At 59.6% G+C, this 44,884-nt stretch carries 44 protein-coding genes (1 of these 44 only partly in view); 11 read left to right on the top strand and 33 right to left on the bottom strand.

Features of this window, described 5'->3' with window-relative positions; genetic code table 11:
- Positions 1-398 precede the first annotated feature (398 nt).
- Entirely contained in the window at positions 399-560 is a 162-nt protein-coding gene (locus QP977_RS07910; RefSeq protein ID WP_168168308.1) for a hypothetical protein, read from the bottom strand.
- A gap of 160 nt (positions 561-720) precedes the next feature.
- Positions 721-1,479, bottom strand: coding sequence for an Ltp family lipoprotein (locus tag QP977_RS07905; RefSeq protein ID WP_083310804.1), 759 nt, complete (start codon positions 1,477-1,479; stop codon positions 721-723).
- Positions 1,480-2,236: 757 nt separating this feature from the next.
- Between QP977_RS07905 and QP977_RS07900 the strand changes: the two genes are divergently transcribed.
- The 4 genes from QP977_RS07900 (at position 2,237) to ehuA (ending at position 6,331) form a co-directional block, all read left to right on the top strand.
- Positions 2,237-3,556 (top strand): NAD(P)-dependent malic enzyme, encoded by a 1,320-nt coding sequence (locus QP977_RS07900; protein WP_070652784.1) that lies wholly within the window; start codon positions 2,237-2,239, stop codon positions 3,554-3,556.
- Between the two features lie 126 nt (positions 3,557-3,682).
- The gene (locus QP977_RS07895; RefSeq protein WP_016422930.1) at positions 3,683-4,576 is read left to right on the top strand and encodes an ABC transporter substrate-binding protein; all 894 of its coding nucleotides are present in this window, start codon (positions 3,683-3,685) and stop codon (positions 4,574-4,576) included.
- The gene (locus QP977_RS07890) at positions 4,577-5,557 is read left to right on the top strand and encodes an amino acid ABC transporter permease (protein WP_070652783.1); all 981 of its coding nucleotides are present in this window, start codon (positions 4,577-4,579) and stop codon (positions 5,555-5,557) included.
- Entirely contained in the window at positions 5,558-6,331 is a 774-nt protein-coding gene (ehuA, locus tag QP977_RS07885) for an ectoine/hydroxyectoine ABC transporter ATP-binding protein EhuA (RefSeq protein ID WP_016422932.1), read from the top strand.
- A gap of 34 nt (positions 6,332-6,365) precedes the next feature.
- On the opposite strand, the gene QP977_RS07880 is transcribed toward ehuA, so the two are convergent.
- The 3 genes from QP977_RS07880 to QP977_RS07870 all read right to left on the bottom strand — a co-directional run bounded on the left by QP977_RS07880 (position 6,366) and on the right by QP977_RS07870 (position 9,195).
- Complete coding sequence (locus QP977_RS07880; RefSeq protein WP_284847231.1) at positions 6,366-7,127, bottom strand: sulfite exporter TauE/SafE family protein; 762 nt, start codon at positions 7,125-7,127, stop codon at positions 6,366-6,368.
- An 85-nt stretch (positions 7,128-7,212) separates the two neighbouring features.
- A complete protein-coding gene (gdhA, locus tag QP977_RS07875; RefSeq protein ID WP_069359159.1) occupies positions 7,213-8,556 on the bottom strand; it encodes an NADP-specific glutamate dehydrogenase in 1,344 nt (447 codons plus the stop codon).
- A gap of 255 nt (positions 8,557-8,811) precedes the next feature.
- Positions 8,812-9,195, bottom strand: a complete 384-nt coding sequence (locus tag QP977_RS07870; protein WP_049193965.1) for a hypothetical protein — start codon at positions 9,193-9,195, stop codon at positions 8,812-8,814.
- 111 nt (positions 9,196-9,306) lie between these two features.
- Between QP977_RS07870 and QP977_RS07865 the strand changes: the two genes are divergently transcribed.
- Together QP977_RS07865 and QP977_RS07860 are read left to right on the top strand one after the other, a co-directional pair.
- Positions 9,307-10,656: a DUF4921 family protein gene (locus tag QP977_RS07865; RefSeq protein ID WP_070429591.1), complete on the top strand. Its 1,350-nt coding sequence runs from the start codon at positions 9,307-9,309 to the stop codon at positions 10,654-10,656.
- A gap of 43 nt (positions 10,657-10,699) precedes the next feature.
- A complete protein-coding gene (locus tag QP977_RS07860) occupies positions 10,700-11,977 on the top strand; it encodes an amidohydrolase (protein WP_070545573.1) in 1,278 nt (425 codons plus the stop codon).
- Between the two features lie 161 nt (positions 11,978-12,138).
- On the opposite strand, the gene pyk is transcribed toward QP977_RS07860, so the two are convergent.
- The 12 genes from pyk to hisH all read right to left on the bottom strand — a co-directional run bounded on the left by pyk (position 12,139) and on the right by hisH (position 23,611).
- Entirely contained in the window at positions 12,139-13,554 is a 1,416-nt protein-coding gene (gene pyk, locus QP977_RS07855; RefSeq protein WP_016422938.1) for a pyruvate kinase, read from the bottom strand.
- A gap of 33 nt (positions 13,555-13,587) precedes the next feature.
- On the bottom strand, positions 13,588-14,511 hold the full coding sequence (gene lgt / locus QP977_RS07850; protein WP_048734621.1) for a prolipoprotein diacylglyceryl transferase: 924 nt from the start codon (positions 14,509-14,511) through the stop codon (positions 13,588-13,590).
- 7 nt (positions 14,512-14,518) lie between these two features.
- Positions 14,519-15,298 carry a tryptophan synthase subunit alpha gene (trpA, locus tag QP977_RS07845; protein ID WP_070429589.1) on the bottom strand — a complete coding sequence of 260 codons (780 nt, stop codon included), beginning with the start codon at positions 15,296-15,298 and terminating at the stop codon, positions 14,519-14,521.
- Positions 15,299-16,588: a tryptophan synthase subunit beta gene (gene trpB / locus QP977_RS07840; protein WP_005510336.1), complete on the bottom strand. Its 1,290-nt coding sequence runs from the start codon at positions 16,586-16,588 to the stop codon at positions 15,299-15,301.
- Between the two features lie 146 nt (positions 16,589-16,734).
- Complete coding sequence (gene trpC, locus QP977_RS07835) at positions 16,735-17,541, bottom strand: indole-3-glycerol phosphate synthase TrpC (RefSeq protein WP_049170320.1); 807 nt, start codon at positions 17,539-17,541, stop codon at positions 16,735-16,737.
- Positions 17,542-17,545: 4 nt separating this feature from the next.
- Complete coding sequence (locus tag QP977_RS07830) at positions 17,546-18,196, bottom strand: TIGR02234 family membrane protein (RefSeq protein ID WP_088611587.1); 651 nt, start codon at positions 18,194-18,196, stop codon at positions 17,546-17,548.
- Between the two features lie 7 nt (positions 18,197-18,203).
- Positions 18,204-19,748, bottom strand: coding sequence for an anthranilate synthase component I (locus QP977_RS07825; RefSeq protein WP_284847230.1), 1,545 nt, complete (start codon positions 19,746-19,748; stop codon positions 18,204-18,206).
- 111 nt (positions 19,749-19,859) lie between these two features.
- Complete coding sequence (hisI, locus tag QP977_RS07820) at positions 19,860-20,258, bottom strand: phosphoribosyl-AMP cyclohydrolase (RefSeq protein WP_070866623.1); 399 nt, start codon at positions 20,256-20,258, stop codon at positions 19,860-19,862.
- On the bottom strand, positions 20,255-21,031 hold the full coding sequence (gene hisF / locus QP977_RS07815; RefSeq protein WP_070866624.1) for an imidazole glycerol phosphate synthase subunit HisF: 777 nt from the start codon (positions 21,029-21,031) through the stop codon (positions 20,255-20,257). The genes hisI and hisF overlap by 4 nt, the downstream gene beginning before the upstream one ends.
- Positions 21,032-21,115: 84 nt before the next feature.
- On the bottom strand, positions 21,116-21,928 hold the full coding sequence (locus tag QP977_RS07810) for an inositol monophosphatase family protein (RefSeq protein WP_048734639.1): 813 nt from the start codon (positions 21,926-21,928) through the stop codon (positions 21,116-21,118).
- Between the two features lie 102 nt (positions 21,929-22,030).
- Positions 22,031-22,765: a bifunctional 1-(5-phosphoribosyl)-5-((5-phosphoribosylamino)methylideneamino)imidazole-4-carboxamide isomerase/phosphoribosylanthranilate isomerase PriA gene (priA, locus tag QP977_RS07805; protein ID WP_016422946.1), complete on the bottom strand. Its 735-nt coding sequence runs from the start codon at positions 22,763-22,765 to the stop codon at positions 22,031-22,033.
- Positions 22,766-22,912: 147 nt separating this feature from the next.
- Positions 22,913-23,611, bottom strand: a complete 699-nt coding sequence (hisH, locus tag QP977_RS07800; RefSeq protein ID WP_069359167.1) for an imidazole glycerol phosphate synthase subunit HisH — start codon at positions 23,609-23,611, stop codon at positions 22,913-22,915.
- A gap of 189 nt (positions 23,612-23,800) precedes the next feature.
- On the opposite strand from hisH, the gene QP977_RS07795 reads away from it, so the two are divergent.
- A complete protein-coding gene (locus QP977_RS07795; RefSeq protein WP_016422948.1) occupies positions 23,801-24,424 on the top strand; it encodes an arsenate-mycothiol transferase ArsC in 624 nt (207 codons plus the stop codon).
- A 105-nt stretch (positions 24,425-24,529) separates the two neighbouring features.
- Here QP977_RS07795 and QP977_RS07790 read toward each other — a convergent pair whose 3' ends face one another.
- From QP977_RS07790 to hisD, 5 genes are all read right to left on the bottom strand, one after another.
- Positions 24,530-25,951, bottom strand: a complete 1,422-nt coding sequence (locus QP977_RS07790; RefSeq protein WP_016422949.1) for an MFS transporter — start codon at positions 25,949-25,951, stop codon at positions 24,530-24,532.
- A complete protein-coding gene (locus QP977_RS11040; protein ID WP_016422950.1) occupies positions 25,952-26,164 on the bottom strand; it encodes a CG2302 family histidine operon protein in 213 nt (70 codons plus the stop codon).
- Positions 26,165-26,235: 71 nt separating this feature from the next.
- The gene (hisB, locus tag QP977_RS07785) at positions 26,236-26,874 is read right to left on the bottom strand and encodes an imidazoleglycerol-phosphate dehydratase HisB (RefSeq protein ID WP_005510321.1); all 639 of its coding nucleotides are present in this window, start codon (positions 26,872-26,874) and stop codon (positions 26,236-26,238) included.
- A gap of 45 nt (positions 26,875-26,919) precedes the next feature.
- Positions 26,920-28,062 (bottom strand): histidinol-phosphate transaminase, encoded by a 1,143-nt coding sequence (locus QP977_RS07780; RefSeq protein WP_016422951.1) that lies wholly within the window; start codon positions 28,060-28,062, stop codon positions 26,920-26,922.
- Complete coding sequence (gene hisD / locus QP977_RS07775) at positions 28,062-29,411, bottom strand: histidinol dehydrogenase (protein WP_284847229.1); 1,350 nt, start codon at positions 29,409-29,411, stop codon at positions 28,062-28,064. Before hisD ends, QP977_RS07780 begins: the two co-directional genes overlap by 1 nt.
- A 296-nt stretch (positions 29,412-29,707) precedes the next feature.
- Here hisD and QP977_RS07770 point away from each other — a divergent pair, with 296 nt between their 5' ends.
- Genes QP977_RS07770 through QP977_RS07760 form a run of 3 tightly spaced genes read left to right on the top strand, consistent with a single transcriptional unit; the run spans position 29,708 to position 33,908 of the window.
- The gene (locus QP977_RS07770) at positions 29,708-31,414 is read left to right on the top strand and encodes a hypothetical protein (RefSeq protein WP_070642486.1); all 1,707 of its coding nucleotides are present in this window, start codon (positions 29,708-29,710) and stop codon (positions 31,412-31,414) included.
- Positions 31,415-31,455: 41 nt separating this feature from the next.
- Entirely contained in the window at positions 31,456-33,282 is a 1,827-nt protein-coding gene (locus tag QP977_RS07765) for a hypothetical protein (protein ID WP_284847228.1), read from the top strand.
- 50 nt (positions 33,283-33,332) lie between these two features.
- Positions 33,333-33,908 carry a hypothetical protein gene (locus QP977_RS07760; protein WP_048734664.1) on the top strand — a complete coding sequence of 192 codons (576 nt, stop codon included), beginning with the start codon at positions 33,333-33,335 and terminating at the stop codon, positions 33,906-33,908.
- A 34-nt stretch (positions 33,909-33,942) separates the two neighbouring features.
- On the opposite strand, the gene nadC is transcribed toward QP977_RS07760, so the two are convergent.
- The 6 genes from nadC to bioB form a co-directional block, all read right to left on the bottom strand.
- Positions 33,943-34,824, bottom strand: coding sequence for a carboxylating nicotinate-nucleotide diphosphorylase (gene nadC, locus QP977_RS07755; protein WP_048734667.1), 882 nt, complete (start codon positions 34,822-34,824; stop codon positions 33,943-33,945).
- 6 nt (positions 34,825-34,830) lie between these two features.
- A complete protein-coding gene (gene nadB, locus QP977_RS07750; protein ID WP_083326672.1) occupies positions 34,831-36,390 on the bottom strand; it encodes an L-aspartate oxidase in 1,560 nt (519 codons plus the stop codon).
- A gap of 10 nt (positions 36,391-36,400) precedes the next feature.
- Positions 36,401-37,477, bottom strand: a complete 1,077-nt coding sequence (nadA, locus tag QP977_RS07745) for a quinolinate synthase NadA (protein WP_016422958.1) — start codon at positions 37,475-37,477, stop codon at positions 36,401-36,403.
- A gap of 291 nt (positions 37,478-37,768) precedes the next feature.
- Positions 37,769-38,347: a hypothetical protein gene (locus QP977_RS07740; protein WP_048734676.1), complete on the bottom strand. Its 579-nt coding sequence runs from the start codon at positions 38,345-38,347 to the stop codon at positions 37,769-37,771.
- A gap of 75 nt (positions 38,348-38,422) precedes the next feature.
- Complete coding sequence (gene bsaP, locus QP977_RS07735) at positions 38,423-38,725, bottom strand: biotin synthase auxiliary protein BsaP (RefSeq protein WP_048734678.1); 303 nt, start codon at positions 38,723-38,725, stop codon at positions 38,423-38,425.
- The gene (gene bioB / locus QP977_RS07730) at positions 38,712-39,719 is read right to left on the bottom strand and encodes a biotin synthase BioB (RefSeq protein WP_016422961.1); all 1,008 of its coding nucleotides are present in this window, start codon (positions 39,717-39,719) and stop codon (positions 38,712-38,714) included. Before bioB ends, bsaP begins: the two co-directional genes overlap by 14 nt.
- Before the next feature lie 161 nt (positions 39,720-39,880).
- On the opposite strand from bioB, the gene QP977_RS07725 reads away from it, so the two are divergent.
- Positions 39,881-40,579: a TetR family transcriptional regulator gene (locus tag QP977_RS07725; protein ID WP_246818322.1), complete on the top strand. Its 699-nt coding sequence runs from the start codon at positions 39,881-39,883 to the stop codon at positions 40,577-40,579.
- A gap of 40 nt (positions 40,580-40,619) precedes the next feature.
- Here QP977_RS07725 and QP977_RS07720 read toward each other — a convergent pair whose 3' ends face one another.
- The 5 genes from QP977_RS07720 to QP977_RS07700 all read right to left on the bottom strand — a co-directional run.
- A complete protein-coding gene (locus QP977_RS07720) occupies positions 40,620-41,984 on the bottom strand; it encodes a Na+/H+ antiporter family protein (protein ID WP_016422963.1) in 1,365 nt (454 codons plus the stop codon).
- An 88-nt stretch (positions 41,985-42,072) separates the two neighbouring features.
- Positions 42,073-42,432 carry a biotin/lipoyl-containing protein gene (locus QP977_RS07715; protein WP_016422964.1) on the bottom strand — a complete coding sequence of 120 codons (360 nt, stop codon included), beginning with the start codon at positions 42,430-42,432 and terminating at the stop codon, positions 42,073-42,075.
- A gap of 71 nt (positions 42,433-42,503) precedes the next feature.
- A complete protein-coding gene (locus QP977_RS07710) occupies positions 42,504-42,809 on the bottom strand; it encodes a hypothetical protein (protein WP_016422965.1) in 306 nt (101 codons plus the stop codon).
- Positions 42,809-44,422 carry an acyl-CoA carboxylase subunit beta gene (locus QP977_RS07705; RefSeq protein ID WP_049193986.1) on the bottom strand — a complete coding sequence of 538 codons (1,614 nt, stop codon included), beginning with the start codon at positions 44,420-44,422 and terminating at the stop codon, positions 42,809-42,811. Before QP977_RS07705 ends, QP977_RS07710 begins: the two co-directional genes overlap by 1 nt.
- 23 nt (positions 44,423-44,445) lie before the next feature.
- Positions 44,446-44,884 carry the 3' portion of a methylmalonyl-CoA carboxytransferase subunit 5S gene (locus QP977_RS07700; RefSeq protein WP_049170291.1) on the bottom strand. Its footprint extends 1,058 nt past the window's final position, so the window shows 439 of its 1,497 coding nt (coding positions 1,059-1,497); its start codon lies off the right edge, out of view; the stop codon is at positions 44,446-44,448.

The following is a 44,884-nucleotide window of genomic DNA, read 5'->3' as shown; positions in this document are numbered from 1 at the left end:
GCTATTCTTTGGTGATTTGTGGTGTGTGGTCTGGGGTTATGGTGGCATGCGGACACACTTTTCTTTACTTAACCCTCTTTTTCACGCACTTTCACGTACTTTCACGGGTATTTTGCACCAAAAATGAGCCAAAAAAGAGCCACGTATTGCCTGCTGAATCCTGCGTTAACTCCTGGGTGAATCTGTTTTTGGGCATAAGAAAACCCCGCCACTACCGATTGAGTGAACGGGGCAGTGCCATGGCGGGGACTCGCACCCCGCGAATGTGGCTACTCCATGGCTTTTGAGTCCGTTGATTTCAACAGGCGAGCATACGCTCTGAAAACTTCTTCATCGCCATCGACGTACTCGGACATCCCACTCAACAAAGCTTGCCGCTGCTCTTCTATGATGGAGACTCAAAACTCAGCGATGTCTTCTGCAAGATAGGTGGCTGCGTCTGCGTAGCGGCGCAGTGTCGCGGTTACTTCTGATTTGCCGCCGCGGTCGCCGATACGGGCGCGGTTGATAAACGGCACGATCTGTACCGCGCCGAAGTTGTGCTGCAGACACTCGCTCAACTGCCCGGTCACGCATTAAAACGGCCAAGACGATTTCCGCTTCACCAACAGCCGTTCAGTGTGCAGCAAATGCATTCTGGTGAAGCGGAAGCCGTCCTTTTGCAGCAGGCATCCAACTGGACTCTGGCCAATTGGCGTCATCAACAAACGAAGCCCGCTGCTACAGGTTATCCACCGCGTACTGAGCTTCCTCCGGAGTAAACTGCTCGCCGTATTCCGACGTCAGCTGCTCGTAAACAGCATCCGGGGACATTGCCATCGAATCCTGATAGATTCTCGCCTTTTCCAGTGCGTTCTTATTCCAGTCCGCTTCAAGGTTATCCATTGCATACTGGGCTGCCTCCGGTGAGAACTTCTCGCCATACTCCGAGGTCAGCTGATCATAAATACCGGCCTTCGACATGTGCATGCGATTCGCGTAAATCTCTGCCTTGCGGAGAGCATTCTTGTATTCGGTCGGGACCTTCTCATCCTGCTTTTGCTGCTCCCCCGTCTGACCTTGCTGCTCATCTACACCTGCCTCGGAAGACTCAGCGAAATCGGCATTCTCAACAGTCCCAGAATCAGCCGCAACGGCAGTCTCCGAACCAAAGAGAGATGCAGCTTCAGAATCGGAACCCGACTCAGTGTCACCGCCACCAGTCAAGCTGGCCGCCACAGCGAGGACCACGACAGCGCCCGCGGCAATACCACCCCATTTGAAGCAGCCACCCTTCTTCTTTTCTTTCGGAGCCGGAGGCATCTGCCCCGCTGCCGACGGACCCTGCGGGTAGGGCTGCTGGCCGAGCGGATCCTGCGGGCTGTGCTGGTAGGACTGCTGCCCCAGCGAATCCTGCGGATTCTGGGAGCCGTACGGATTCTGGGAGCCATACGGGTTCTGTGGACTCTGCGGGTTCTGGGGGAAAGTGGAATCGGACATCGTAAGAAGCCTCCTGCGTAGAAGTTGCAATAAACGAACAGCTCTCTGTCGTCAGTTGGAACTATCCCAGGAACTCCGGATTCAACTTTCCGCACTACACAAATATTTTCGATTCGCGAACCATAAGGCACCACTGAAGGTAAGAAAAAACCAGGCCTCTACCCCATAGAACAGGGCTTGGAACTGGTTAATCTCTTTAAAAACTAACCTTCAACCCCGGCCAGCGCTTACTCAATATCGGCAAATAATATCGCCAACATTTTCCAAACCAATAGAAGGCCAAAAGCGGCCAAGGCATGGAGCCCCTCCAACGACAGCCGCCCATATGGAACCCGACAGCACATAGACACCCCACCGAAGGCACTTCCTAACAAAGATGCTTCCGAGCAAGCTCGATGCACACCTTCATCACAAACGACGCAGCTGAGTAGCCCTTAACACAAACGATGCCATGGCAGGACTCGTCGAACTCGGCAAAAGCCGGGGTTCCGGCATCACGCCCGCGGCCGCCAGCCCCACGACACTTCCCAAATCCCCGCTCCCCCAACCGCAAAGATTTTATTTTCCACCCCACTGTCCATATAATGAGATACCAATCCCGTATAGCAAGACTGGTTTAGTTTTTACGCACACCACTACGTATCACCTGCCAAGCTTTGCTCCCGGCTTTACGCACTGCCCACCAGCAGCTCACGCCGCGGTCGAGTTTTCTCAAAGTACAAAGTACTCAGTACTCAACACGTTTTGGACTGTCATCATGCCTGCTGCGAATTCCCCCTCTAGCTCCTCCGCCCACACTGCGAACGCGAACTCCGCTAAGACGCCACTTCACGCAGTACCGGAGGACACCGCCCCCACAGATCCGTCGACCATCACCGATGCGGAAATCTTTGAGGCACACCGAGGCGGCAAGCTCCGCTCCCACTCCACCATGAAGCTCGAGACAATTCGCGACCTCTCCATCGGCTACACCCCAGGTGTCGCTCGCGTCTGTGAGGCCATCCACGAAGATCCGGCTCTGGCCCGCACCTACACCTGGACCGGCCAGAACGTCGCAGTGGTTTCCGACGGCACCGCCGTGCTTGGCCTTGGCGACATCGGGCCCAAGGCCGCGCTACCGGTGATGGAAGGAAAAGCCCAGCTCTTCGAGCAGTTCGCCGGCATCTCCGCTGTGCCAATCGTCCTGGATACCCTCAATACAGAGGAAATCATCCAGACGGTCAAGGCGCTGGCGCCGTCGTTTGGCGGAGTGAACCTCGAAGACATCTCCGCGCCTCGCTGCTTCGAGATCGAGCAGCGTCTCGACCAAGAGCTCGACATCCCCATCTTCCACGACGACCAGCACGGCACCGCCATCGTCATCGCCGCCGGCCTGATCAACGCCTGCAAGCTGACCGGCCGCAGCTTCCAGGATCTCCGCGTAGTCATCTCCGGCGCTGGTGCCGCTGGTGTCGCTGCGACGAAGATGCTGCTGTCCGCTGGCGTGTCCGACATCGTCGTCGTCGATTCGCGCGGCATCATCCACCCGGACCGCGAGCCGCTGAGCGACATCAAGCAGTGGGTCGCCGGCATGACCAACCCACGCGGCATCACCGGGTCGATCAACGATGCGCTTGTCGACGCTAACGTTTTCATCGGCGTCTCTGCCGGCCGTATCGGCGAGGATGCGATTAGCCAAATGGCCGCTGACCCGATTCTGTTCTCGCTGGCCAACCCGATTCCGGAGATTCCGATGGAAGTCGCCCGCAAGTACGGAGCCGTCGTGGCCACTGGCCGCTCGGATCATCCGAACCAGATTAATAATGTGCTGGCCTTCCCGGGTCTGTTCCGTGGCGCACTGGAGGCGGGTGCCAAACGGATCACCGAGGCCATGAAGCTGGCTGCTACTCAGGCCATTGCAAATATTGGCGTAGAAGACCTGAGTGCCGACCGCATTATCCCGTCGGCGCTGGATTCGCGCGTCATGCCGGCCGTGGCGAAGGCTGTCCGCGATGCTGCGCTGAGCGACCCGGCCTCCGGCGCGGTCGGCCCGCTCGACGTCACTGGCAATGGCTTTGCTGCAGCTGAAGCGAACTAGAAAACCCGCGCTGACTATCCCTCGGGAAGTCTGAAAAGTGTGCGGTTTTCCTGCACCAGCCTAAGACGCAGCTGAATAGGGGTACCGAATTTAAGGTATTCCTGCGCCTAGGTAACATATTCAGATATGAAAAGACCCATCGCATTGGCGGCTGCCACGCTGACTGCGACCTTGTTCTTAGGGCTTACAGGCTGCGTCACCAATGACGAAAGCGGTAACCCCGAGGGCTGGTCAGAGATCAAACCGGCAGCGGTCCCCGAACTGGCGAAACAGGTCCCAGCAGATCTTCGTAAGCGCGAAGTATTGCGCATCGGCACCAACCCAACATTCGCCCCGGCAGAGTTTAAGGATTCCGCCGGTTCCATCATCGGATTCGACATTGACCTCATGCGGGCCATGGCCAGCGTCCTGGATCTGCGGCTGGAAATCCAAGAACAGGATTTCGCACTGATTCTGCCGGCCCTGTCGGCCGGCGCAGTTGATGTTGGTGCCTCCGGCTTCACCTCAAACGAGGAGCGCCGCAAGACCTACGACTTCGTCGACTACCTGGATACCGGCCTGCAGTGGGCACGTCGCCCGGGCAGCGACGCCAGCTCCGACAACTACTGTGGCAAAACTGTCGCTGTTCAGCGCAATACCGTCGCTGACATGGAGGACCTGCCGGTAAAGAATCAGGATTGTCTGGATCGCGGTTTGCCACCAATTAACAAATTGGCCTACCAGGATGCTGGTACCGCAGCTACCACCGTGGTGCTGGGGCGTGCTGACGCGCTGGCAGCTGACTCACCAGTCAGTGCCTACGCGGTCAATCGTTCTGAGGGCAAACTCGAACTTGCCGGAGATATCTACGATGGTGCCCCGTTCGGCTTCGCTATTCCGAAGGATTCAGAACTTGGCCCAGTGCTGCAGCAGGCACTGCAGTACCTCATCGACAACGGCCAGTACAAGCAAATCCTGACCACATGGGGTTTGGAAGACGGTGCTTTGGAACGCGCCACTATTAACGGAGAGGAACTTTAAGTGAGCGACTCATCTGCGTCTGGCGCCCGCTACGAGGCCACACAGGCGGAACTCAACGAAGAAATTAAGGCCAAACCGCTGCCGCACCCGGGTCGCTGGATCACCGCAGCAGTGCTGCTGGTGCTCTTCCTGTGGTTCATCATCGGTGCCGCCCGCAACGAGGCCTACCACTGGGATGTTTACTTCCAGTACCTGTTCGACACACGAATCGCCGCTGCCGCTGGCTGGACCATTGCACTGACGGTCTTGGCCATGCTCATCGGTATCGTCGGCGGTGCTATCGTCGCCGTACTCCGCATGTCGGACAACCCCGTGCTGTCCACTGTTGCTTGGTTCTACCTGTGGGTTTTCCGAGGAACTCCGGTCTACGTGCAGCTGGTCTTTTGGGGTCTCCTCGGCACTATCTACTCGACGGTTGACCTGGGTGTTACCGAGGTTGATCTCAGCACCGTCCTGTCCAACACCTTTGTGTTGGCGTTCGTCGGTCTCGGCTTGAATGAGTCCGCGTACATGGCTGAAATTGTCCGTGCCGGCATCCAGGCTGTCCCGGAGGGCCAGACCGAAGCATCGAAGGCACTGGGTATGAGCTGGTGGCAGACTGTCCGCCGCACCATCTTGCCACAGGCTATGCGCATCATCATCCCGCCGACGGGCAACGAGTTCATCTCCCTGCTGAAGACCACTTCGCTGGTCATCGCAGTGCCGTTCTCGCTGGAACTCTACGGCCGCTCCACGGACATCGCCAATGCGCTGTTCCTGCCGGTGCCGATGCTGCTTGTCGCCGCCACCTGGTACTTGGTCATCACATCAATTCTGATGGTCGGACAGTTCTACCTTGAGCGCTACTTCGCCCGCGGCGCTACCCGTCAGCTCACCGCCCGCCAGCTGGCCGCGCTTGCCGACGCCGAAGGTGTGCCGCTTGCAAATGCTCGCGTTGTCGATAAGGACGAAGAGCACTTCTACCGAGAGGATCCGCAGTAAATGACTACCAAAGATTTGATGGTTGAGGCGCAAAAGGTTCGGAAGAACTTCGGCCGTCTCGAGGTCCTCAAGGGCATCGACCTGGAAGTTCCACGCGGTACGGTTACTTGCCTCATTGGTCCTTCGGGCTCCGGTAAGTCCACGCTGCTGCGCTGTATCAACCACCTGGAGAAGGTCAATGCCGGCCGTCTCTACGTCGACGGTTCCCTGATTGGCTACCGCGAAAAGAACGGCAGCCTCTACGAGATTTCCGCCGCAGAAGCTGCCCGTCAGCGTCGCGATATCGGTATGGTTTTCCAGAACTTCAATCTGTTCCCGCACCGCACGGTGCTGGGAAATATCACCGAGGCACCGGTGCTGGTAAAGGGTGTCTCTCAGGAGCAGGCTGAAAAGCGTGCCATGGAGCTGCTGGAGACTGTTGGTCTGGCGCACAAGGCCGATGCCTACCCTGTTCAGCTCTCGGGCGGTCAGCAACAGCGTGTTGCCATTGCTCGAGCCCTGGCCATGGAGCCGAAGCTAATGCTCTTCGATGAGCCGACTTCCGCTCTTGACCCCGAGCTCGTCGGTGAGGTTCTCAACGTCATGCGTGGTCTGGCCGATAAGGGCATGACCATGGTCGTCGTGACGCACGAGATGGGCTTTGCCCGTGAAGTCGCCGACCAGGTCGTGTTTATGGCTGACGGCGTGGTCGTGGAAAAGGGCACCCCGGATGAGGTGCTGGGTAATCCGCAGCACGAGCGCACCCGCAACTTCCTGTCTTCGCTGTTGAAGTAACAGCAAGGAGAGGCTGGCAAGCGGAACAGCAAGCCTAAGCGCCAAAAGTTGCGGAGATTCCACGAAACATAGTGACTGCCGCGCCGGTAGTCGCCAGAATGACCGCGAGCTTTCGGGCTTGCACAATGGGCACTCGTCGAGAAACGCGGGTGCCCAAAAATATACCCACAATCATGGCAATCAAACACAGCGGCCAGAGCACAACCGGTGTGGTGGCGAAGACAGATACGTCACCGCTGACTTCCTTGAACAGCAAGGACAACGCGCCGGAAACAAAGAAGAGCGGTTGCAGGGTGGCCGCAAAGGTCTGCGCTGGCCAACGGGAAGCCTGCGCGTAAACGGTAATGGCAGGTCCTGCAATGCCGGCCAGGGTATTCATAAAACCGCCGGCAGCACCAGAGGCGACGGCGTACTGTGGGCCGTCGACACGCATGCGCTGAGGCATAAACGATGTCACCAGCAGCGCGAGTAGCACGAGCCCACCGACCAACACCTGGAGCGGCCCACTGGGCGTGTTGTGAACCACCCAGGCGCCTGGCAGCGCACCTAAGGCCATCACCGGGCCAATCAGCCAGAACTTCTTCCAATCGACGTTCTCTCGCACCGAGATGGTCTGCATGATCGCATTGACCGATGCGAGCACGTTAATAATCAAAATTCCTGCTACGGGACCTGCAACCAGTGAGAGGACCGGACCTCCCAACAGTCCGAGTCCCATACCGGCTATTCGCTGCATCAGAGCCCCGATGAAAATCGTTGCCACGATAAAGACAAAAGCCCACACTGATAACTCCATAGGAGGGAGTTTACAGCGTGGGCTTTTTGGCTTTTCGACGGGCGGGGTCGCCGAGGATCCGTCGTAAAGCGGAAACGTTAGCAGACTAGATGACGCCCTGAGCCAGCATTGCGTTAGCGACCTTCTTGAAGCCTGCGATGTTGGCACCGAGCACGTAGTTACCCTCGTGATCGTACTCAGCGGCGGTGGTTTCGCAGTTCTTGAAGATGTTGGTCATGATGCGCTTCAGGCGCTCATCGGTGTAGGAGAAGGACCAGGAATCGCGGGTAGCGTTCTGCTGCATCTCCAGAGCGGAGGTAGCAACACCACCGGCATTGGCAGCCTTGCCCGGCGCAAAGTGGACACCGTTGGCCTTGAAGACCTCGATAGCCTCCGGGGTGGACGGCATGTTTGCGCCCTCAGCAACGAAGCGGCAGCCGTTGTCGACCAGCAGCTTGGCGGACTCGCCATTGAGCTCATTCTGAGTTGCACACGGCAGTGCGACATCAGCCTTGAGCTCCCAGATGTTGCCACCCTCGTGGAACTCAGCGCCCTCAGCCTCAGCGACGTACTCGGAGACGCGAGCACGACGAACTTCCTTGATTTCCTTCAGCAGCTCGACGTCGACACCGTTCGGGGTGGAGACGTAACCGGAAGAGTCAGAGAAACCGACGACGGTAGCGCCGAGCTCCTGAGCCTTCTTAATGGCGTAGATGGCGACGTTACCGGAACCGGAAACGATGACCTTGGCACCGTTGATGTCAGCACCGTTGGCCTTCATCATCTCTTCAGTGAAGTAGACACAGCCGTAACCGGTGGCCTCGGTACGAACCAGGGAACCGCCCCAGGTCAGGCCCTTACCGGTGAGAACGCCGGACTCGTGCTGGTTGGCCATACGGCGGTACTGACCGAACAGGTAGCCAATCTCGCGGCCACCGACGCCGATGTCACCGGCCGGGACGTCACGGTACTCACCGATGTGGCGGTGCAGCTCAGTCATGAACGACTGGCAGAAGCGCATGATTTCCAGCTCGGACTTGCCCTTCGGATCAAAGTCGGAGCCACCCTTGCCGCCACCGATCGGCAGGCCGGTCAGGGAGTTCTTGAAGATCTGCTCGAAGCCCAGGAACTTAATGATGCCGAGGTTCACGCTCGGGTGGAAGCGCAGACCGCCCTTGTACGGGCCCAGCACAGAGTTGAACTGAACACGGAAGCCACGGTTGACCTGGACCTGCCCCTGGTCATCGACCCACGGCACGCGGAAAATAATCTGACGCTCCGGCTCACACAGACGCTGAACCAAGCCGTAGTCACCATAGTGCGGGTCCTTTTCCAGGACGACCTTCAGCGACTCCAGAACTTCTGCCACTGCCTGGTGGAACTCCGGCTCACCGGCGTTTCGGGTGAGAATCTGGTCATAGAGTCCCGAAACCTTCTGCTCGATATTCAAAATAAACCTCTCTGCGAAACCATTATGGCGCCCACGAAGAACAAACCGTCAGCGGTTGTAGACCACTTCCCGGTTGCCGTAACTCGGTGGCACAGGTTGTGTGCACAAGGACTGGGCAACTGTAGATATTGAAGCGGACATAATTATACAACGGCATATTGCTGGGAAAACTCGTAGCGATTTGCGCTACACCCGTTGGCCAAGCCAATCACTGACTCTGTGGAGGCTTACACTTTTCACGAATTAGGTAGGAAATTACCTAAATACGGCAACATTCCAGGGATACGTCGCAACAGATTCGAGCATTTCGTCGAACTCACGCAGCACTGGGTCCGGGGGCAATTCTGCACGCGGAGTCAGTAGCTCAGAGAGGTCCATAGCGAGTTCATTGAGAGAACCACCGTGCTGATCGAAGCTCAAGAGATAACGGAATACCTTCCTATCCCCCAACGGCTCCTTCGGGTTCTCACGCTCCCACTGCTCCACCAACTGCGCGTCCGTGTCCGCCGACGCCACCGAAACATCCACGTCACTAACTCGCCCGGCGCGGTCAAACTCACTCAACTTGGTACGAAATGCCTCGGCCAGCGCCTCCGATTCGGTCGGCTTCACCAGGCAGTGAAAAACAATCTTCGACATAACTTCACAGGCTAAGCCACGCGAGACGGCCAGACAATAGCTAACCGTCGTCAAGCCCCTGTCCCCCTACGTTGGCGCGCCGACCGGCAGCAAAGACGTAGTGTTGGACTTATGCAGGCTTTCAGCAATCCCCTCATCACGCTTGCCGACGGCACGGTGAAGCAAGTCAATCCTTTTTCCGGTACCCAGGTGTGGACAGTCCCAGGTCGTGGCAATCGGCCGTTGGGAATTAAGCACACGGATCCGCAGCCATTGAGCGAGGAGGATTTTGGATCCCGCGACTCCTTTGGCTGGAACAACCTGCTGCAAACCCCGCCTGAGAAGGCCCGTGTTGTCCTCGACGAATCGGTATTCGGCGGCTACAGCACGGTGACCGGAGTACTGCCCGACCAGCTCTTCGACACCACTGCGGAGTTCCGTCGCGTGCCCAACCTGTTCGAGATCGTCTCCTATGACTATTGGTCGGAAAACTACGGCTTCGAGCCCGACCGCGAAACTCAGCAACGCATGGAGGCCTACCTCGATGACCCGAAGGGCCGCGAGCACGTGCTCAACATCATTCGCACGCGATACCGCGCCGCTGGACGCAGTGAAGAGGAAATCAACGCGCTTTCCGACGAGGAATTGCTGCGCCGCGCCCCAAGCTATTTCGCCGGCGGCCACGATGTGATTGTTGCCCGTCGCCACTTTGTCGACGCCGCTACCCACGATAACCAGCTGGCTTCTTCTGGCACATTGAGCGTTGCCGAGCACCGCGCACTCATTGCGTTTACCGTCGAGTCGATTGCTGACCTGTACCGACGGAACCGCTACGTGCGTTATGTGGCCGCTTTCCAAAACTGGCTGAAACCGGCAGGCGCAAGCTTCGATCACTTGCACAAGCAGCTTGTGGCCATCGATGAGCACGGCGAGCAGCTCAAGCGCGAAGTGCAGGCGGTGCGCAAGAACCCGAATATCTACAACGAATACGCAGTGGACTATGCGGCCCGCCACAACCTGGTTATTGCGGAAAACGAGCACGCGGTGGCTTTCGCAGGATTCGGACACCGCTACCCGACGCTGGAGATCTTCTCGAAGTCGGATGTCTGCGAACCGTGGCTGCAAACCCGGGCTGAGATAGACGCAATGTCGGACCTGATTCACGCATGTCATGCCGCTGCCGGGCCCACCATTCCGTGTAACGAGGAATGGCACCACCGCCCTGTCGATTTGGATGCCCGCATGCCGTGGCGCGTAATGATTAAGTGGCGCACCTCAAATTTGGCCGGTTTTGAAGGTGGCACCAAGATTTATCTGAACACCATCTCCCCATGGGATCTGCGCGACCGCGTTGTCCCGGAGATGTACCGTTTACGGGAGACCGGAAAGATTTCGGACAGCATTCACATTGCGACCGAGTGCCAGTGCCAGCCAAACTCGCTGAAGTACAACCCGCTCGTCGAAGACGGGTCGCGACTGTAGTTCTCTGGCACAGAGTAGAGAGAAGTTAGGAGTCTTAATCCAGGTGAGCAACAATGAAGCACGACTGAGCCGCATTCGCGACCTCATCGCCACTCATCGAGTGCCATTGGACAGGCAGTGGGAAATCTACCGTTACCTGCACCAGCACCCGGAGCTATCTCAGGCGGAGGAGAAAACTGCCGCGTATCTGGCCGGTGCTCTTCGCGACATGGGCACTTACACGGTGTATGAGGGAATCGGTGGTCACGGCCTCGTTGGTGTCATGGAAAATGGCCCCGGCCCTACCGTGCTGTTCCGCGCTGATATCGATGCGCTTCCGGTGTTCGAGGAAACAGGTGTGGATTTCGCTTCCTCTGCCACCGGTACCGCCCGCGATGGTTCTGCCACCGCCGTCATGCACGCCTGTGGCCATGACATGCACATGACGGCCGGTCTTGGTCTGGCTAGCCTGATGGCAGCAACTAAGTCTGAGTGGTCGGGTACTTTCATTGCCCTGTTCCAGCCCGCCGAGGAACTAGCCTGTGGTGCACAGGCTATGATTGACGACGGCCTGGCAGACCTCATCCCCACCCCAGATGTGTGCTTCGGCCAGCACATTGTTCCCGGCCCCGCAGGTCAGGTAATGACCATGCCCGGCCCGGCACTTGCTGGCTGTGACACCATTAGCATCACGCTGACAGGTCGCTCCGCACATGGATCTATGCCGCACAACGCCATTGACCCGACGTACTTGGCTGCCGCAATCGTTCTGCGCTTGCAAGGAATTGTGGGGCGCGAGATTCCTCCCCACGAGTTTGGTGTTTTGTCCGTCGGCACGCTGCAGTCCGGCAATTCGAATAACACAATCCCCGGCCAGGCCAAGATTGTGCTGAATATTCGCTACTACTCCAACGATGTGCGCGCGAAGCTCGTTGCGGGCATTGAGCGCGTTGTTCGTGGCGAGTGCCTGGCTTCCGGCACTGAGGTTGAGCCTGTGATTGAGTACTCCGATCACGGCGAAGTCACTGACAATGATCCGGAGGCGTTTGCCACGATTCGCCCGGTCATGGACGCTGTGCTCGGCGACGATTCCACCGATGCTGTGCCGTGGACCGCGTCGGAGGACTTCTCAGACCTGCCGCGTGGGCTGAACTGCCCATATGTCTACTGGACTGTTGGCGCCACACCTCGGGATACGTGGGAAGCCGCCGTTGCTGCCGACCGCGTGGTCGAAGACGTACCGTCGAATCACATGCCGACATTCCTGCCGGACTTCGAGCCGACGGCTACCTCCGCGACTTCTGCCGCCGCTGCCGCCGTACTGTCCTACTTGGCAAAGTAAGGGCTGCGTGCCGGCCGCTTGCCACCGCGCACCGCGCCAAAAAAGACAGCTCAGTTTTCGGGTTGTCAGTTTTGCTACTTAACCCCCCAGGTCGAAAGGCTCTTACAAAAAGCCGGTAAGCCCCAAAAGGGCTTACCGGCTTTTCCTAACGCGCCAGAGAGCTAGCGAGCGTCCTCGCCAATAACGTGGACGTGAATCATGTTGGTATTGCCCTCATTTCCTGGAGGGGTACCAGCAACAACGACCAGCGTGTCGCCAGCGTTGTAGTTTTCCATGGTCAAGAGCTGCTCATCGATGACCTGCATGATCTCATCCGTGCTGTTAACCTCGCGCACCAAGAAGGTCTCCGCACCCCACGTCAGCGCAAGCTGCGAACGAACCTGCTGATTCGGAGTGAATACCAGCAGCGGCAGGCGAGAGTGCAAGCGTGCCACACGGCGAGCGGTATCACCCGAGGTGGTGAAAGCAACCATAGCGCGGGCATTCAAGCGCTCACCGATATCGCGAGCTGCGTAGGAAATCACACCACGCTTCGTGCGAGGCATGTGGGTCAGCGCAGGAACTTCCCCCTCGCGCTCAGCGGCGGTGACGATGCGAGCCATGGTCTTAACCGTGGACTGCGGGTACTTACCAACCGAGGTCTCACCCGAGAGCATCACGGCATCTGCGCCATCGAGCACAGCGTTGGCCACGTCGGAGGCCTCCGCACGAGTCGGGCGCGAGTTCGAAATCATGGAGTCGAGCATCTGGGTGGCGACGATGACCGGCTTGGCGTTCTCGCGGGCAATCTGAATAGCGCGCTTCTGAACCAGCGGAACATCTTCCAACGGCACCTCAACACCAAGGTCACCACGGGCGACCATCACGGCATCGAAAGCCAGGATGATGGCCTCGAGAGACTCGACTGCCTCTGGCTTCTCCAGCTTGGCGATAATCGGGACACGACGGCCAACCTCATCCATGACCGCATGGACCAGTTCGACGTCGGAAGGCGAACGGACGAAGGACAGCGCGATGAAGTCGACTCCCAGCTTCAGAGCGAAGCGCAGGTCGGCGATATCCTTCTCTGACAGAGCCGGCACCGAGATGTTCATCCCCGGCAGGGAAACACCCTTGTTGTTCGAGACCGGACCGCCCTCGATGACACGGCACACCACATCGTTGCCATCTACCTCGATGCACTCCAGGCCCACCTTGCCATCGTCGACAAGCAGGCGATCGCCCGGACGGGCATCGTCAGCGAGATTCTTGTACGTGGTGGAGACGCGGTCGTGCGTGCCTTCGACATCGTCGACGGTGATGCGGACAATCTCGCCGTCAGCCCAATACGTCGAGCCTTCCTTAAAACGACCGAGGCGAATCTTTGGTCCCTGCAAGTCGGCGAGAATACCGACGGCATGTCCCGTAGCGTCGGATGCTTCACGCACCCAGTGGTAGTTCTGAGCGTGGTCCTCATGCTCACCGTGAGAGAAATTCAGGCGGGCAACATCCATGCCGGCGTTGACCAGCCCGGTAATCCCCTCCAGCGAAGCAACTGCTGGACCGAGGGTACATACAATCTTCGTTCGTCTAAGCACGGCCTCCAGCCTAGTCCCTTAACGGGCTATGCGTCAGTTGGAAGCACTGTGAGCTTCAGCAGCCTCGCGCTCTCCCCTGACTTCAGCTGCGGTTTCGCGGCTCTTGGACCGCAGAATCCACAAAGCAATGACAGCGCAGAAAAAGACCACGAGCGACGTGATGTTATTAATACGCACACCGAATATCAGCGTTGCGTCATCGACGCGCATGAGTTCAATGAAGAAACGCCCCAAAGTGTAGGCCGCGACATAGAGCGCAAAGACGCGTCCTCCGCCCATCTTGAACTTTCGGTCCGCCCACACAATGACCAGACAGGCGAGGACGTTCCACACCATCTCGTAGAGAAACGTTGGATGCACCACGGCCAGCACTTCGCCTGTCGACGTTCCGGTGACAGGGGCAACCCGTCCAAACTCATCAACTCGTTGGTAGATTTCCAGGCCCCACGGAAGTGACGTTGGGCCACCGTAGAGTTCCTGGTTGAACCAATTGCCCAGACGCCCAATCGCCTGTCCAAGGATGATTGCGGGTGCGGCCGCGTCAAGAACTGGCGCAAACGGTACCTTCCGCCACTTGGCGACCGCCCACGCGGCCAGCACCCCCAGCGCCACCGCTCCCCAGATGCCGAGGCCACCATTGGTGATTTTCAGTGCATCGGCGGGATTGGCGCCGGGGCCGAAGTACTTCTCCCAGTCGGTGGCGACGTGGTAGAGACGGCCGCCGATAATGCCCGCAGGAATGACCGCAATGGCAATGTCGAGGACCAACTCCGGGTCTCCACCCCTGGCCGCGTAGCGGCGCTGCATCCAGTAAATGCCGACGAGTACGCCAATCAAGATGGAAATCGCGTAACCGCGCAGTGGTAGCGGCCCTAACTGCCACACCCCCTGCGGCGGAGAGGGAATGTTGGCCAGATACGTGGTTGCAGTCTCGGCGAGAACAAGGGTGGAACTCATAAATGCGCTAGCTCTCTCCTCGTACGCCCGCGGCGAGTTCACGGGCGAGCGTTACCAGGTCATCGGTGCTCTTCATCGCGGCCTTGATCAGTGCCGAGCCAACGATTACGCCATCTGCAAACTCGGCAATCTCCGCGGCCTGTTCTCCATTGGAGACCCCCAAACCGACGCACACCGGTGTATCGGTGACCTCGCGCGTGCGGGCAACCAACTTGCCGGCGGCCGAGTCGACGCTGGCCTGGGCACCTGTGACACCCATGTGGCTGGTGGCGTAGACGAAGCCGGTCGACGCAGTGGCAGTTAGCTGCAGACGCTCGTTGGTCGATGACGGGGCCACCAACATGATGTTGGACAGACCATTGGCCTCAGCTGCACGCTGCCATTGGCCGGCCTCCTCCGGGATGAGATCCGGGATAATGGTGCCACGACCACCAGCGGCGGCCAAGTCCTCGGCGAAACGCTCCGGACCATACTGGAGAATCGGGTTCCAGTAGCTCATAACCACACAGGTACCGCCGTGCTCGGTGACTTCGCGGACCACGCGCATAATCTCACGGGTGCGGAAGCCCGCATCCAGAGCCACGTTGGCGGCATCCTGAATGGTTGGGCCATCCATCATCGGGTCGGAGAAAGGCAGGCCAACCTCGATGATGTCGGCGCCAGCGTCGACAATCGCCTTGATGTTCTCAATCGACTTATCGGTGGTCGGGAAACCCGCTGGGTAATAGCCGATAAATGCTGCGCGGTTTTCCTCACGGACCTTGTCAAAGACGTCACTCAGACTCATTTAGGACTCCTCCATCAGATCAAACCACTTAGCAGCGGTGTCGACATCCTTGTCACCGCGACCGGAAACATTGACGATAATCAGCGGCTTACGGCCCAGCTCTTCATTTAGATCACCGCTGATGAGTCGGGCGGCAGCCACCGCGTGTGCGGACTCGATAGCGGGCAGGATGCCCTCCATCCGAGTCAGATCCTGGAATGCCTGCATCGCCTGGGTATCGGTCACCGGCAGGTAGGACGCGCGATCAATATCAGCCAGGTACGAGTGCTCTGGCCCCACGCCCGGGTAATCCAGACCGGCGGAAATCGAGTGGGACTCCGTAATCTGGCCATCCTCGTTCTGCATCAGGGCGGCGAAGGAGCCCTGGAACACACCCGGATTACCGGCGGCCGAAATCGGTGCTGCATGGCGACCGGTCTCAACACCGTCACCGCCAGCTTCAGCGCCAATCAGGCGAACCGATTCATCATCGATGAAGTGGTGGAACGCGCCGATTGCATTAGAACCGCCGCCGACACAGGCCACGACAGCGTCGGGAAGCGAGCCGGTTTCCGCGAGGATCTGCTGGCGTGCCTCGGCGCTGATGATGCGCTGGAAGTCGCGCACCATTGTTGGGAACGGGTGCGGACCGGCTGCAGTGCCGAAGCAGTAGTAGGTGTCATCGGCGTGTGAAACCCAAAAACGCATGGCCTCATTGATTGCGTCTTTGAGAGTCTTCGAGCCAATCTCGACCTCGATAACCTCGGCACCAAGCAAACGCATGCGAGCGATATTAAGGCGCTGGCGGATTGCGTCGACCTTGCCCATGTAGATACGGCAGTTAAGGCCGAGCAGCGCACAGGCAGTCGCGGTTGCGACACCGTGCTGGCCGGCACCGGTCTCGGCAATAATGTTCTTCTTACCCATGCGCTTAGCAAGCAGAACCTGACCCAAGACGTTATTAATCTTGTGGCTACCGGTGTGGTTCAAATCCTCGCGCTTAAGCCAGACGTCAGCGCCGATATCAGCGGAGAACTTCTCCGCATAGTACAGCGGCGAGGGACGTCCGACATAAGTACGCTGCAGCCGGTCAAGCTCATCGAGAAAATCCTGATCAACGCGGGCCTTCGCGTAGCCATCGGTGACCTCACCGATAACGGCCATCAGCGCCTCCGGCACAAACTGGCCGCCCCACTTACCCCAGTGCCCAATGGCATCTGACTCGTGGTTCGTTGTCTCCGCGATTACCTCACCCATCGTGGGCAGGCGGTCACCGCGGGCATCATGATTCTTGAAATCTTGGTCACTCACAGTTATCTATTGTGGACTATCCCCACCCGTTGCGGGGACATAAGGCCTAAGAAACTGTGGCGTGCCAACACAACAGGTGTGGCTGGCAACCAAAGAGGCGGAGTTCGCGGTGCGATGCAGCTGCTTATCGCAACCGCGGACCACCACTACTCGCTGCGGAGAGTCGGGTGGACACCGGCGGCAACGAGACGTCGGCAAGCCTCACCCGGCTTGCCCGCAGTAACCAGGCCCTCGCCCACCAGCACCGCGTCGGCACCGTGAGAGGCGTAGTAGCGCAGTTCCTCCGGCCCCTTAACACCGGACTCCGCCACCTTCACAACATGATCCGGCAGCATCGGCGCAAGACGTTCGTACACGGAGAGGTCCACGTCGAGCGTCTTTAGATTGCGAGCGTTGATGCCGAGGATCTTGGCACCAGCGGCCTCGGCACGCTCGACCTCTTCTGCGGTGTGCGCCTCAACCAGAGCGTTCATGCCAAGCGACTCGGTGCGATCCAGCAGGGACTCCAGCGTCGGCTGATCCAAAGCGGAGCACATCAGCAGCACCAGGTCGGCACCGTGTGCGCGGGCCTCATGGACCTGGTACGGAGTGACGATGAAGTCCTTGCGGAGCACCGGAATGTTCACCGCGCGGCGCACGGCATCGAGGTCGGCGAGCGAACCGCGGAAGCGTCGCTCCTCAGTCAGACAGGAAATGACAGCCGCGCCACCCTGCTCGTACTCTGCGGCCAAAACTTCCGGCGAAGGGATGTCAGCCAGCTCTCCCTTCGACGGAGAGGCACGCTTGACCTCTGCAATCACCTGCACCCCGGGCTTAGCCAGTGCCGCCACGGCATCAATTGGCGACGGCGCCTTCAGCGAGAGCTCCTTGATTTCACCGTAGGAAATCTTGGCTTCCCGAGCAGCGAGATCTTCCCGCACGCCCTCAATAATCTTGTCCAGAACGTTAGCCACGGCCTTACTCCTTATCCAGATCCGTAGGATCTACACCGGCATCCAAAGCATCCCACAGAACTCGACCCGACTGCGGGTCTTCCTCCAGGTCCTCGGCGATACGCTGACGGCGTACCTCCGGGGTCTCATACGCGCTGGACTTCTGCTTCTTCACAGTACCCGGTCGACGCACCAACATTACCGCCCCGACCAGCGCCAATGCGCAGCACAGCAAGGCCAGGGATGGCCCCATCGCATGCACTTCAATCGCTGAGATCTGCGCCCAGTCTGCCACAGTCACCGCATCACTGGCGCGCTGTGAGGCGCTTCCCGACGTCAACAAATCCAGTGCCCGCTGGGAGTCCACACCGTCTTCTCCGCTGGCAAGCAGAGTCATCGGAGTCCACGACGCCGCAATTGCGAGCAGCGCCGCGAGACCACCGACGATACGGCGCCCCAGTGAGCCCAAAATGGTGGTGGCAAACAGTGCAGCCACCATTGCCAGCGCAATCGACGTCAACTCTGGAGCCCAGACGGCGCCCACCAAATCTGTGGTCGCCGGACCGGACTTGTCATCAACAGTATCGACCGTCAGCCACGCACTTCGGCTGCACAACCACATTCCCGCTGCGGCCACACCAATGAGGCCACCGGAGAGCATCGTTGTCGACTTCATCGAAAACCTAGCTCCTTTCCGCTGGGACTAGTGTCTCAGCTGCCGCGACAGCTCGCAGCACGGCCGCGGCCTTGTTGCGGGTCTCCTCATCCTCTGCCACCGGGTCAGAGTCACTGACAATTCCGCCGCCAGCCTGAACATAGACCGTATCGCCCTTCTTCACACCTGTGCGGATGGCAATTGCCTGATCGGTATTGCCCCGGAAGTCAAAGTATCCAACAGTGCCGCCGTAAACACCCCGACGCGTGTCTTCGAACTTGTCGATAATGCTCAGCGCGGAAGGCTTCGGCGCACCCGACAGCGTTCCCGCTGGGAAGGTGGCCGCGAACGCGTCGACGGCAGTGGCGTCGCTGGAAAGCTCGCCGGTGACCGTAGAGACCAGATGCATAACGTGACTGTAGCGCTCAATATGACGGAAGTCGTGCACAACTACACTGCCCGGGCGGCAGACACGTCCGAGGTCATTGCGGCCAAGATCAACGAGCATCAGATGCTCACTATTTTCCTTCTCGTCTGCCAGCAAATCAGCTTCCAGCGCATTGTCCTGCTCCACCGTGGCACCGCGCGGACGTGTGCCCGCGATGGGATTGGTGATGACCTCACTGCCCTGAACTGCCACGAGTGATTCTGGGGAGGAACCGACAATTTGGAAAGCAGTAGCGGAGAAGTTCTTGGTTGGAACGTTGACCAGGAACATGTAGGGCGACGGATTGGAAACCCGCAGGATGCGATAGATATCAAAAGCGGAGGCCTGCGTGTCCATTTCGAACCGCTGCGAGAGCACAATCTGGAACGCATCACCGGCGCGGATGCGATCCTTGCAGCGCTCAATACGATCCATGTGGTCCTCGGCGGCGCGCTGGCGGCGAATTACCGGCTCTGGGAAGCTAACTTCCGCCGGACGCAGATCAGAAGGCTCTGACAACCGCTCCACCATCGCATTGACACGGTCGCAGGCGGTGTCATACGCCTGGTCAATCCGCTCATCCGAGCCGTCCCAGTTGACAGCATTGGAAATCAGCCACAGCACGCCCTCGTGGTGGTCAAAAGCAGCCAGGTCCTCCACCAGCAACTGCATGAGCTCAGGAATCTGCAAATCATCGTCAGTGGTATCCGGCAGCTGTGGCTCGATGGAGCGGACAATGTCATGCCCGAAGTAGCCAACGAGACCAGAGGTGAGCTTGGGTACCGAGGCATCGTCGGCAAGCGGAAGTTCCGTGTGCAGCAGCTCCAGCGTGCGACGCAGAGCATCCAACGGATTTCCGCCCTCTGGCGCACCCGACGGCGCATTGCCAATCCAGGTTGCCTCCCCCGCATCATCCACCGTCAGCGCAGCACGACTGCCGCAACCGATAAATGACCAGCGCGACCACGACTGCCCCACATCGGAGGACTCCAGCAAGAAAGTGCCGGGACGATCGGCCGCGAGCTTGCGGTAGGCCGACAGCGCCGTTTCGCCGTCCGCCAAAACCTTGCGAACCACGGGCACGACCCGATGGTGTGCAGCCAGTTCACGAAAGCGCTCACGCGTGGTCATGGTGATACGAGTCATAGCCGCTATTGTGCCACGCACCCCGGATTGCACATCACTTAACCCCGGACTTCACCGGAGGTGGGCGCGCTTGACGACGAAATCCCCACCTCGGCAACCCGGATCGACTGATTAGCCCTCGAACACGGGATGCACGTCAAAGCAGCTATGCGAGCCAGTGTGGCATGCCGCGCCGTCCTGCACTACCTGCATCAGCACGGTATCGCCATCACAGTCCAACGCCAGCGATGTCACGGTCTGGAAATGGCCACTAGTAAGCCCCTTAATCCAGTACTCGGACCGGGAGCGCGACCAGTAAGTGCCGCGCTTGGTAGCGATGGTGTACGCCAGCGCGTGGGAATCCATCCACGCCATCATGAGCACGCGACCAGTGGATTCTTCCTGCACAATGGCCGGAATCAAGCCGTCAGCGTTGAACTTGGCGATGTTCGCGATATCTGCTGGGAGCGTGTACTCACGCGGATCGTCTCCGGAGCCGTGAGCTGCAGCGCCCGGGGCTAGACCAGTCACTGGCGCACCTCGATCCCCTCGCGGGCCATCTCTTCCTTAACCTCAGCAATGCTGACCTCGCCGAAGTGGAAAATGGATGCGGCCAAAACCGCGTTGGCACCGGCGCGCACTGCCGGGGGGAAGTGCTCTGCCTTGCCCGCACCGCCAGAGGCGATCACCGGGACGTCGACGGCAGCGCGGACTTTCTCCAGCAGCTCCAGGTCGAAGCCATCCTTGGTGCCGTCGCCATCCATGGAGTTCAGCAGAATCTCGCCGACCCCGAGCTCCTCGCCACGGCGTGCCCACTCGACGGCGTCAATCCCGGCCGAGCGTGAACCACCGTGCGTCGTCACCTCGAAGCCCGACGGCTGCGGCGTGCCTCCCTCGGGAACGCGGCGGGCATCCACCGACAGGACGACACACTGCGCACCGAAGCGGCGCGACAGCTCGCTGAGCAGTTCCGGTCGTGCAATCGCAGCGGTATTGACACTGACCTTGTCAGCTCCGGCGCGCAGCAGCTGATCGACATCCTCGACGCTGCGCACGCCACCGCCGACCGTCAGCGGAATGAAGACCTCACTTGCGGTGCGGCGCACCACGTCAAGCATGGTGCCACGGCCATCCTTGGAAGCCGTGACGTCCAGGAAGGTCAGCTCATCAGCGCCCTCCTCACCATAGCGGCGGGCCAGCTCCACCGGATCGCCGGCATCACGGAGATTCTCAAAGTTGACCCCCTTGACGACCCTCCCATCGTTGACATCCAGGCAAGGAATCACGCGTACTGCCAGAGACATAGTTTTTAAGTTCTCCTCGTGTTAGCTCAAAGTTGTGGCTCGACGGTTTGCGCAACCACCCAGCTCAGGGGCGTCGCCCACGGTTTAGCTCCGGAAAGTCTCCGGACGACCCAGTTGGTCAATAATCGACCGCAGCGTGGCATGAACATCTCGAGTTCCCGCCAGCACGCCTACGGAATCATGCCGCCAGGGATTGCCCGCCAAGTCTGTGACCACGCCACCAGCTTCGGAAATCTGCAGTACACCAGCTGCGTTATCCCACACATGCGGTGAGAAAGTCACCGTGCCACCGAATGCCCCCATCGCGGTGGAGCCCAAGTCCACGCCGACAGAGCCAGTAATTCGAATCGTTGGATAGCGCTCGCCCACCTTTGACAGCAGCAGTTGGCGCCACTTGCGCGGGAGTGTGCCGTCGGTACTCGCGATAACGGAGCCGAAGGCAATCGAAACCGGGCGGCCGGCCTCGGCATCGATGTTGACGCGACGGCCGTTGACGAATGTGCCGCTACCTTTAGCTGCGGTAATACGCCGGCGCAGCAGAGGCATGGAGGTAATTCCGACCACCGGCTCCCCCTCATGCATGAGCGTGAGCAGCATGGCACACAGTGGAAAGCCGTTGGAATAGTTCGTGGTGCCGTCGATCGGATCGATGACCCAGGCGGTATGTTCCTCGGGAACTTTGCCACCGAATTCCTCGCCGTAGACGGGCAGGCCGGAATACTGCGTGAGGAGCTGGCGCAGACGACGCTCAATTTCCAGGTCGGTCTCCGTCGCGAAATCCCCGCGCGGCTTCATGACAACCGGGTCCGCACCCACCTGCTGCGTGAACAGGCCTTCAACCTCATCGAGCGCCGCTTCAGCAATAGCGAGCATCGCCCGCGGTTCCAGGGCATCCATACTTTCTAAGTCCTTCATCCGCCGTCTCAGCCGGGGTGCCGTTTGCTCGTTAACGCTTTCGCTTGACGACGTCTCCCCGGTCCGGCCACGAAAGTGTTCTTTTTAGCCGCGAGCTACTGCCAGGGCCTCTTCCAGGGTGAAACGCCCTGCGTAGAGCGCCTTACCCACAATTGCGGAGTCAACGCCCTCATCGACCAGTGTGGCAATAGCTGCAATGTCGTCCAGGCTGCTGACACCGCCGGAAGCGACGATTGGAGCATCGGTAGCAGCGGCGACCTCGCGCAGCAGTTCCACATTCGGCCCCTGCAGGGTGCCGTCCTTGGAGACGTCAGTCACCACGAAACGGGATGCACCCTGAGCATCCAGGCGCTCCAGCACCTCCCAGAGGTCACCGCCGTCGGAGACCCAGCCGCGGCCGCGCAAGCGCCACTGCCCCTCTTCGTTAAGAACATCCAGACCAATGGCTACACGGTCGCCGTAGTTGGCGATAACCTCGCGGCACCACTCCGGATTCTCCAGTGCGGCGGTGCCAATATTGACACGGGCGCAGCCGGTGGCCAGCGCAGCTTCGAGCGAAGCGTTGTCACGGATACCGCCGGAGAGCTCTACCTTCACGTCGAGCTTGCCCACAACGTCGGCAAGCAGGTCGTAGTTCGAACCGCGACCAAACGCGGCGTCGAGGTCGACCAGGTGGATCCACTCAGCGCCTGCGTTCTGCCAATTCATGGCAGCTTCCAGCGGTGCACCGTAGGAAGTCTCGGTTCCAGCAGCACCCTGAACAAGGCGCACAGCCTGGCCATCGGCTACGTCTACAGCGGGCAGCAGGGTCAAACTCATGGGGGCTCTACTCTCTTCGACTTTGGGCGTTGTGGCCATAGTCACCACGACGCTTGTTGCTAGTTATCTCAGTATAGGTGGTCTAGGTGGCGAAATTCCGCCACCTACCAGGTAGTGCGGTTAGGGCAGATACTACCGATTGGGCAACTACAGCGTGTCCACCCAGTTCTGCAGCAGCTTCAACCCTGCTTCACCAGACTTCTCAGGGTGGAACTGCGTGGCCCACAGCGGACCGTTTTCCACGGCTGCGATAAACCGATCGGATTCGTGGGCAGACCACGTCACCAGCGGCGGAGCGATGCGAGAATCCGTATCAAGGTCCCACTTGCGCACACCGTAGGAGTGGACGAAGTAAAAACGCTGATCTTCCAGTCCCTTAAACATCTTTGAGCCTTCCGGTACTTCAACCGTGTTCCAGCCCATGTGCGGCAGAATCGACGCCTCGAGACGCTCGACAGTACCGGGCCATTCACCACAACCCGGGGTGCCGGTGACAGCTGCGGATGCGTCGGTCTCCGCTGCGTGGATGCCGTCGGCGTACTCGACGCCGCGGTCAAAGAGCACCTGCATACCGACGCAGATTCCCATCACTGGTCGACCACCTGCGAGTCGAGAGCCGATCAGGCGCGGCCCTTGTACTCGATGCAAACCCTCCATGCATGCGGCATAGGCGCCGACGCCGGGAACGAGCAGACCATCGGCCTCCATCACGGTCTTCGGATCGGCGGTCACAATAACCTCGGCACCCGTGGTGGCCACAGCGCGCTCAGCTGAACGCAAATTACCGGAGCCGTAATCAAGGATGGCAACGGTCGGGGTCTTCGTCGAAGGTGAGACTTGTTCCATAGTTGGACATTTTAAGGCGCTGGGAATCGATGTTTGCCACTTACCCCAAGAAAACTGCCTGGATAGGCAGAAGCACTGGTATACAACTACCGAATACTTTGGTAAACTCAAGGTTAACAACAGGTTAACTAAGTTATTGATTTATCCCTAAAACCCCTGATTACTTTTTCACAGAGAGGCTCCGACGCCATGACTACCGCATCCGTTCTTAGTAAATCATTTGCCATTGTCCGCGAGGACCTTCACCGGCTCTACGGTGCAGCCTGCGATGCTGCGACCATCGATTCCATCCTCGACGATGTCATTGCAGAGCTGTCCAACTCTGCGAAGGTGACTAACTTCCTCCCCGTCCTCGCCGAACGCGAGGCCACCGAACGCATCAAGGCCGCGAGCGGATGCAAGGACTTCGCCCCGCGCCAAGAGATTCTCTTTGCCGATAGTCGCGGTTCCGGCCGTAGCCAGATTGCCACTGCCCTGGCCTACCACCTGGTTGGTGACGAAGTCTTTATCCGCACTATCGGCCTCAATCCAGAGGATGGCCTGAACCCTCGCGTCGTCGCGGCTCTTCACGACCGTGGCGTGGACACCTCACGCCTCACCCAAAAGGCGATTACTCCCCGCGTTTCCCACCGCGCCGATGTTGTCGTGCTCATGGGCATCGACGAGACACCAGCAGTCCCCGGCGACCGCTACGTGGAATGGGATGTCGCAGATCCGGACAGTCTCACAGACGATGAGCTGCAGTCGCTTATCGACGATATCGAAACCCGCCTGCGGGCTCTCTTCACCGAGATGGACGTCGCCGTCGCATAAACAGGCACGGCTGACCCCACACCGGGGGTTGCATCTAATAACCAAAAGAGTGGCTGCGCAAGAACTTGCGCAGCCACTCTTTTTCAAACGTCTCTTTGTATGTAGTTACTTCTTCTTGCGGTCCCGAACCGTCAAACGCGTCACTGCATTCTTTGCCGGGCGGGCAACACGCACAGCGGCCTCCGGCGTACGACGCTTCACGGCATCCCCCAGACGACGCAGCGTAGCGCGGGTGTTCTGGTACTCCGCCACGCGGTGCTTTCCGATGATTCGGTCGAGCACCGCACCAATGAGGCCAACTGCCAGCAGAGCTGCCGCAAAGGCAAAGACAGCCGGGTACGGACGGAGTGCAGCCGCGGCTACGGCTCCCAGAACGAACGAGCCGATACCAGTGCCCGAGTCAAAGGACATGTTCCAGAAGGCACTGGCCTCAGCAGTACGGTCACGCGGCAGGCGGGCAAACATCAGCAGCAGAGCCTCATTTTGCACTATGCCGAAGCCCGCGCCGTAGAAAACGGCCGCAACCAGCAGCAGCCAGGCCGACAAATCAAAGAGAACCACGCCGGACATCATCAGCAGACCAATAAAACCACTGATCAATGCCGGAATCAGCAGAATTCCAGCCTCCGACTTCCGGTCGGCGTAGATTCCTGCGAAATAACGGAACACCATCTGCGCGCCACCGAGAACAGACAGCGACAGGCCAGCCACAACCGCACCGGAGACCAGATCGATTTCGCGAGCTGCCGGGGCAAGGAATGCGGAAATACCACCAAAGCCCATCGCAATCGTGCAAATTGCGAGCGCGGGAATGGCCACCAGCTTCCATGTGGCAACGTGCTCAACGGGGCTCGGCTGAGTTGCTGCAGATCCGGGCACAGGATCGCCGACGTCTTCCTTGCCGCCCTTGCCCTCCTTCGGCGCTGGCTTAATCTTCGGGATAAAGAGTGCCATCAACGAACCGACAAGCGAGATGACGGCGCCCAAGACATAAACAGGGGTGTAAGAACCCGTCTTGTCCGCAATGATTAGTCCTAGTGGCAAGAAAATGAGCTCAGATAAACCAACTGCCACACCGAGAACGCCAGAGGCCTTACCCAGAAATTTCATTGGCACTAGCTCGGCAATCAATGCGGACTCGGCGACAGTCAACGCACCGAAGCCCATACCGCGGAGAACCGCAATGATGAGCACCAAAGCAGCATCGGTGCCAAAGATGTGCAGAATCGTCGGCAAGCCCAGAAACAGACCTGAAATCAGCATGGTCATGCCGTAGCCAAGACGGCGACACATACGTGGAGTCTGCGTCTGTGTGAGAACGGTAGCGGCCATAAAAACACCGGTGTAGGCACCGGCGAGCGAGGTTCCACCGCCATCGTCAAGAATTGCCTGCGGAATGACAGGCATGAGGAGTGACCAGCCACCGAAGGCGGCCATCACGGCGACTAGCGTAGGTACTAGTCCGGGCGCTTTCCACATGCTGTCCAGTTCGTCCAACTGCCTGCGGTCCATCACCCGGGACGCCATTTACTCCATCACTCCTATCAACCACAAAATTGCGCCGGCGAGCGCGATCACAGATAAGAGACCAAGGACAATTGTTCCGACCCTCGATCCGGATTTATAGAGTGACCATGTTCCGCCCACCAGCAGACCAGCGACAATGAACAAAAAATAAGTGCTCAGCGTCGATGCGGTAGACACCTGCGCTAAAAGCACGTCTACAGACGTTGTTACCATCGATTCCCCTAAAATGCCAGCTAAGGCGGATTTTCCGGTTTCCTACAGCGGCCGTCTACTACAGCTGCGACCTACAGAGTGCCCTTGGTCGACGGCACACCGTGGACGCGCGGGTCGTCCTCGACGGCAGCACGCAGGGCACGGGCCACAGCCTTGTACTCAGCCTCGGTGATGTGGTGCGGATCGCGCCCGTAGAGACAGCGAACATGCAGCGCAATACGGGCATTTAGGGCGAAGGACTCAAAGAAATGCTCATTGATAACCGTTGCGTAGTGACCACCAATGACGGCAGTCAACATCTGCTCTGGTTCGCCAGTGCCAACGAAGTACGGGCGACCAGACACATCAACCACTGCGTGTGCCAGCGTTTCATCCATCGGGATATAGCAGTCACCAAAGCGACGAATACCAGACTTGTCCCCCAACGCCTGGGCGAAGGCCTGCCCCATCACAATGCCGGTATCCTCCACCGTGTGGTGCGCATCGACCTCGGTGTCGCCGTTGGCGTGCACAGTCAGGTCGAAGCTGCCGTGGGAGCCGAAAGCGGTCAACATGTGGTCGAAGAACGGCAGACCGGTCGAAATATCGGTCTTGCCGGTGCCATCGAGATTCACCGAGCAGACGATGCTCGATTCGCGGGTGGCGCGCTCGACACGGCCAACGCGCTCAGTGCGCTCTGCCTCCAGATGGTCCTTATCACTGAAGTGCATAAGTCAGATCTCTCCTTGTAGTGGGATGTACCGGCAGCATTTCGCTTAAGCCAGCGCGGTCGCTGCCAATTTCTTGGCCGCCGCCAGCAGCGCATCATTTTCGCTGGGCAGACCAATAGTGGCACGGAGACGACCGGGCACGCCAACATCGCGGATGAGTACTCCCTCATCCAAGAAGCTCTGCCATGCCGTCGCGGCATCGGCGAAACGACCGAAGAATACGAAGTTGGAGTACGAGTCAATCACGTCGTAGCCATAGCTGTTCAGGGCGGCTACGACGCGATCACGCTCGTCGGCAAGCTTTGCGACGGTCGACAGCGTCGCATCCGAGTGGCGAAGTGCAACCGTGGCAGCGGCCTGCGTCAACGTCGACAGGTGGTATGGCAGACGTACGAGCATCACAGCATCAATAAATGCCGGGTTAGCAACGAAGTAGCCGAGGCGGCCTCCGGCGAAGTCGAAAGCCTTGCTCATCGTGCGGGAGACAACCAGCTTCGACGGGAACTCAGCCAGCAGCGTTGTCGCCGACGGCTCCTCAGTGAACTCGGCGTAGGCCTCATCGACAATGACGATGCCCGGCGCGGCTTCAATAATGCGGCGCAGGTCAGCGAGCGTGGTCAGATTGCCAGTCGGGTTGTTCGGAGTCGTGATGAAGATGACGTCAGGACGGTGCTCGGCAATGGCCGCGAGCGCACTATCCATGTCGATGTCGAAGGTCTCCGGGTCGCGGGCGATGCCGATGAACTCCGTCTGCGTGCCGGACGAGAGGATCGGGTGCATCGAGTAGCTGGGCACAAAGCCCATTGCGCTGCGCCCCGGCCCGCCAAATGCCTGCAGCAGCTGCTGGAGAATCTCATTGGAGCCGTTGGCGGCCCATACCTGGTCGACGGTGATGTCCACGCCGGTCTGGCGGGTGACATAATCGGCGAGTGCGCTGCGCAGTGCTACTGCGTCACGGTCCGGGTAGCGGTTGAGGTCAGAGGCGACCTTCTCCACTTGCGCCACCAGGTCGGCGATGAGGTCATCGGATGGCGGGTACGGGTTTTCGTTGGTGTTCAGGCGAACATCGACGTCGAGCTGCGGGGCACCGTAGGCTTCCTCGCCGCGCAGTTCGTCGCGCAGTGGCAAATCTGCCAGCGCCAACTTGGCTACCGACGGCTGTGGCTGATTCTCAGGCTGGTTGCTCATTAGTTGTTCCCCTTTTCTGCGCCATTGTCCTCAGAGCCGAGAAGCGTCTCAAAGCGGGCACGGATGGCCTCGCCGTGCGCTGGCAGTCGTTCTTCGTTGGCCAGGACTACTACGCTGTCGGCAACTTCCTTCAACGCGGCCTCGTTGTAGTCAATCATGTGGACCGACTTGAGGAAGGTGTGCGTTGACAGGCCCGAGGCGTGGCGGGCGGTGCCGGAGGTCGGCAACACATGGTTAGAGCCAGCCGAGTAATCGCCCAGCGGCACCGGCGAGAAGCGACCGATGAAGATTGCACCGGCATTGGTAATGCGTTCGGCATCGGCCTGCGCGTTTTCGGTGTGGATCTCCAGGTGCTCAGTGGCGTAAGCATCTGCAACCTGGATGCCAATATTCATGTCGTCGACAAGCACGATGCCAGACTGATCGCCGGTCAGCGCCTCACGAACGCGGTCGGCGTTCATGGTGACCTCGTACCGGTTTTCGACCTCGCGGTCGACGGTGGCGGCGAAATCGGCGTCGTCGGTGATAAGCACGCTGGCGGCCATGACGTCGTGCTCAGCCTGGGAAATCAGGTCGTAGGCGACGGAGACAGGATCAGCGGTGTTATCTGCGAGAATGGCAATTTCGGTCGGGCCAGCTTCGGCGTCGATACCGACGACCGAGCGGCACAGGCGTTTGGCGGCGGTAACGAAGATGTTGCCCGGACCGGTGACCATGTCGACCGGCTCGAGGCTCTCGTTTTCATCGCCGTATGCGAGCAGTGCGACGGCCTGTGCACCACCGACGGCCCACACCTCGGTCACGCCAAGCAGCTTGCAGGCAGCCAGGATGGTCGGGTGCGGCCAGCCGTCGTTGTCGGCCTGCGGCGGAGAGGCGACGACGAGGGACTCCACACCAGCTTCCTGAGCTGGGATGACGTTCATCAATACAGACGACGGGTAGACGGCGTTGCCCCCGGGGACGTAAAGACCGACGCGCGAAACCGGAATCCACTTCTCGCGGACAATGCCGCCGGGCAGAATTTCAACAGTCTTATCATTCGGCTTCTGAGCAGCGTGGAACGCGCGCACGCGCCCAATGGACTCCTGCAGAGCAGAGCGGACATCGTCTTCCAGCGCAGCTTCCGCGGCATCGATAACCTCCGCTGGAACGCGCATGGATGCCGGACGAATACGGTCAAACTTCTCGGAGTACTCCATCGCCGCTTCCACACCACGGACTGCCACGTCATCGACAACGGGCTTGACCGTGGGAATCATCGAATCAACGTCTGCCGCACCACGCGGCAACACTCGACGCAGAGTGGCGGTGGTGGGAGTCTGACCGCGAAGATCAATAGTGGACAACATAATTAATTAGTAACCGCCTATTCGCACGATGGATTCATACGTGAGCACTTCAGAGTGACAAAGAAATGACAACAAAGTATTGAAAATCTGGGTCAAAGCCAAAGACTTTATCCACGGTTTTCGCTACTATTCGCCCTTAAAGGCACCCTTGAGTATGAACTAAGCATATCTTTCTCACGTTAGGTTCATACCGATTGCCCCATTTAACCCCTCATACTGTGGCGCAAGTTAGCTCCGCCACAGTGCCCCATTACAGTGTTAAGGAAAGTAGTAACCAGTCGTAGAAAGGTCAGCTGTTGAACCAGGAAGGAAACAGCCCGGATTTGCCGGAGCTCGTCGCAGCCTATGCAGACGCGACCGCAGCCGACAATTCCCTGGCCACGCGCCAACTGGAATCAGTTTTCGCGCATCATTTCTACAACCCACAGCTCTTTTCTGACCCGGAAGCCCACGGCGTTACCGAACACGTCGGCGCGTTTTACCGCATAGTCCGCGAGGTCACCGAATCGCTCGGCATGATGACGGCTGCGCACGATGCCGCCCTGAACTGGATGGTATGGGCATCCGATAACGACAACGTCCCGGAGTACTGGCGCGCCCGGGCACGGCTAGCGGCGGATGAAGCCCGCCGCTACACCACCTTTATCGCCGATGGCCCCACCTCTGCTGCCGCAGAGACCGAAATCCCACTCATCGCACGCATGAGCAGGGAGATCACCTCGTACCGGGCACTCGTGCTTGCCGACGATCTGGATGCCCCAACCAGCAGTCACAGCGCGGTGACCACGGATGCGGATGGGCCGCGGCCGCAGGAATCGTCGGCAAGCGAAGAAGCGGAGGAGCCGTTTAGCCCACGCCAGTGGAAGAAGCGGGCGGCACTGACTGACGCGCTGATTCGGATTGCAAGCGCCCTGCGAAAGGTCAACCGCGAGGACTTGGCACGGGAGCTGCACGAGATGATTCGTGCACTGCCAAATGAGGATAAGTTTGAGTCGATTGCGCTGGCGAAGACTCTGACGGAGGCATCACTGCTGCACCGAGCCGGGAAAGTCGTCGACGCAGCGCGACTTTGCGCCTCACAGCTCAATGCAATCGGTAACCGCTCCGTAATCGCGGGCCTTGAGCTGAGGCAGAATTTGGCACGGTACTCGATAGAGACAGGTAATAGCGATACCGCGTTCCGAATGCTGTCAAACAACGTGGCAGTCGCGGACCAGCACAGACTGGACACTGACTATATTCTCGCGGTTCGTGAGATGGCAGACATCAACTTCGAGGTGGCACACAACAAGCCCGATGCCGGGGAGATGCTGAAGCTAACTCAGCGCGCCCAGGATGTGTCGGCAGACTACCCCAACTGTGAAGTCACCATGGAAATCGCGCTGCTGAAGGCAACGGCACTGTACGAGCTCGGAGATTTCCACCATGCCGGCCAGGAAGCGGAGTCGGTTGCAAAGTGGTCTGAGCCTACCCAGGATTCCGCACGTACTGATTTTTCCTGTGCCATTGCGGCGGAATCGGCAGTCCAAGAGGGCAATACTGAGCATGCCGCAGTACTCTTCGACGCACTGGCCGATATTCGTGCCGGATACTCGTCCCCGATTTCGCCTGCGGAAACTCTGATGGATGCCGCACTATCGCTCAGTAACGTGGGCGCCACAAGTGAGCTGACCGACCACCTGATGGAACGCTCACGCGGCTACGTGGTTGGATCCTGGGAATCGGCCAAGTGGCACGAAGCGCAGGCACTGCTGTGCTGGTCTGTGTGGGACAACGACGGCGTGTACAAGTACGCCGACGAAGCTGCCGAGCTTTTCTTAGAAGCCCACGCCCCTGCCGACGCCGCCCGCACACTGACTATCGCGGTGCGTGCTGCTGCTAGTGATAACAATGAGGATCGCGCCCGCCGGTTCGCGGTTCGCATCGGCGACCTAGTCGGCCCGGATCACCCAGTGCGCGATGAAGTTCGTGGACTAATGCGTAGCTTTTCAAACCCGGATTAACAGCGCACCCGACTGCACAGGTCTGAAAAACAAGGCAGTTTTTGCATCTTCCCGATGCCACGGGCGAAGATAGTCCAATGGTCTGGTGGGAAGAAGAAAACTCTGAGTCTGGAATTCAAGTTGGCGATTGGGATGCCGGCATCGCTGCCGACTACGCGTCAGGGAATTCAGAAAACGCATCAGCAACGGAGAACTCGTCCGAACCCCTGGACTTTCCTCCCCTGCCCAATCCGCTAAAGGCATTGCCGGACTCCCTCCCGGAGCTGCTGGTTATTTCCCGCAAGGCCGGTGCCACGCTCGACCACGTCACCAGTTGGCGCGCTGTCACCAAGTTCGCCCACACGCACTGGTTGGCCGACGCGCCTACCAACTCCCCCGATGTCATTGGCGAATTCCACGCACTTAGGCATGCAGTTGCCGACCAACTGGAATTGGTAGAAGAAGCCGCTGCTGCACGCGCCGAGTGGCTGCGCTGGGCAACTGAGGCCAACATCCGCCCCGCGATCTTGCACGCACGCTCCTACGGAGCATTCGCCGAGGCTGAGGCCTTCATCGACGCCAACCCAGGTGATGCCATCACCGGCCGGCGCCCCGAGGACTCCGAAATCCCTGAGCTGATCAGCCTTGCTAAGGACATCGTCGCCACCACTCCACAGCCCGGCGAGGCCTATTACTACCTGGTCAGCGCGGCTGTTGCCGGCGCCGCAGCATCGCTGGCGCGCCGGGCGGAAATCGCCGGTCAGCTCTCTGAATGGTCCGCACGCTGGGCACCAAAGCGAAGCAGTTTCGACGACCGGAAGCTGTTGGAGGCGCAGCTCGCGCACAGCCGTGGTGAGCTGCGCAGGGCCGCCCGCATCGCTGCCAGCGTCGCAGCGGCTCCTCAGTCGGAACCCGTCACCACGACGATTGAAGCGCGCCAATTTCTGGCTTTTCTCTCTCTGGAAGCTGGTGAGGAAGCGGAGGCAATCCGCCAGCTACGCCCAATCGTGCAGGCTGGTCTCGATGCAGGACTCACGGTCGCGGTGCTTCGCAGCGTGCGTCTGCTCTGTGCGCTTCTCAACGCCCACGGCGATTTCGCGGAATCCGCCGAATTTGCTCGCCGCGCGCTCGCCAGCGCCGAGGGCATGCCGGTCAACCCCATCACCATGGATATCCAGCTCGTTTTGGCCCGCAGTCTCCTCGATGCCGACGAGGTTGACGAGGCGCTGCGCTTTGCCGAACCAGTTGCGCACTGGTCAGCATTTACCGCCGATGAAGAACGCACCGACGCGGCGTTTTCTATTGCCTCCACAGCCGCGGGGCTCGGCAATAATCCCCGCCAGGCGGCAAAGCTGCTCATCGAACACGGCGAGCACCTTGAACGCAACGGCGATACCAAGGGCGCGGCCAAGGCCTACCGCCAGGCTGCGCGTTCCATCATTCATGTCATTGACCTGGTCATTTCCGAAGAGGGCTCCGAATTCACCGCCGAGATCGTCTCTGAGGACGCTTCCGCCGCCATTGACCACACGCTCAACGAGGCTGAGGACCTTCTGCTGCGTTCTCAGAAGCTCATCTCCGACGACTGGTCACTCGCCGACTGGCACGACGATGCCGCCTACGTCTTCTACTCCGCTGGCCGCGACACGTTGGCTATCAACCATGTGGAAGCCGCCGCGAAGGGCTACCTGCAGTCCGGCGATGGCGAGGAAGCCGCCCGCGCGCTGCTGGCGGGGGTTCGCTACCGTCTCGACGCGGGTGATTCCGACGGAGCCGCCGCCTATGCTCGGCGCGTCGAAGAGCTTCTGCCCCGCGACGTGTGGGAAGGCCATCCTGTTCTCGATGCCCTTGACGTCATCATCATTCAGTCGCTTGACGACGAATACTAGCGCCCCGCCCACTTCGGTACTGGCGGTGACACAAAGTAGAGTGTTAGGTCATGACTACTTCTGGTGATTCCGCGACTTCTAGCCCGCAGCAGCTTTTCGACGCCGCCACGGCATTGGCTGAGGAAAACAACCTCTGGGAAGCAGCCCTAACTCTGATGCAGGGGTTCGAGGAACTCGGCGACAAGGCTGATGCCCCGCAGACCGACAGTCTGGGGCGCCCCATCCGTGGCTCTGCACCAAAGCTGATGGACAAGGCCGCGGATTGGTTGGATCTGCTGGATAACCTGGAAAAAGACGGCTTCGAGCCGACCGCGGACACCCCACCGCGCCACTTGCGCTGGGCGATGTGGCACACCTTGAACGGCCAGGCAGAGATTCGTCGAGGACATCAGGGGCGCGCCATTGATCACCTGGAGTTAGCGGCGGGACTTTTCCAGTCCGACAAGCTCAATATCCAGGCCGTGCCTCTGCTTGCACAAATTGCACAGTGCCACCTGCATTTGGGCGATGTCGGTGCTGCGGAGAAGGCGCTTTACCGCGCACAGGAAACCTGTGATGAGCAATCACGGGAGCGCTGGGGGTCGGCACTAAGCGAGATTGGGGCAGAGATTGCCCGTCGCCTGTAGGCGAAGCTACGAGGCGAAACCGGGGCTGATTCAGCTACTGCTCGTCGAAGTCGAGTCCGACATCGAACACCTTGGCCGAGTGGGTCAGCGCGCCCACAGCCAGGTAATCGACACCACAGGACGCGTACTCACGAGCCACATCGATGGTCAGTCCACCAGAGGACTCCAGCTGGGTGGCCGGAGAAATCTGCGAGCGGCGCTGCACCGCGATCTGGGTCTCCCAGACCTCGAAGTTGTCCAGCATGACGATGTCCGGCTTCATCGGCAGGATTTCATCGAGCTGTGCGAGGGTATCGACTTCCACCTCGCACGGCAGCTCCGGATACTGAGCCCGCACCCTCTTCAACGCACCGGACACGGAACCGACGGCCACCACGTGGTTGTCCTTAATCAGTGCCTCATCGCCCAATGCATAGCGGTGGTTAATTCCACCACCGCAGGTCACCGCATACTTTTCCAGGTTGCGCAGACCCGGCAGTGTCTTTCGGGAATCGCGCACCCGCGCACCGGTGCCAACGATTGCGTCAGCCCACTGGCGCGTCGCAGTAGCTACACCACTGGCGTGCGTGAGGATATTCAGCATTGTCCGCTCAGCAGTCAGCAACCCCCGAGTCGGCGCAGAAATCGTTGCCAGCACTGTGCCAGGACGCACCAGGGTGCCATCTTCAACGTGCTTTTCGACGGTGAACTCACCCGAGATGACCTCCTGCAGCGTCCACTCCACCGCATCGATAGCCGCGATAACGCCCTCTTGCCGGGCCACCAGCCGGGCGCGTGCCTGCGCAGCTGCCGAGACTGTCGACAGCGAGGTCACATCCGGCCCGAAGCTCATATCTTCCTGCAGTGCCGTCCGAATGAGTCCGCGGGTGATGTTTTCGTTCAGCACCCCGCGCAGCGTGTCCTTCTCAAGAGTCATGGTTAGCTAATCCCCGTCCTTTTCAAACCAAGTGTGGCACCCCAAAGTATATGGTCGTGCCAATGCCGCTTCGACGACTTTCCTTGCGGCTACGACCTGAACCGATTGCGGGAGCCGATCGATAACCGCCAACGCCTGCCGCAAACTCTGCTCATTGCGCGTTACACCAGCGCCTTCCTGCATCGCCGTCTGCAACCGGAAAAGCTGCCGTGGTTCCAGTTCTGGCCGTGGCTGCGGCAGGCTTTCAACGGCCGCTGCGAATTCCTCGTCCCCGACCAGCACAGCGTGTGTTTCAGCGACTTTTTCGGCCACCCGCTTGCCGACGACCAGTCCCTCCAGCAACGAATTGGAGGCCAACCTGTTGGCACCGTGGAGCCCTGTTGCGGAGCATTCGCCGGCCGCATAGAGGCCCGGCACACTAGTTGCACCGAATGGGTCGACGGCAATACCACCACAGGTGTAGTGGACCGCCGGGGCCACGGGAATGAGGTCCTTGGTCGGATCAATCTCCGCCGCGGTCAGACCCGCTGTGATCGTCGGAAAGCGGGCGGCGAAGTTGTCGATGTGACGTGCGTCGAGGAAGACGTGGTCCTCGCCGAGCTCGCGCATGCGAGTCGCGATGGCGCGCGAGACGATATCGCGCGGAGCCAGGTCCCCGCGAGGGTCAACGCCGGCGGTCACACTGTTGCCCCGGGAGTCGACGAGAATGGCTCCTTCACCACGGACCGCCTCGCTGATGAGATGGCGTCGGCCGGTGCCATCTGATGCCGAGCGCTCGTCATAGAGCACCGTCGGGTGGAACTGGATAAACTCCATGTCCCGAATCTCCGCGCCAGCATCGGAGGCCATGCCGATAGCCTCGCCGCGGGCGCCCGAGGGGGCCGTGGTCGCACGGTAAATATGGCCCACGCCACCGGTAGCCAGCAGAGTGGCGCCTGCGCGAATAGCGCCACCGCCACGGGGATCCGCTACCAGCGCCCCCAGCACGCGGCCGTCTTTGCCAACGATGAGCTGGCGCGCTGTGGCGTTTTGCAGTACTCGCACGCCGGTAACTGAGGCTTCTAGGGCGCGCTCGATTTCAGCACCAGTGGCGTCACCGCCGGCATGAATGATGCGCCGCGCGTGGTGTCCGCCCTCTTTAGTGCGGGAATAAACGGCCGGGTTATCCGGTGCCGGGTCGAATGTAGCGCCTAGCCCGATTAGCCACTCGGTCGCCGCAGCGCCGGCGCGGATGATGGAAGCCACAGCCTCTTCATCGCCGTGTCCGGCACCGGCATCGAGAGTATCCGCGATATGGGAATCAGTGGTGTCGTCGAACCCGTTGGCCACATGGCCGCTGGGGTCGTCGTCAAGCCCGACGACCGCGAGCCCGCCCTGGGCGAGATTCGTGGCAGCATCGGCGAAACGCAGCTGTTTGCGGGCACCGACGCGCCACTCGACGCTGTCGATAACCAGCACGTCGAGGCCGAGCTCAAGAGCCCGACGCGCAGCACTGAGCCCTGCGACTCCCCCGCCGATGACGAGGAAGTCACACGTCAGTGTCCAACTGTCGAATGATGGGCGCAGACCAAACGTGTTACTCGCCTCCGCCTGGGTTACCGATAGCGATCATGCGCTCGACCGAAGCGCGCGCCTTGTCGGCGACATCCGGCTCGACATCGACTTCATCAGTGCCCTCAACGAGGCAGCGCAGCAGAGCCGCCGGAGTGATGAGCTTCATGTACGAGCAGGAAGCGCGGTCGTTGACCGGCTCAAAGTCAACATCCGGTGCGGCCTTGCGCAGCTGGTGGAGCATGCCCACCTCAGTGGCCACGAGCACCTTGCCGTTGGGCTTGTTCTCCTTCAGCTTCTGCGCCTCGGTCAGCATCTCGCCGGTGGAGAGCATCTGCACGCGCTCGGGCTCGATGGTGCCTTCACCTGCGAGGTAAATCGCAGAGTTCGCGCAACCGCACTCCGGGTGAATGAACAGCTGCGAATCGGCGTTCTCCTCCGCGCGGTGCGCGAGTTCCTCACCATTGATGTTGGCGTGGACGTGGCACTCACCAGCCCATACCTTGATGTTGTCGCGGCCGGTCTCACGGCGGACGTGTGCGCCGAGGAACTGATCCGGGTTGAACAGGATCTCCTGGTCTTCCGGGATGGACTTGACCACGTCGACGGCGTTGGAGGAAGTACAGCAGATGTCGGTCAGAGCCTTTACGTCTGCCGTGGTGTTGACGTAGCTGACCACCAGTGCGCCGGGATTCTCAGCCTTCCACTCGGCCAGTTCATCTGCGGTGATGGAGTCCGCCAGGGAGCAGCCGGCGCGCTCGTCCGGAATAAGGACGGTCTTCTCTGGGCTCAGAATTTTGGCGGTTTCCGCCATGAAGTGGACACCACAGAAGACGATGACGTCGGCATCGGTTTCCGCAGCGATGCGGGAAAGTCCGAGGGAGTCGCCTGTGTAATCGGCAATATCCTGAATCTCCGGCAGCTGGTAGTTGTGCGCAAGAATTACGGCATTGCGTTCGCGGGCGAGGCGCTTAATCTCCTGGGCCCAGCGCTCATCTGCAATTACGCCACCGTAGCGGCCATCTTTATCGACTACCGATTCGTACAGATCCGATTCAAGGCGCGGCAGGCTGGAAGCATTGGCCGCAAGGCTGGTATTCACGGAAAACTACGTCCTTACTTCAATGGGCTGTGGCTACGACCGGAGAAAACGCCGTCACCGTTACCGGCAACGGTCCCCGGAGGCATTCGCAGCGGACTCAAACGGGCAAGTGCAAGAGACCTAAGCTCGCCACACAATATCGAAAAAGCCCCTAATCGGGGCGAATACTGACATCGAGGACGAACCTATTTCCCAAAATTGTAAGGCTTGTATAAGCCTATTTCCCAATAACTACCCCTGTTCAGTAGGAATTAGTGCTTTACGACGGCTCCCGCGCAGAACCTCACCGTCTCACTTAGTGACCGAATCTGCGTCCGCAGCATTGTCTGCAGCGCTCTCGTTGCCTTCCGTGAAGTCCGTTTGGAACAGCACCCGGGACCACAGTGCGAGCATGGCAACCAGTGGCGCGACCAGCAGTGCTACATAGGTTTTGAAGTCTGGAATCACCGAGAACTTATCGCCCGGCTGCATTCCCGCCAGATCCGGCTGGAGCAATGCCGCAACCGACTGACCGACGAGGTACGTCACTGCTGCGCTCATCAACGCGGAGAAACCTGCCCATCCAATTGCCGTGAGCATCTGCACAGGAGTCGTGATGGCACGGTTTCGGAAGGTAGTAATTCCCAGCACCAGGCCGCTGATGGCAGTGACAGCAACAAACCAGAGCAGCCCGATAAAACCAGCGTCAACGGTTTCCTGAATAATCGCCAGTTGGTTATCTGGGAGCATTTGCACCTGCTGCTTGGGGCGCAGGAATGCCCAGGCCACTCCGGCTATCGTTCCCGTTACAACGGAGAAGAGAACAATACCCGAGGCCATTGCCACGCTCTGCTTTTCAACGTGCGGGACTCGGGTATTTTTCATGGTCATAGTTGACTAACTTACCTCACGGCGCACATCCAGTACTAGCGTGCCCGAATGGCGCACTAGCACAACCAGCGCCTTTTATCGCTGCTCCAACATAACGGAGTCCACTTCGCCGTGGCGCGAGCACTTTGCAGTCCAGCCGTCCGGACGCACCTGCACCACCATCCGGCGCCCACAGAGCTGGCAGAATCGAGGCGCCTCCAGTCCAGCTTTTGCACCATAGGAGCGTTCGCGCACTTCACCAGCTTCGAGGTCGGCGCCGGTAAAAGGATCGAACTTGGGATCGTCTCCCAGCACCATGGCCTGGAGCAGCTCCGTGGAGTCGACTTTCTTACCCCGCGTCGCACGCGGGCTAGATGTCCGAGGCTTAGACAGTTGCATTGAGGGCCTTAATTGGAAGTCGTACCTTGCCAAGCATGTCCAGATCCTGCTCCGCCGGACGGCCCAGCGTGGTCAGGTAATTACCGACAATGACAGCGTTGATACCGCCGAGCAGCCCCTTTTCTGCGCCCAGGTCGCCCAGGGTGAGCTCACGACCACCAGCAAAACGCAGGATGGTCTTCGGCAGAGCCAAGCGGAAGGCACCGATGGCACGCAGTGCGTCCTTGGCTGGCATCGGCTCGCGACCGGCGAACGGAGTGCCCGGACGCGGGTCGAGGAAGTTCATCGGCACCTCGGTCGGGTTGAGCTCCGCCAGGTCCTGAGCGAACTCGGCACGCTGCTCAAGGGTCTCTCCCATACCCAGGATGCCGCCACAGCAGACCTCCATACCGGCTTCGCCGACCATACGCAGGGTGTCATGACGTTCTTCCCAAGTGTGGGTGGTCACGACCTGCGGGAAGTAGCTCTTGGCGGTCTCGAGGTTGTGGTTGTAGCGGTGAATACCAGCCTTGGCCAGGCGATCCACCTGCTCCTGCGTCAGAATGCCCATAGAGGCGGCCACATTAATGTCCACCTCTGCCTGAATGGCGGCGACAGCCTGTTCCATCTGGCTGAGCAGTCGCTCGTCCGGCCCCTTTACTGCAGCAACGATGCAGAACTCAGTCGCACCCGACTTTGCGGTCTGCTTAGCGGCGTCCACCAGCGCCGGGATATCCAGCCATGCCGAACGCACCGGGGACTCGAACAGACCCGACTGCGAACAGAAGTGGCAGTCCTCTGGGCAGCCGCCAGTCTTCAGCGAGATAATGCCTTCAACCTCGACCTCTTCGCCGCACCACTTCAAGCGCACCTCATGCGCCAGTGCCAGCAGATCCTCGATGCTGTCGTCATCGAGGTTCAGAACTGCCAGGGTCTCCTCATAGTTCAGCCCCTCACCGCGGCCGAGCACCTTTTCTCGGGCGAGTTCCAAAATGTCCTGCTGCTGTTGAGTCATGGGGGTGACGCTCCTTGAGGCTGGGGATAAAACTTGAACACCGTTTCAGAAGTTGTTCAGTTATCAAACTTAATACCGCAGCTACAGAATGTCGAACAGGGTTCAATTCCCGTCGTGTCGCGGATTTACGCTCCGCATCTCAGCCTTAAGGCATCTTCCAGATGATTCTTCTTTCGTCTACGGTAGGCAGTGTGCAATTGACCAAGGACATCATTGTCGACGCAGCTCTTACCATTCTCAACGAGTACGGACTCGGCGATCTCACGATCCGCCGCCTGACTCGCCACTTGGGTACCGCCGCTGGCGCAATGTACTGGCACTACCCTTCCAAGCAGGCACTGCTGGGTGCCGTCGCTGACCGCATCTTGGCTCCCTGCACAGAGTTTTCCGCCACCGGCGATTGGCGTGCCGACATCGAAGCCGTCGCCGAGCTGCTCTACTCCTGCCTCACCGCTCATCGGGATGGCGCCGAGGTCGTCTCGGCCGCACTCGCTACGGGCACCGCCACGATTCGCCCCGAACAACTGCTTGCCGACGCCCTGGAGAATGCACCCGAAACCTCCATTAACACCCCCTCAGCGGCTGATACCGCGTCTGTCCTCGTGTACTTCATTCTCGGTGCGACAGTCGACCAGCAGACAGCCATCGCGCTTGACCTGAACGGCGCCAAGGGCGTTTCCAACAAGGGCGACACCAGTGGCGAGAACGCCGATGATAAGGATCTTGAGGTCGAGACTTCCTCTGAAGATGCTGCTGCACAGGCAAAAGAGCTCGGCCGCCAGCGCATTGCACTGGGAACCGAGCTCTTTATCGCCGGAATTGCGGGGGTTGCGGGGACTAAGGGAATCGCAGGTCATTAAGCCCCGCTGGAGCAATCACACTCACGGTCAAGCCGCGGCGCTAGAGCACCAGAGCTGCTACCCAACCAGCTGCCAGCAGCGGCAGGTTGAAGTGCAGGAAGGTCGGAATAACCGAATCGCGAATGTGGTCGTGCTGCCCGTCGGCATTGAGACCCATCGTCGGGCCGAGCGTCGAGTCCGATGCCGGCGAACCAGCATCGCCCAGAGCACCTGCAGTACCAATGATGGCGACGGTAGCCATCGGCGAGAAGCCCAGCGATACACACAACGGCACATAGATGATGGCGATAATCGGCAGCGTCGAGAAGGACGAACCAATACCCATCGTGACCACCAGACCAACGACCAGCATGGCGAATGCAGCGGCAGGCTTGTTGCCCGCAAACAGCTCTGCAGTAGCGGTCACCAGCGGCTCGATCTGGCCGGACTCCGACATCACCGAGGCGAAGCCCTGTGCGGAAATCATGATGAAACCAATCAGGGCCATCATCTTCATACCGGCGGTGAACACGTCGTCCGCCTCACGCCAGCGCACGGCACCGGTGAGCATGAAGATTGCCAGACCAGTGAGTGCACCAATCAGCAACGGATCGGCATCGGTCTCCATAGAATTCATCACAATCTGGACGACGAAAGTCACCACGATTGCAACGAGAGCAACGATAACTCGGTACTTCGACACCGGTTCGTCAGACTGGGTTTCTGCGTGTGAGGACTGGGCAATCGGCCGATCTTCGTAATGCCGTGGCTTCCGGTAGGAGAAAAATACGGCAATGGCCAGACCGGCCAGCATGCCGAGAGCCGGGATGCCCATCGTCATCATGATGTTGATATTGGAAACATCAAGGCCAGCATTCTCGATGTTCCCCAGCAGGATGTCGTTCAGGAAGATAGAACCGAATCCGACCGGAACCCACATGTAGGTGGTGACCAAACCGAAGGTCATCACACTGGTAATCATTCGACGGTCGATGTTGAGGCGGTTAAATACCGGCAACAGCGGCGGAATAATCAGCGGGATAAACGCAATGTGAACTGGGATGAGGTTCTGCGACATGATCGCCATGGCCAAAATGCCGGCGACCATGCCCCACTTGGTCCATGCCTCTGCCTTAGATTTAGCGCCTTCATCCTCCGTGCCGATCTTGGCAATCAGCCAATCGGCCAGCAGTTTGGGCAGCCCGGAGGATGCCACTGCCATGGCAAAGGCACCCAGCATGGCATAGCTCAGGGCAATCTTCGCACCACCAGAGAGGCCTTCCTGGAAGGCAACCATTGTGGCATCGAGCCCCATACCGGCGGAAAGACCACCGACTAAGGCGCCAATAAACAGCGCTAGCACAACGTGTACCCGGCAGACCGCCAGGATTAGCATCACCAAAACGGCGAGAAGAACGGCATTCATAAGGAAAATATTAAGGCAACCTTAAGTATTTCCAGCAACCGGGGCTAGAAAGATTTCACCCCAAAATCTTTCCCCCCGGCTAATGCGGCTAATCAATCGAGACGAGTCCCTGGCCGCCCTGCACTGCGTCGCCGACTTCAACATGAATAGAGCCGACGGTGCCTGCAGCCGGGGCCGTAATCTCGGTTTCCATCTTCATTGCCTCGAGAATGAGCAGCACCTCCCCAGCCTCAATCTTCTGGCCTTCCTCGACCAAAATCTTGCTGACCGAACCTGCCAGTGGCGCCACCACCGAATTGGCGGAGACACCCGAGACACTAGCGGTGGCCGGCTCAACGGAAGCGCTCGACGATCCACCCAACACGATGGGCGAAAGACGCTTGGGCTCCTCAACTACTTCAACGTCGACATCGTAGGCAATGCCGCCGACAGTCACTTTCAATTTCATGGCTCAACAATCCTCACGTAGCAAAAGTCAATGAGTCAGACTCAATTAAGTCGGTTATCGAAAATTTCCAACTAACGCAGGTTGCGCTGCTGCTGGATCTGGCGTCCCTGCGCAGCCCACGTCTTATGGCGGTTGTATCGAATTGCCTTCACCTTGCCGCGATTGCCCAGGTACGCAGACACCGCTGCCGAAATGGCGATGACAGTATCCTCGGGGATATCTGCGTCCACGCGTTTGCGCAGTTCAGCCAACTCGCTCTCTGCCTGATTCAGTCGTGCCGTGGCCTTCTGCAAGCTTGTCGAGGTCGCATCCAACCGGTCGGTCAGTTCAGCGACGAGCGCTCGCAGCTCCTTAATCTCACCGATGCCGTCAGACATTACTGTGGCCCCAATCCGTGCTTCTTGGCCGGGCGAACCTCGCGCTTGTTACGCAGAACCGACAGTGCGTCAGCCACACGCAGGCGGGTTTCCGCCGGGTCAATCACGTCGTCGACCAGTCCGCGCGAGGCGGCGACATACGGCGTCGAGAAGCGTGTCTTGTATTCGGCGATACGCTCGTCGCGCACGCGCGCCTGCTCTTCCTCGTCGCCCGCGGCGGCAATTTCCTTTCGGAAGACCACGTTGACCGCACCCTCTGCGCCCATCACCGCAATTTCCGCGGTCGGCCATGCGAATACATAGTCCGCGCCGAGGTCCTTCGAGCACATCGCCAGGTACGCACCGCCGTAGGCCTTACGCATGACGACGGTCACCTTGGGCACAGACGCTGCGGAGTATGCGTAGAGCATCTTTGCGCCGTGGCGGATGATGCCGCCATGCTCCTGGGTGACGCCCGGCATGAAGCCAGGAACGTCAACCAGGGTGACCAGCGGGATGTTAAAGGCATTGCAGAAGCGGATGAACTTTGCGCCCTTGTCCGAGGAATTGATGTCCAGCACACCGGACATCACGTTCGGTTGGTTGGCGACAAAGCCCACGGTACGACCCAAAACTCGACCAAAACCAACGACTAGGTTGGTGGCAAAACCCGCCTGGCACTCGAGGAAATCGCCATTGTCGGCGATACGGATGATGACCTCGCGGACGTCGTAGCCCTTCTTGCCATCGACGGGGACGATGTCGCGGAGCTCTGGATCCGGCTCGGCGTCGAATACCGGATCCACGATTGGTGGCTCTTCCGTGTTGTTCTGTGGCAGGAAGCTTAAGAGCTTCTGCGCAATCAGGATGGCCTGCTCGTCATCGTCGGCAACGAAGTCAATATTGCCGGCCTTGGCCATGTGCGCATCAGCGCCACCGAGCTGCTCGGAGGTGACTTCCTCGCCGGTCACCGACTTAATAACGCCCGGGCCGGTGATGAACATCTGTGCCTTGCGAGTCTGAATAATGAAGTCGGTCAGCGCTGGCGAGTAGGCAGCGCCTCCAGCACATGGGCCTGCAATGATGGAAATCTGCGGCACCAGACCGGAAAGCCAGACATTGTTGTAGAAGACCTGGCCGTAGCCCGACAGAGAGTCAATCCCCTCTTGAATGCGAGCACCACCGGAGTCGTTGATAAACACGAACGGAGTGCCGTTGTCGGCAGCAGCGCGCATGGTGGCCGCAACCTTGCGGGACTGCGTTTCACCAGCGGAGCCACCCATGACCGTGAAGTCCTGGGAGGCCACGTGCACTGCCCGGCCGAGAACCGCGGCAGTGCCGGTGACCACACCGTCGGCAGGCGCGTCGGCAGTATCCATGCCGAAGTCGGTGGTGCGGTGAGTCATGAACATGCCGGTTTCACGGAAAGTGCCCTCGTCGACGAAGTTGTCGATACGCTCGCGGGCAGTCATCTTCCCACGTTCGTGCTGCTTGGCCTGGCGGGCTTCACCGCCACCGGCCTCAACACGGCGACGCTGAGCATCCAAATAATCCAGGCGCTCCGCCATCGAGGCGTCGACGCCCGGCGCGACGGCATCCGCCGAATTCGGCTGGTTTGCTGAACTTTGCGACATTGCTATCTCTTCTCCCGATGTTCCTAGGCGGGTTCCACCTGGACGGTCTGTGAGCGACCGCCAACGGTGACCTTGTAGCGAATTGGCTCGCGAATGGCATTGGCAGCACCTGAGGCTTGCTCCGCCTCGCGCTTGAGCTGTTCGGCAGTCTTACCGACGTTCTTCGGCCCTTCGCCGCGCGTGGTGAAGAATCCCGGTGCGACGGATGGGAACAGTGCGTTGGTCAGGACGTCCTCGGCGGTGCCGTTGTAACCGTCGAGCTCCTTGGCCTGCTTGACCAGGTCGTCCCACTCTGGTTCGAGGAGATCAGCCGGGCGAACCGTGATTTCTTCCTTCTTGGTCTGTTCCGCTGCCTGCTTAATCAGCTCTGGGTTGCGCTCACCAGGACACTGCCCGTAATAGCCGAGCATGAGGTCGGCGAACTCAGCCGTCATAACCTTGTAGCGTCCCATCAGCACGTTA

This window comes from Corynebacterium sp. MSK012 (genome assembly GCF_030232435.1).
GTDB lineage: Bacteria > Actinomycetota > Actinomycetes > Mycobacteriales > Mycobacteriaceae > Corynebacterium > Corynebacterium jeikeium_D.
This window is presented reverse-complemented; position numbering and strand designations above follow the sequence as displayed.

Coding starts and splice junctions, on each gene's coding strand:
- QP977_RS07710 (WP_016422965.1), bottom strand. CDS start 42,809: ATGTCTGACGGCATCGGTGAGATTAAGGAGCTGCGAGCGCTCGTCGCT.
- priA (WP_016422946.1), bottom strand. CDS start 22,765: ATGAGTTTGACCCTGCTGCCCGCTGTAGACGTAGCCGATGGCCAGGCT.
- trpA (WP_070429589.1), bottom strand. CDS start 15,298: ATGAGTCTGAGTGACGTCTTTGACAAGGTCCGTGAGGAAAACCGCGCA.
- QP977_RS07825 (WP_284847230.1), bottom strand. CDS start 19,748: ATGACTCGTATCACCATGACCACGCGTGAGCGCTTTCGTGAACTGGCT.
- QP977_RS07830 (WP_088611587.1), bottom strand. CDS start 18,196: ATGAAGTCGACAACGATGCTCTCCGGTGGCCTCATTGGTGTGGCCGCA.
- hisH (WP_069359167.1), bottom strand. CDS start 23,611: ATGGAACAAGTCTCACCTTCGACGAAGACCCCGACCGTTGCCATCCTT.
- hisB (WP_005510321.1), bottom strand. CDS start 26,874: ATGCACTTCAGTGATAAGGACCATCTGGAGGCAGAGCGCACTGAGCGC.
- QP977_RS07810 (WP_048734639.1), bottom strand. CDS start 21,928: ATGGATGCCCTGGAACCGCGGGCGATGCTCGCTATTGCTGAAGCGGCG.
- QP977_RS07705 (WP_049193986.1), bottom strand. CDS start 44,422: ATGTCGCAAAGTTCAGCAAACCAGCCGAATTCGGCGGATGCCGTCGCG.
- QP977_RS07760 (WP_048734664.1), top strand. CDS start 33,333: ATGACTACTTCTGGTGATTCCGCGACTTCTAGCCCGCAGCAGCTTTTC.
- hisD (WP_284847229.1), bottom strand. CDS start 29,411: ATGTTGTCCACTATTGATCTTCGCGGTCAGACTCCCACCACCGCCACT.
- QP977_RS11040 (WP_016422950.1), bottom strand. CDS start 26,164: ATGGTAACAACGTCTGTAGACGTGCTTTTAGCGCAGGTGTCTACCGCA.
- QP977_RS07795 (WP_016422948.1), top strand. CDS start 23,801: ATGACTACCGCATCCGTTCTTAGTAAATCATTTGCCATTGTCCGCGAG.
- QP977_RS07715 (WP_016422964.1), bottom strand. CDS start 42,432: ATGAAATTGAAAGTGACTGTCGGCGGCATTGCCTACGATGTCGACGTT.
- QP977_RS07790 (WP_016422949.1), bottom strand. CDS start 25,951: ATGGCGTCCCGGGTGATGGACCGCAGGCAGTTGGACGAACTGGACAGC.
- QP977_RS07900 (WP_070652784.1), top strand. CDS start 2,237: ATGCCTGCTGCGAATTCCCCCTCTAGCTCCTCCGCCCACACTGCGAAC.
- QP977_RS07870 (WP_049193965.1), bottom strand. CDS start 9,195: ATGTCGAAGATTGTTTTTCACTGCCTGGTGAAGCCGACCGAATCGGAG.
- bsaP (WP_048734678.1), bottom strand. CDS start 38,725: ATGCAACTGTCTAAGCCTCGGACATCTAGCCCGCGTGCGACGCGGGGT.
- QP977_RS07725 (WP_246818322.1), top strand. CDS start 39,881: ATGATTCTTCTTTCGTCTACGGTAGGCAGTGTGCAATTGACCAAGGAC.
- QP977_RS07865 (WP_070429591.1), top strand. CDS start 9,307: ATGCAGGCTTTCAGCAATCCCCTCATCACGCTTGCCGACGGCACGGTG.
- nadC (WP_048734667.1), bottom strand. CDS start 34,824: ATGACTCTTGAGAAGGACACGCTGCGCGGGGTGCTGAACGAAAACATC.
- QP977_RS07780 (WP_016422951.1), bottom strand. CDS start 28,062: ATGAGCAACCAGCCTGAGAATCAGCCACAGCCGTCGGTAGCCAAGTTG.
- bioB (WP_016422961.1), bottom strand. CDS start 39,719: ATGACTCAACAGCAGCAGGACATTTTGGAACTCGCCCGAGAAAAGGTG.
- hisF (WP_070866624.1), bottom strand. CDS start 21,031: ATGTCTCTGGCAGTACGCGTGATTCCTTGCCTGGATGTCAACGATGGG.
- ehuA (WP_016422932.1), top strand. CDS start 5,558: ATGACTACCAAAGATTTGATGGTTGAGGCGCAAAAGGTTCGGAAGAAC.
- QP977_RS07895 (WP_016422930.1), top strand. CDS start 3,683: ATGAAAAGACCCATCGCATTGGCGGCTGCCACGCTGACTGCGACCTTG.
- QP977_RS07740 (WP_048734676.1), bottom strand. CDS start 38,347: ATGACCATGAAAAATACCCGAGTCCCGCACGTTGAAAAGCAGAGCGTG.
- QP977_RS07720 (WP_016422963.1), bottom strand. CDS start 41,984: ATGAATGCCGTTCTTCTCGCCGTTTTGGTGATGCTAATCCTGGCGGTC.
- QP977_RS07880 (WP_284847231.1), bottom strand. CDS start 7,127: ATGGAGTTATCAGTGTGGGCTTTTGTCTTTATCGTGGCAACGATTTTC.
- lgt (WP_048734621.1), bottom strand. CDS start 14,511: ATGAGTTCCACCCTTGTTCTCGCCGAGACTGCAACCACGTATCTGGCC.
- QP977_RS07905 (WP_083310804.1), bottom strand. CDS start 1,479: ATGTCCGATTCCACTTTCCCCCAGAACCCGCAGAGTCCACAGAACCCG.